40 protein-coding genes and 4 tRNA genes (1 of these 44 only partly in view) are annotated in these 43,904 nt (G+C 68.5%); 25 read left to right on the forward strand and 19 right to left on the reverse strand.

Annotation, left to right across the window (positions count from 1 at the left end; genetic code table 11):
• Nucleotides 1-94, reverse strand: the 5' portion of a protein-coding gene (locus ABEA30_RS07665; RefSeq protein WP_345581438.1) for a helicase HerA-like domain-containing protein. It extends 1,556 nt beyond the left edge of the window; the window shows 94 of its 1,650 coding nt (coding positions 1-94); its start codon is at nucleotides 92-94; its stop codon lies beyond the left edge, outside the window.
• Nucleotides 95-204: 110 nt separating this feature from the next.
• Here ABEA30_RS07665 and ABEA30_RS07670 point away from each other — a divergent pair, with 110 nt between their 5' ends.
• Complete coding sequence (locus ABEA30_RS07670) at nucleotides 205-498, forward strand: type II toxin-antitoxin system VapB family antitoxin (protein WP_345581441.1); 294 nt, start codon at nucleotides 205-207, stop codon at nucleotides 496-498.
• A gap of 39 nt (nucleotides 499-537) precedes the next feature.
• Entirely contained in the window at nucleotides 538-1,086 is a 549-nt protein-coding gene (locus ABEA30_RS07675) for a LytR C-terminal domain-containing protein (protein WP_345581444.1), read from the forward strand.
• A gap of 92 nt (nucleotides 1,087-1,178) precedes the next feature.
• On the opposite strand, the gene ABEA30_RS07680 is transcribed toward ABEA30_RS07675, so the two are convergent.
• A tRNA-Ser gene (locus tag ABEA30_RS07680) sits at nucleotides 1,179-1,266 on the reverse strand.
• Nucleotides 1,267-1,407: 141 nt separating this feature from the next.
• On the opposite strand from ABEA30_RS07680, the gene ABEA30_RS07685 reads away from it, so the two are divergent.
• The gene (locus ABEA30_RS07685; protein WP_345581447.1) at nucleotides 1,408-2,586 is read left to right on the forward strand and encodes an MFS transporter; all 1,179 of its coding nucleotides are present in this window, start codon (nucleotides 1,408-1,410) and stop codon (nucleotides 2,584-2,586) included.
• Between the two features lie 96 nt (nucleotides 2,587-2,682).
• On the opposite strand, the gene tadA is transcribed toward ABEA30_RS07685, so the two are convergent.
• Complete coding sequence (gene tadA, locus ABEA30_RS07690) at nucleotides 2,683-3,114, reverse strand: tRNA adenosine(34) deaminase TadA (RefSeq protein WP_345581450.1); 432 nt, start codon at nucleotides 3,112-3,114, stop codon at nucleotides 2,683-2,685.
• Nucleotides 3,115-3,146: 32 nt separating this feature from the next.
• A complete protein-coding gene (locus ABEA30_RS07695) occupies nucleotides 3,147-3,734 on the reverse strand; it encodes a tRNA adenosine deaminase-associated protein (RefSeq protein ID WP_345581453.1) in 588 nt (195 codons plus the stop codon).
• Nucleotides 3,735-3,851: 117 nt separating this feature from the next.
• On the opposite strand from ABEA30_RS07695, the gene upp reads away from it, so the two are divergent.
• The 4 genes from upp to ABEA30_RS07715 all read left to right on the forward strand — a co-directional run bounded on the left by upp (nucleotide 3,852) and on the right by ABEA30_RS07715 (nucleotide 8,194).
• A complete protein-coding gene (gene upp, locus ABEA30_RS07700; protein ID WP_345581456.1) occupies nucleotides 3,852-4,493 on the forward strand; it encodes a uracil phosphoribosyltransferase in 642 nt (213 codons plus the stop codon).
• 54 nt (nucleotides 4,494-4,547) lie between these two features.
• Nucleotides 4,548-5,312 (forward strand): YwiC-like family protein, encoded by a 765-nt coding sequence (locus ABEA30_RS07705; protein WP_345581459.1) that lies wholly within the window; start codon nucleotides 4,548-4,550, stop codon nucleotides 5,310-5,312.
• 83 nt (nucleotides 5,313-5,395) lie between these two features.
• Nucleotides 5,396-7,180 carry an alpha-amylase family glycosyl hydrolase gene (locus ABEA30_RS07710; protein WP_345581462.1) on the forward strand — a complete coding sequence of 595 codons (1,785 nt, stop codon included), beginning with the start codon at nucleotides 5,396-5,398 and terminating at the stop codon, nucleotides 7,178-7,180.
• 30 nt (nucleotides 7,181-7,210) lie between these two features.
• Entirely contained in the window at nucleotides 7,211-8,194 is a 984-nt protein-coding gene (locus tag ABEA30_RS07715) for a hypothetical protein (protein WP_345581465.1), read from the forward strand.
• Here ABEA30_RS07715 and ABEA30_RS07720 read toward each other — a convergent pair.
• From ABEA30_RS07720 to ABEA30_RS07735, 4 genes are all read right to left on the reverse strand, one after another.
• A complete protein-coding gene (locus ABEA30_RS07720) occupies nucleotides 8,187-8,744 on the reverse strand; it encodes an NADAR family protein (protein WP_345581468.1) in 558 nt (185 codons plus the stop codon). The two genes, ABEA30_RS07715 and ABEA30_RS07720, sit on opposite strands and share 8 nt — an antisense overlap.
• Nucleotides 8,745-8,877: 133 nt before the next feature.
• The gene (locus ABEA30_RS07725; RefSeq protein ID WP_345581471.1) at nucleotides 8,878-9,774 is read right to left on the reverse strand and encodes a 1,4-dihydroxy-2-naphthoyl-CoA synthase; all 897 of its coding nucleotides are present in this window, start codon (nucleotides 9,772-9,774) and stop codon (nucleotides 8,878-8,880) included.
• Between the two features lie 240 nt (nucleotides 9,775-10,014).
• Entirely contained in the window at nucleotides 10,015-10,746 is a 732-nt protein-coding gene (locus ABEA30_RS07730; RefSeq protein WP_345581474.1) for a glycerophosphodiester phosphodiesterase, read from the reverse strand.
• A 49-nt stretch (nucleotides 10,747-10,795) separates the two neighbouring features.
• Entirely contained in the window at nucleotides 10,796-14,074 is a 3,279-nt protein-coding gene (locus ABEA30_RS07735) for an alpha-N-acetylglucosaminidase TIM-barrel domain-containing protein (protein ID WP_345581477.1), read from the reverse strand.
• A gap of 208 nt (nucleotides 14,075-14,282) precedes the next feature.
• Here ABEA30_RS07735 and ABEA30_RS07740 point away from each other — a divergent pair, with 208 nt between their 5' ends.
• Nucleotides 14,283-15,170 (forward strand): metallophosphoesterase family protein, encoded by an 888-nt coding sequence (locus ABEA30_RS07740; protein ID WP_345581480.1) that lies wholly within the window; start codon nucleotides 14,283-14,285, stop codon nucleotides 15,168-15,170.
• 15 nt (nucleotides 15,171-15,185) lie between these two features.
• On the opposite strand, the gene ABEA30_RS07745 is transcribed toward ABEA30_RS07740, so the two are convergent.
• A complete protein-coding gene (locus tag ABEA30_RS07745; RefSeq protein WP_345581483.1) occupies nucleotides 15,186-16,100 on the reverse strand; it encodes a polysaccharide deacetylase family protein in 915 nt (304 codons plus the stop codon).
• A gap of 123 nt (nucleotides 16,101-16,223) precedes the next feature.
• On the opposite strand from ABEA30_RS07745, the gene ABEA30_RS07750 reads away from it, so the two are divergent.
• Complete coding sequence (locus ABEA30_RS07750; protein WP_345581486.1) at nucleotides 16,224-16,760, forward strand: dihydrofolate reductase family protein; 537 nt, start codon at nucleotides 16,224-16,226, stop codon at nucleotides 16,758-16,760.
• Between the two features lie 115 nt (nucleotides 16,761-16,875).
• Nucleotides 16,876-17,451 carry a hypothetical protein gene (locus tag ABEA30_RS07755; protein ID WP_345581489.1) on the forward strand — a complete coding sequence of 192 codons (576 nt, stop codon included), beginning with the start codon at nucleotides 16,876-16,878 and terminating at the stop codon, nucleotides 17,449-17,451.
• A 56-nt stretch (nucleotides 17,452-17,507) separates the two neighbouring features.
• Here the strand turns inward: ABEA30_RS07755 and ABEA30_RS07760 are convergent, their stop codons facing one another.
• Entirely contained in the window at nucleotides 17,508-17,996 is a 489-nt protein-coding gene (locus ABEA30_RS07760) for a malonic semialdehyde reductase (RefSeq protein ID WP_345581492.1), read from the reverse strand.
• A gap of 244 nt (nucleotides 17,997-18,240) precedes the next feature.
• Entirely contained in the window at nucleotides 18,241-19,203 is a 963-nt protein-coding gene (locus ABEA30_RS07765) for a DUF4349 domain-containing protein (RefSeq protein WP_345581495.1), read from the reverse strand.
• Nucleotides 19,204-19,384: 181 nt separating this feature from the next.
• Between ABEA30_RS07765 and ABEA30_RS07770 the strand changes: the two genes are divergently transcribed.
• Entirely contained in the window at nucleotides 19,385-19,801 is a 417-nt protein-coding gene (locus ABEA30_RS07770; protein WP_345581498.1) for a DUF302 domain-containing protein, read from the forward strand.
• 5 nt (nucleotides 19,802-19,806) lie between these two features.
• Here the strand turns inward: ABEA30_RS07770 and ABEA30_RS07775 are convergent, their stop codons facing one another.
• Nucleotides 19,807-20,262, reverse strand: coding sequence for an SRPBCC family protein (locus ABEA30_RS07775; RefSeq protein WP_345581501.1), 456 nt, complete (start codon nucleotides 20,260-20,262; stop codon nucleotides 19,807-19,809).
• Nucleotides 20,263-20,865: 603 nt separating this feature from the next.
• Between ABEA30_RS07775 and ABEA30_RS07780 the strand changes: the two genes are divergently transcribed.
• The 6 genes from ABEA30_RS07780 (at nucleotide 20,866) to ABEA30_RS07805 (ending at nucleotide 29,530) form a co-directional block, all read left to right on the forward strand.
• Nucleotides 20,866-22,434, forward strand: coding sequence for a type I restriction-modification system subunit M (locus ABEA30_RS07780; RefSeq protein ID WP_345581503.1), 1,569 nt, complete (start codon nucleotides 20,866-20,868; stop codon nucleotides 22,432-22,434).
• Nucleotides 22,431-22,925: a restriction endonuclease subunit S domain-containing protein gene (locus ABEA30_RS07785; RefSeq protein WP_345581506.1), complete on the forward strand. Its 495-nt coding sequence runs from the start codon at nucleotides 22,431-22,433 to the stop codon at nucleotides 22,923-22,925. Before ABEA30_RS07780 ends, ABEA30_RS07785 begins: the two co-directional genes overlap by 4 nt.
• Complete coding sequence (locus ABEA30_RS07790; RefSeq protein ID WP_345581509.1) at nucleotides 22,867-23,652, forward strand: restriction endonuclease subunit S; 786 nt, start codon at nucleotides 22,867-22,869, stop codon at nucleotides 23,650-23,652. Before ABEA30_RS07785 ends, ABEA30_RS07790 begins: the two co-directional genes overlap by 59 nt.
• Complete coding sequence (locus ABEA30_RS07795) at nucleotides 23,649-24,545, forward strand: GIY-YIG nuclease family protein (RefSeq protein ID WP_345581512.1); 897 nt, start codon at nucleotides 23,649-23,651, stop codon at nucleotides 24,543-24,545. Before ABEA30_RS07790 ends, ABEA30_RS07795 begins: the two co-directional genes overlap by 4 nt.
• 225 nt (nucleotides 24,546-24,770) lie before the next feature.
• The gene (locus tag ABEA30_RS07800; protein WP_345581548.1) at nucleotides 24,771-26,507 is read left to right on the forward strand and encodes an ATP-binding protein; all 1,737 of its coding nucleotides are present in this window, start codon (nucleotides 24,771-24,773) and stop codon (nucleotides 26,505-26,507) included.
• Nucleotides 26,504-29,530 (forward strand): type I restriction endonuclease subunit R, encoded by a 3,027-nt coding sequence (locus ABEA30_RS07805; RefSeq protein WP_345581515.1) that lies wholly within the window; start codon nucleotides 26,504-26,506, stop codon nucleotides 29,528-29,530. The genes ABEA30_RS07800 and ABEA30_RS07805 overlap by 4 nt, the downstream gene beginning before the upstream one ends.
• A gap of 19 nt (nucleotides 29,531-29,549) precedes the next feature.
• Here the strand turns inward: ABEA30_RS07805 and ABEA30_RS07810 are convergent, their stop codons facing one another.
• From ABEA30_RS07810 to ABEA30_RS07825, 4 genes are all read right to left on the reverse strand, one after another.
• Entirely contained in the window at nucleotides 29,550-30,851 is a 1,302-nt protein-coding gene (locus tag ABEA30_RS07810; RefSeq protein WP_345581518.1) for a hypothetical protein, read from the reverse strand.
• Between the two features lie 77 nt (nucleotides 30,852-30,928).
• Nucleotides 30,929-31,111 carry a helix-turn-helix domain-containing protein gene (locus ABEA30_RS07815; protein WP_182766951.1) on the reverse strand — a complete coding sequence of 61 codons (183 nt, stop codon included), beginning with the start codon at nucleotides 31,109-31,111 and terminating at the stop codon, nucleotides 30,929-30,931.
• Between the two features lie 240 nt (nucleotides 31,112-31,351).
• Nucleotides 31,352-32,491: a tyrosine-type recombinase/integrase gene (locus ABEA30_RS07820; RefSeq protein ID WP_345581522.1), complete on the reverse strand. Its 1,140-nt coding sequence runs from the start codon at nucleotides 32,489-32,491 to the stop codon at nucleotides 31,352-31,354.
• Between the two features lie 207 nt (nucleotides 32,492-32,698).
• Nucleotides 32,699-32,774: transfer RNA gene (locus tag ABEA30_RS07825), tRNA-Arg, on the reverse strand.
• Nucleotides 32,775-33,050: 276 nt separating this feature from the next.
• Between ABEA30_RS07825 and ABEA30_RS07830 the strand changes: the two genes are divergently transcribed.
• Both ABEA30_RS07830 and ABEA30_RS07835 read left to right on the forward strand, forming a co-directional pair.
• Entirely contained in the window at nucleotides 33,051-34,535 is a 1,485-nt protein-coding gene (locus ABEA30_RS07830) for an AlkA N-terminal domain-containing protein (RefSeq protein ID WP_345581525.1), read from the forward strand.
• Nucleotides 34,532-35,032 carry a methylated-DNA--[protein]-cysteine S-methyltransferase gene (locus ABEA30_RS07835; protein WP_345581528.1) on the forward strand — a complete coding sequence of 167 codons (501 nt, stop codon included), beginning with the start codon at nucleotides 34,532-34,534 and terminating at the stop codon, nucleotides 35,030-35,032. Before ABEA30_RS07830 ends, ABEA30_RS07835 begins: the two co-directional genes overlap by 4 nt.
• Nucleotides 35,033-35,186: 154 nt before the next feature.
• Here the strand turns inward: ABEA30_RS07835 and ABEA30_RS07840 are convergent, their stop codons facing one another.
• Both ABEA30_RS07840 and ABEA30_RS07845 read right to left on the reverse strand, forming a co-directional pair.
• On the reverse strand, nucleotides 35,187-35,603 hold the full coding sequence (locus tag ABEA30_RS07840; protein ID WP_345581531.1) for an ACT domain-containing protein: 417 nt from the start codon (nucleotides 35,601-35,603) through the stop codon (nucleotides 35,187-35,189).
• 59 nt (nucleotides 35,604-35,662) lie between these two features.
• A tRNA-Ser gene (locus tag ABEA30_RS07845) sits at nucleotides 35,663-35,756 on the reverse strand.
• A gap of 87 nt (nucleotides 35,757-35,843) precedes the next feature.
• Between ABEA30_RS07845 and ABEA30_RS07850 the strand changes: the two genes are divergently transcribed.
• Entirely contained in the window at nucleotides 35,844-37,688 is a 1,845-nt protein-coding gene (locus ABEA30_RS07850; RefSeq protein ID WP_345581534.1) for an LCP family protein, read from the forward strand.
• 72 nt (nucleotides 37,689-37,760) lie between these two features.
• Here ABEA30_RS07850 and ABEA30_RS07855 read toward each other — a convergent pair whose 3' ends face one another.
• A complete protein-coding gene (locus tag ABEA30_RS07855; RefSeq protein ID WP_345581537.1) occupies nucleotides 37,761-38,201 on the reverse strand; it encodes a hypothetical protein in 441 nt (146 codons plus the stop codon).
• A gap of 44 nt (nucleotides 38,202-38,245) precedes the next feature.
• Here ABEA30_RS07855 and ABEA30_RS07860 point away from each other — a divergent pair.
• The 5 genes from ABEA30_RS07860 to ABEA30_RS07880 all read left to right on the forward strand — a co-directional run.
• Nucleotides 38,246-38,333, forward strand: a tRNA-Ser gene (locus tag ABEA30_RS07860).
• A 112-nt stretch (nucleotides 38,334-38,445) separates the two neighbouring features.
• Nucleotides 38,446-39,261: a pseudouridine synthase gene (locus ABEA30_RS07865; RefSeq protein WP_345581551.1), complete on the forward strand. Its 816-nt coding sequence runs from the start codon at nucleotides 38,446-38,448 to the stop codon at nucleotides 39,259-39,261.
• An 85-nt stretch (nucleotides 39,262-39,346) separates the two neighbouring features.
• Entirely contained in the window at nucleotides 39,347-41,152 is a 1,806-nt protein-coding gene (locus ABEA30_RS07870; protein WP_345581540.1) for a M15 family metallopeptidase, read from the forward strand.
• Nucleotides 41,149-41,922, forward strand: coding sequence for a hypothetical protein (locus ABEA30_RS07875; protein WP_345581543.1), 774 nt, complete (start codon nucleotides 41,149-41,151; stop codon nucleotides 41,920-41,922). The genes ABEA30_RS07870 and ABEA30_RS07875 overlap by 4 nt, the downstream gene beginning before the upstream one ends.
• Nucleotides 41,923-42,168: 246 nt before the next feature.
• On the forward strand, nucleotides 42,169-43,904 hold a 1,736-nt coding region (locus ABEA30_RS07880; RefSeq protein ID WP_345581546.1), incomplete at its 3' end, for an IPT/TIG domain-containing protein.

Raw genomic sequence — 43,904 nt, forward strand, 5'->3', positions numbered from 1 at the left:
CGGGCTCACCGTCGACGAGGACGCCCAGCGTCGCTGCCGGCGCCTCGAACGTGTAGCCGGCCCTGATCTGGTCTATGGGTGCTGCTTCGCTCACCCCAGAATCCTTGCACAGGGCACCGTCGGTGGGGGCGGATCAGCGGGCGTGGGGGCGCCCAGTGGGCCGGGGAGCCACCGGGTGTCGGGCTGGTTCGGTAGGCTGGCGGGGTGATCTTCAAGCGAGTCGGCGATTCCCGCCCCTACCCCGACCACGGGTACACCCAGAAGCAGTGGATCGCGATCGCGCCCCACCAGGTGCGTCTCGACGAGCTGGTGACCACCAAGCGCACCCTCGATCTGGAGGCGCTGCTGGAGGAGGATTCGACGTTCTACGGCGACCTCTTCGCCCACGTCGTGTCCTACCGGGGCGAGATGTACCTCGAGGACGGGCTGCACCGCGCACTGCGCGCCGCGCTGCAACAGAGGCAGACAATGCACGCCCGGGTGCTCGAGTTGAAGTAGTCTCCCCCCAACATCCCCGACGAAAGCGACAAGACCCAAGTGCGCATCTTCCGCCTGATAGCCACCCCAGTGATTCTGCTGGGGCTGCTGGGATTCCTCGGCTGGGGCTTCATGTGGGGATGGCGCGAACTCACCGCGCCGCTGCCGACGACGCCGCCCACGCCGTGCGTGACGGAGGCCACCGACATCGTGACGCCCGCCCTGGTGACCGTCAACGTCTACAACGGCGGCTTCACCACCGGCCTGGCGCGCCGGCTGGGCACGTACCTGACGGACGCCGGCTTCCAGGTGGGGAAGGTCGACGACACCGAGGAGACCATCAAGGAGACCATCATCCGCGGCAACAAGGCGCAATACTCCTCGATGCGCCTGGTGATGTCACACTTCGTCAACCCCAAGGTCGAGTACGACGACCGCATCGACGGCACCATCGACGTGCTGGTCGGCACCGCCTGGGAGGGCTACGCGCCCACGGAGAACATCATCTACCAGGTGTCGCCGGAGGGCGGCACCATCTGCCGGCCGCCGGTCAGCACCGACGAGTCGCCCTCGCCGTCCCCGTCGGTGACCCCCACGACGGAGGGCTGACCCCCACGACGGAGGGCTCACCCCCGCAGCCACACGCCGCGGCGGCACCCCACGCAGACGAAAAACCCCCGGGATTCCTCCCGGGGGTTTCGTGGCGGTGATGGAGGGATTTGAACCCCCGGTAGGTTGCCCTACTCTCGCTTTCGAGGCGAGCTCTTTCGGCCGCTCAGACACATCACCGCGAACCAGTGTAGTGAGTTCCGCCGGTGATGACCAATCGGTGAACCCCGGGTGAATGCGACGGCGGCGCCTCACCGCCGTCGAACGCCCCCGCCGGAGCCGGTTTGCCAGCCGCCGACGCGGGCGGCGTAGAGTGGGCCGGTGCGTGAAATCTCGGCCCTCCTCCGTGTCCCGGGTTTGGCGTTCATCCTCGTGGCGCAACTGGCCGCCCGCTTCCCTGCCGGCATGTACACGCTTGGCATCCTCATGCACGTGGAGCGCGAGAAGGGCTCCTACACCGCCGCCGGCCTGGTCCTCGGGGCGTTCTCGGCGGGCATGGCGCTGGCCGGCCCGCCGGTGTCGCGGCTGCTGAGCCGCTTCGGCACGTTCCGGGTGCTGCTCGTGTGCACCATCGCGTCGGTCGCGGCGCTCTCGGCGCTGGCGCTGTTCCCCACCCTGCCCCTGTTCTGGCTGATCGTGCTGGGCGCCCTGGGCGGCGGCACCGTCCCGCCGGTCATCCCGGCCGTGCGCACCCTGTACCCGCGCATCACCCCGCGCCCGCTGCTGACCGCGCTGTTCAGCTTCGATGCCGCGCTGCAGGAGATCATCTGGGTCATCGGCCCCGTGACGATCACCATGCTGGCGGCGGCCTTCGACACCACCGTGGCGCTGCTGATCGTCGTCGGCGTGCAGATCGCCGGCGGGTTGACGTTCATGCTGGCCCCCGCCGTCCGCACGCTGCGCATCCCGCTGACCAGCCGCAAGCTCGGCCGCGTGCTGCAGAACCCGTCGGTGATCCTGATGATGGTCACCTCGGCGCTGTTCCTGGGGGCCTTCGCCTCCGTCGAGGTGGGCGTCGTCGCGAGCTTCGACGAGGGCTCGGTCACCGCCGGCATCGTGCTGGGCATCACCTCGTTCGGGTCGCTCATCGGCGGGCTCGCCGCCGGAAACCGGCCCATCAACCGCTGGTCGCTGGCGTTGCGCACCATGATCATGGTGGTCGGGCTCATCCTCGCCGCGCTGCTGACCGGGTTCTGGGGCCTGTCGGGCGCCCTGTTCATCGCCGGCATCGGGATCGCGCCCGCGCTGGCCGCCGTCTCGGCCGTCATCGCCGGCAGCGTGCCGTTCGCCGACACCGCGGAGGCCTACGGGTGGATCGGCACCGGCCAGCTGCTGGGCACCTCGATCTCCGCCGCCATCGCCGGTGTCGCCATCGACGCGGTCGGCGCCCAGGGCGCCCTCGTGGTCGCGGCCAGCATGGGCGTGCTGGCGCTCATCGTCGCCGCCGTCTTCCGCAAGGCGCAGCCCGACCTGAGCGGCGGCATCTCCGTCCTCGACTGAGGCTCGATTTTCCGGGTGTGGCCTTGTGTCACGATCACCGCACCTGGGGCCACATGGTGACAAAAGGCCACACCGGGATTTCGGCACCCTGCGCCGTCAGCGCTTGTCAACGAAGAATTCCTCGAGCACCGCGGCGCATTCGGCCTCCAACACGCCCGAAGTCACCGTCGGGCGGTGGTTCAGGCGCGGGTCGCGCACCACGTCCCACAGAGACGCGACGGCCCCGGCCTTCTCGTCGAACGCGCCGAAGACCAGGTGCTCGATGCGAGACGCGACGATGGCCCCGGCGCACATGGTGCACGGCTCCAGCGTGACCACCAGCGTGCAGCCCGTCAGGCGCCACTCCCCCACGACGGCGGCCGCGCGCCGGATGGCGACGACCTCGGCGTGGGCGGTGGGGTCCCCGGTGAGCTCGCGCTCGTTGCCGCCGACGGCGATGACGTCGCCGCCGGGCCCCAGGACCACGGCGCCGATCGGCACGTCACCGTGCGCCTCCGCCGCCACGGCCTCAGCCAGCGCACGACGCATCGCGTCATGCCAACGGGTGCCCACGGCCCCGGTCAGTCGTCGAAGGACTCGACGGCGCGCTCGAACTCGGCGCCGACCTTCAGCTTCTTCGCGATGACGCCGAGCAGCACGTCGGAGTCCTCGTCGTAGTCGGTGGCGATGGCCTCCATCTCGAAGCCGCGCAGGCCGCTGGCGGCGTAGAGCTCGAGGTCGCCGATCGGGAAGGAGTCGTCGTCCTCGTCCGGCACCTCCTCGCCGAGGTAGTCGACGACGTCGCGGGCCAGCGGCCAGTCGTTGGCGGCCGTCGCGTCCGACAGGAGGACCTCGACGGTGCGGCCCCGCACGCGGCACAGCACGAAGAATTCGCCGGCCACCGAGACCCAGCCGTCGGCCCCGGAGTCGCCTGGGAGGCGGCTCAGCTGGCGGATGAGTTCGTCGAGGTCGTTGGCGAGTTCGTAGTCCATGGGCACCGCCGTGGCCTTGCCGTCCTCGCGGTACAGCGCCACCACGAGGTCGATGTCGTCCTCGGAGGCGTCCTCCAGGTCGTCATCGTCGTCGTAGTCATCGAAGTCGTCGTCGTCGGATTCCTCGACGTCGTCCTTCAAGTCGAACGGCTCCGCATCCTCATCGAACACGTCCACAACCCACTCCTCCCGACAAATCCGGTGCCTCGTCCATCCTTGCACGCTTCACGCGGCAGAGACAGGCCGGTGCCCAACCCGCTACGCGGACGTGCTCGGATATGGGAAAGTTGACCCGTGGAACTACACGTCGTCGAACACCCGCTGGTCCATCACAAGCTCACCGTGCTGCGCGACAAGCGCACCCCGCAGCCCGTCTTCAGGCGGCTCGTCGAAGAGCTCGTCACGCTGCTGGCCTACGAGGCCACCCGCGGCGTGCGGGTCGGCGAGGTGGAGATCGAGACCCCCGTGGCCCGCACCACCGGCGTGAAGCTGGCGCAGCCCGCGCCGCTGGTCGTGCCCATCCTGCGCGCCGGCCTGGGCATGCTCGACGGCATGCTGCGGCTGGTGCCGACGGCCGAGGTGGGCTTCCTCGGCATGATCCGCGACGAGAAGACGCTGCAGCCCATGACCTACGCCGAGCGGCTGCCGCAGGACCTGTCCGGGCGCCAGTGCTACGTGCTCGATCCGATGCTCGCCACCGGCGGCTCGCTGGGCGGCGCCATCCAGTACCTCGTCGACCGCGGCGCCGACGACATCACTGCCATCTGCCTGACCGCCGCCCCCGAGGGGGTCGACAAGCTGCAGCACCTCCTGGCGGACCTCCAGGTGCCGTGCCGGGTGGTGGTCGCCTCGCTCGACGAGCGGCTCAACGACGCCGGCTACATCGTGCCCGGCCTGGGCGACGCCGGCGACCGGCTGTACGGGCTGGCCGAGTAGGGGTTCCGCACCCCCGCCCGGGGGGCGCGAGGGGCCGACGGCTAGGTTGGGTCCATGGCCGGGAAATCGTCGAGGGGATGGCTGACCAACCAGCACGGCGCGTGGGCGATGATCATCGTCCCGTTCCTCGTGGGGCTCGTCCTGGTGTCGCCCCACCGCCCGCTCGACCTCGGTGACGCCGCGCTCGGCGTCACCTGGCTCATCGGCTACTTCGCGTTCAACGCCCTCGTCCTGGCCATCAAGGCGGCGCCGAGGCGCCGGCCCGAGTACCTCCCCGCGGCCGGCGTCTACGGCGGGATCGCCGTCGCGGCCGGCCTCGCGACGCTGTGGTTCCGCGGCTGGGAACTCCTTCTCTGGGCGCCGGTCTACGCCGTCCTGCTCGGCGCCGCGTTGTGGCTGGCGGCGTCGAAGCGCGAGCGCTCGGTGCTCTCGGGTGTGCTGACCATCGTGGCTTCCTGCGGCCTGATGGCCGTGCTGCGCTCCACCGGCGACGGCGGCGCGGTGCGACCGGAGGAGGTGGCGGTCATGGTGGCCATCACCGCGTACTTCGTGGGGACGGTCTTCCACGTCAAGGCCCTCATCCGGGAGCGCAACAATCCCCATTCGGCGCCGCGCTCGTTGGCCTACCACGGCGTGCTGGCCGCTCTGGTGCTGGCCGCGGTCGTCGTCGGCTGGCTCAATTGGGCGTGGTTGCTCTGGGCGTCGGCGCTGGTGGCACGCGCCTGGTGGATGCCGCGCGAGAGGCGCAGGCCGGCGCAGATCGGCGTCGTGGAGATCGTGCTGTCGGCCGCGGCGCTGCTGCTGGTGCTGTTCGCCTGAGCCCGCCGCGCCAGCTTGCGCCAATCTGCTTGGCCGCGGCCGCTACCTTCTACTGTGGGCAGCAGTCGAGAGAGGGGTCACGCGTGAGCGATCAGGTTCTGGAGGGCATGGGGGCGATCGTCGCCGACGGCGGCGTCGGGTTCCGCGTGTGGGCGCCGAACGCCGACGAGGTCAGCGTCTTCGGCGAGTTCAACGACTGGGACACCGCGGCCCACCCGCTCACCCGGGAGAACGACGAGGGCTACTGGTACGGCTACGTCGAGGGCGCGAAGGCGGGCCAGGAGTACAAGTTCCACCTGGTCAACGGCGACCTCGAGTTGGACCGCAACGACCCGTACGCCCGCGAGGTGACCAACTCGGTGGGCAATTCGGTGATCGTGGACCCGCTCGACTTCGACTGGGAGGGCGACGACTACACGCTCCCCGCCCACAACGAGATCGTGGTCTACGAGGCCCACGTCGGCTCGTTCTTCGCCAAGGGCGACGACAACGGCGACTTCGCGATGATGGCGCAGAAGCTGCAGCACGTCGTCGACCTGGGCTGCAACGTCGTGCAGCTCATGCCGGTGGCGGAGTTCGCCGGCGACCTGTCCTGGGGCTACAACCCGGCCCACATCTTCGCCGTCGAGTCCGGCTACGGCGGCCCCCGCGCGTACCGCGAGTTCGTGAAGCAGGCCCACCGGATGGGCCTGGGCGTGATCCAGGACGTCGTCTACAACCACTTCGGCCCGTCAGACCTGGACCTGTGGCAGTTCGACGGCTGGCAGGAGAACGACAAGGGGGGCATCTACTTCTACAACGACCACCGCTCGTCGACCCCCTGGGGCGACACCCGCCCCGACTACGGCCGCGCAGAGGTCCGCCGCTTCATCCACGACAACGCCCTCATGTGGCTGCGCGAGTTCCACGTCGACGGCCTGCGCTACGACATGACGCCCTACATGCGCTCCGTCGACGCCACCGGGTTCGACATCATCGACGGCTGGACGCTGCAGTCGTGGATCAACCGCGACATCCGCGAGCAGTTCCCCGACGCGCTGCTGATCGCCGAGGACATGCACTCCAACCCGCTCGTCACGGGTTTCGACCACGACGGCGCTGGCTACCACTCGCAGTGGGACCCCAACTTCGTGCACCCCGTCCGCAAGGCGCTGCGCGAGTACGACGACGCCCACCGCAGCATCGACGACATCGCCGACGCGCTGACCTTCACCTACGACGGCGACGCGTTCCGCCGGGTGGTCTACACCGAGTCGCACGACGAGGTGGCCAACGGCAAGGCCCGCGTCGTCGCGGAGGTGCAGCCGGGTGACCAGCAGGGCTGGTTCGCCCAGAAGCGCTCGACGCTGGGCGCCGCGCTGGTCATGACGGCCCCGGGCATCCCGATGCTGTTCCAGGGCCAGGAGTTCCTCCAGGGCGACTGGTTCCGCGACGACGTGCCGCTGGATTGGCACCTGCGTCGCGAGCACCACGGCATCGTCCAGCTCTACGCCGACCTCATCACGCTGCGCCGCAACCTCTTCGGCGAATCCCGCGGGCTACAGGGGCAGGGCATCAACGTCTTCCACCGCAACGAGGGCGCCAAGGTGCTCGCGTTCCAGCGGTGGTACGACCACGGCGTGGGCGACGACGTCGTCGTCGTGGCGAACTTCTCCGGCGAGGCGCGCGACGACTACCGCATCGGGCTGCCCACCGGGGGCCGGTGGGAGCTGAAGCTCAACTCCGACGCAACGCTGTACTCCGACGACTTCGGCGACCACCCGTCGGGCGACCTGCACGGGGTCGACGAGGGGCTCGACGGGTTCGGCTCCTCGGCCACGCTGACCGTCGCGCCGTACTCGGTCTTGATCTACAGCTACGCCGGCTGACGCGCGTCGACTCCCCCTAGAGTCGGGGGCATGGACGAGGCGCAGCGCATCGAGGCGTTCTGGCAGTGGTGGGGGCGGCACGCCGGGCCGCTGGCGTCGTTGCTCGACTCCGGTGCCGAGGAGGCCGCGGTGCGCACGTTCGGGCCGCTGTTGACCGAGCACCTCGAGCAGGTCGACCCGCGCCTGGGGTACCGGATCGACGACAACGCGGGGCGCAGCCGTCGGACGCTGACGATCTCGGCGCACGGGCAGCCGTGGTTGATGCCGCTGGCCCGTCGGGTCCGTGATGGCGCCCCGGCGCCGGATCGGCACTGGTCGTACTCGAATTTCATCAAGCGGTCGCCCGACCCGATGGCGGTGACGTTCGCAGTCGACGGGGTCTCGTTGGAGTTGCGGGAGACCCAGGTGGCGTACCGTGACATGGCGCGCCGGGTGGACGTCGGCGTGTGGCACCCGCACTTCGGGCCGTTCTCCGCGGAGCAGCGGGCGTCGCTGGCGGAGGCGATGGTCGACATCGCGCTCGGCGAGGAGCACGTCCAGTGCTGGGTGGGCGAGCTCGCCGCGCTCGACGAGCCGGCCGAGGACCCGACGGACCTGTTGGGGCTGCGGCGCTTCGTCGACGACGTGCGCACCCGGTTCGTCGAGCTGCCCGACGTCAGCCCGTGGACGGTCATACAGGGCACCCGCTACGACGGCCGCGAGCTCCACGCCCGCATCCGCGTGCCGCTGTGCGTGGCGAGGGAGCCGCTGCTGGAGAAAGTGGTCACCATCCGGATGCGCCTCGACGGCGGCTCGCCCGAGCCTGACGAGGTCGAGGAACTGATCGGCGAGGCCATCGACGCCGACGGCGAACTGGTGGCCGTCGAGACACTGGGCGCGCTGCGCACCTGGTACTGCTACGTGCGGCCCGACACCGGGGCCGCGCAGCGCCTGCTCGACCTGGCCGGGGCGGCTGGCCTCCCCGTCGAAGCCGCGAACGACCCGACCTGGGAGGTCGTGGCCCACCTCAGCTGAGTTGCCGGCGGGCCTCCATGAGGGCGAAGCCCTGGATGTTGAGCCCGGGCCAGCGGGCGGGTTCGCGGGCGGCGGGGTCGTCGGAGGAAAGCCCGATGCCCCAGACGCGGTCGATGGGAGAGGCCTCCACGAGGATCTTCGAGCCGGTCGACTTCAGGTACTGCAGCAGGTGGGGGTGCGCGCCGAACTTCGCCAGGTTGGCGGCGACGGCGATCTCGAAGCGGTGCCGCTTCCACACCTCGTCGTTGAACGGCCGCACGGACCGGCCGATGGCCCGAGCCTTCGTCGGGGCCTCAGCGCGGAGCACGCGCTGCGCGGCGTGGTGGTCGCCGAACAACTGGGCCTTGCGCCACGTGACGTAGTGCTGCGCGGTGCGGAACACCTCACCGTCGGCCTCGAAGTCGGCCTGGTAGTTCTCGCTGAGGCACCCGCGGTCGAGCTGACCCGGCACGTCCGGGGTGTGGCCCCAGAAGAGCAGGTAGTGCGGTCGCACGCCGGCCGAGACGGAGGCCCTGAGGTCTGCCACCGAGAGCGGTTCGAGGAGCACCATTGGCCCGTCACCTTCCATGCAGCGCTGAAGTCATGGCGTCACAGTACTCAGGGACGGTCCACTTCAGCTGCCCGTGCCCAGAGGTCGGACGTACTATCTATCAGGGCATCGCCGCTAGTCAGCCGCTAGACGGTCAGTAGTAGTAGGGGAACTTCGACCAGTCGGGCGTTCGCTTCTCGAGGAACGAGTCGCGGCCCTCGACGGCCTCGTCGGTCATGTAGGCCAGGCGGGTGGTCTCGCCGGCGAAGATCTGCTGGCCGACCAGCCCGTCGTCGATGGCGTTGAAGGCGTACTTCAGCATGCGCTGCGCAGTCGGCGACTTGCCGCAGATCTTCGCGGCCCACTCCAGGCCGACGTCCTCCAGCTCGGCGTGCGGGACGACGCGGTTGACCATGCCCATGCGGTGGGCGTCCTCGGCGTCGTGGACGTCGCCGAGGAAGAAGATCTCGCGGGCGAACTTCTGCCCCACCTGGCGGGCGAGGTACGCCGAGCCGTAGCCGGCGTCGAACGAGCCGACGTCGGCGTCGGTCTGCTTGAACTTGGCGTGCTCGCGGGAGGCGAGGGTGAGGTCGGCGACGACGTGCAGCGAGTGCCCGCCGCCCGCGGCCCAGCCGTTGACGAGGGCGATGACCACCTTCGGCATGAAGCGGATGAGCCGCTGGCATTCGAGGATGTGCAGCCGGCCGAGCTTCGCGGCGTCGACGGATTCTGCGGTCTCGCCCTCGGCGTACTGGTAGCCGGCGCGGCCGCGGATGCGCTGGTCGCCGCCGGAGCAGAACGCCCAGCCGCCGTCCTTCTCCGACGGGCCGTTGCCCGTGAGCAGGACGCAGCCGACGTCCGAGGACGTACGGGCGTGCTCGAGGGCCTGGTAGAGCTCGTCGACCGTGTGCGGCCTGAAGGCGTTGCGCACTTCCGGCCGGTCGAACGCGATCCGCACCGCCGGCACGTCCTTGGCGCGGTGGTAGGTGATGTCGGTGAACTCGAAGCCCTCGACAGCGGTCCACAGCTCCGGGCGGAAGGGGTTGCTCATGGGGCCAACCCTATCGGCGGGGCGGCGACGTCGCAGACCTGAGCCCGTCGTCGCAGACCTGAGCGCCACCTCGCAGACCGCCGCCCGAGTCGCAGACAGAGGACTGTCTGCGACGACACCCGCCGTCTGCGACGTCACCCGCTGTCTGCGACATCCAGCCCCAGTCTGCGACGGTGAGCCAACGTCTGCGACGACACCCTCACGCCCGCGCGGAGCTCACCCCCGCACAGGGGCGAGCGGTCAGAGGTAGCCGCGACGGACGGTCTCACCCAAGCGGTCAGGGAAGTTCGTGATGATCGCGTCCACGCCGATGTTCTTCAACCACAACGCGTCCTCGTCGTTGTTCACGGTCCACGCGTGCACCTTGATGCCCCGCTCGTGGCACAGCCACACGAAGTCGGGGTTGCGCAGCGCCAGGTAGTGCGGGTGCACGGCCCCGGCGCCGAACCACTGCGCGTACTCCCACGGCTCGTAGAGCCCGTCGGAGGACAGCAACCCGAGGTGGTCGGGCGACACCCGTCCCCGCAGGTTGGCCAGGCTGTAGTGGTTGAACGACGAGAACAGGGTCTGGTCCAGCATCCCGGCGTCCGCGACGGCGGCGAGCACGTCGTGCTCCAGCCCCGGATACAGCTCGACGGTGTTCTTCAGCTCGATGTTCACCGTCGCGCTGGTGCCTCGGGCGAGGTCCAGCACGTCGCGCAACAGCGGGATCTTCGTGTTGCGACGACCGGGGAACCCGTGCGAGAAGTCCGCGCCCCGCAGTTCCTCGAGGGTCTGCTCGACCACCTTGCCGAAGCCGTTCGAGGTGCGGTTGATCGTCTCGTCGTGGATCACGACGAGTTGTCCGTCCGCGGTGCGTTGGACGTCGAGTTCGAGGCCATTGGCGCCCATCTTCAGGGCGAGCTCGAAGGCTGGCAGGGTGTTCTCCGGCGCGTACGCGGAGGCGCCGCGATGGGCCCAGATTGCAGTCACGACTCCCATCCTTTCACCTCACCGCAAGCTGGGCACATTCTGGAGGGGCTCAGCCGAACAACACCATGTTGTTGAACACCCATTCGTTGCGCTGGGTGAACGCGTAGCCCCCGCCCGGCTTCGCCGTCGCCGCGTACACCGTCGTCATCGTGTAGCTGCGACACCCACCCTTGCCTGTGCGGGCCGTGTCACACTCGGTGCGCCACTGGCGCCCCGCGGAGCTGAAGCCCGTCTCGTAGTTGTGGTTGGCCAAGGGGTTGCCGCCCCACTGCGCGCGGGTCATGTACGGCAGGTACGTCAGGTTGTTGAACGCCCAGCCGCTGCGACGCACGAACCGGCCGTCCTCGATGAGCACGACGGTGGCCCAGATGTCGGTCCGGCACCGCTGCGTGCGCGAGTAGGGCTCACACGTGGTCATCCACTCGCGACCGTTGACCGTGTGCTTACCCGCCTTCGTGTACGGAGCCGTGGGCACGAACGGCTCGCGCGGCGCGGGGCTGGTGGGCTGCGACGTCGGCTTGGGGCTCGACGACGGGGTCACCGACGGCGAGGGCGAGGGCGACCCAGATGGCGACGGCGAGGGCGAGGCAGACGGCGACGGCGACACCGGCGCCGGGCACGACACCTTCGCCTCCGCCCAGTCACCCCGATCCCACCAGTAGGCCTCCGCCTGCCCACCGTTGACGACCCCCTCGGCCGGGTCGAGCTCCAACTCCAGCTCCGACACGCCCGTCACGTCGACGTCCACCACCGCGGTCTGCCCCTTCAGCAGCACGTCGCTCTCGAACAGCAGCGCACCGTCGCCCCAGGCCCGGAAGATGATCGACGGGAACTGCTGCGGGCCGCTCATCGTGTCGTCGGGCCCCACGAGGGCGGTGAACCGGCTGCACTGCTCACCCAGCAGGAACGACACCGTCGACGGCGCCTGCATCCCCAGTCCCTTCTCGTAGGTCACGCCTGCGATGCGGAGGGGCTGTGGGGTGACGCCCGGCTGGCTGACCTCTCGGTCGCGCTGCACCGGGAACGTGCCGGAGTCCTCGGTGAGGAAGGGCAGGTCGGACAGGTAGTGGTCGCCGTACGCGGGCGGCGCCGGCTGCGGCAGCGGCCGTTCGACGGCGGCCCGGGCGGCCCGTGCCAGCGCCACCACGTCACCGCGCGGTGCCGACCAGATGCCCGTGCGGTCGGCAGAGGCCAGCCAGGGTTGCGCGTCGTCGAACCAGTCGAAGGCCGCCACCGCCCCGCCCGTGGTGAGCGCGGCGCGGTGCGCGTCGAAGAACTTCTGCCAGCGGGGCTGGTAGTAGGTGCCGACGAGGCCCTGGAACTCGCGGCCGGCGTAGTCGCCCAGCCCGCTCTGGTACCCGGCGCGCGGCCCCCAGACGGTGAGCAGCGTGCGCTGGTTACGCTCGAACGCGGCTGCCTGCTCGACGGTGGTGCCGGCGCTGCGGGCCTCGTCGAGGAGGCGGCCGAGCAGGCTGATCTCCTGCGTGCCGGCCAGTTGGTCCACCAGCGCCATGTCCTCCATCCAGCGGGCGGTCAGTTCGTCGAACTGGCCCAGGTCGCCGGCGCTGACCGCCTTGCGGATCTCGGGCAGCAGGACGCGCCCGTGGTTGCTCAGCACCTGGCGTGCCAGGACCATCAGGTCGTAGCGGTAGGCCGGGTTGCCGCCGAGCCGGTCCGAGGCTGCGAGGAGCCGGGGCAGGGCGGTGGCGAACTCGGTGATGTCGTAGGCGGGGCGCGTCGGCGACCACTGCGACGACGTGGCCGCCGTCAGCGACGGGATCGCGGCGTAGACGCTGTCGTGGGCCTCGGCGAAGTCGCCGCTGGTGGGCAGGGTGTAGGCGGTGCGGCTGACGATCTGCCACGCCGCGACGGCGTCGGCGTCGCGGGCGCCGTAGCGCTTGAAGACGTAGTCGGCCCACCACTGGTCGAGGTCGACAGGGCCGGTGACCCAGGCGAGGTTGGCGAAGAAGTCGAGGGCCGCGCCGTTGTTGTCGCCGCCCTCCGGCATCGCGGCGAGGCCTCGCATGGCGCTGCCGGCCTGGTCCTTGAAGCGGAAGTAGTCGGTGTTCCAGCGGGTGAGCTTGGCGCCGATGGTGGTGTCGCCGCCGTAGTTCCAGATGGTGCCGTACGCCCAGGGCCGGTTCAGCCAGGCCGTCTCGCGGCTGCCGTTGGGGTAGCGGTCGGTGATGCCGTCGACGATGAACGTGGTGGCGGGGTTGACCGCGCCCATGATGTCGTTCTGCGGGTTGGACTGCCAGCCGAGGAACACCCAGGTGGCGCCGGGGTTGGTGGCCTGCAGCGCCTGCTCGATGCGCTTCGTGGCGGCGGGGATGTCGGCCGTGCCGCGCTGGCCGCCCTCGTGCAGGAGGTCCATCTTGTACATGGTGGACCGGCCCAAGCGGGTGGCCGAGGACTCGTAGAACTTCGCGGCCACGGCCGGGAACACCGTCGAGTTGGGGTCGAGCCAGTCTGGGCGCTGGAAGCCCACCCAGCCGCCCTGCGGGACGACGACGGCGCCGGGGTTCCGGGCGACGAAGCCGGGAGGCACCGTGCCGAAGTAGCCCGGCAGCACCGGCGTCATGCCCAGCTCGCGGAGGCGATCGGCGATCCGCCGGCCGAGCGCGGCGCGGGCCTCGATCGACGCCTCGGTGGTGCCGGCGGGCCAGGAGGCCATGTTCTGCAACAGCCACCACGGCTGGTGCTCCGGGGACGGGATCCACGCGGCCGCCTCCGCGGCGGTGTAGCCGAACTGGCGCAGCACGTCGAAGTAGACGGCCTCGGAGCCCACCGGCATGAACACCTGGTTGAAGCCGAGCGCCGCCAGTTCGTCGATCAGCCGCTCCCACTGGTCGAAGGTGCGGTGGGCGCCGGTGTAGCCGTCCTCGGTGTCGTTGCCGTAGTACCGGGCGGCGACATTGGCGGTGCGGCCGAGTTCGCCGTCGGGCAGCGGGAACGCGACGGTGGGGTCGACGTTGCGCACCGTGTAGCTGAGCGACTGCCCGATGCTGCCGAGGTAGTGGTTCAGGCCGGCGACCGCCGTCGACGGGGTGCTGGCGGTGACCCTGATCTTGTCGCCGCTGGTGGTGACGGAGTAGGAGTCCTGGCCCGCCGGCCGCTGGGCGGGCACCGTGATCTCGAACCGGCTGGCGGCGGAGCCGAGGATGCGGGTGAAGGCGTCCCGGGCCGCCTGCTCCTGGGCGTTGGCGGGGGCCGACGGCGGGGTGTCGCTGGCGTGTCCGGTGGCTGCCGCGTTGGGCGGGAGTACGAACATGACGGCGGCGAGCGCGGCGGACAGCAGCGCGGTGATGGTGGCGTTCCAGATCTTCACATGGGCCCCTCGACGTCGAAAGTGTGCAGGCCAGCCAACCAGCGCGTCGGGATGGCTCGGCGGGATCGCGCGCAATCGCGCCGCCGCGTTGAGCGGTCCGCGCCGCCGATCCCGGTGCCCGCGACGCCAGATTCCTCGTGCCCGTCGGGCGGCCGACCTATGATCGGAGGGAAACCCACGGCACACGGCGGTGATTTCTGTGAAGACCATGCAGCGTCTGACCGAGGCCTACAGGGACGCCCGCGTCGAGCTGATCGACGACACGTCCCGGTACGTGATCATGAGCGACTGTCACCGCGGTGACGGCTCGAAGTCCGACGAGTTCCTGAAGAACAAGAACACCTACACCGCGGCGATGGACTACTACTGGAAGAACGGCTTCACGTACGTGGAGGCCGGCGACGGCGACGAGCTGTGGGAGCACGACTTCGCCCACATCATCAGGGCCAACCGGGCGGTGTGGGAGCAGCTCATGCCGTTCCACCGCGCCGGCCGGATGATCCGCATGTGGGGCAACCATGACATCGTCCTGAAGGAGCCCGCCTACGTGCGGGAGCACCTGTGGACGGCGAAGTCGCGGACCACGGGTGAGCACAAGCCGTTCTTCAACGGGCTGGAGCCGGTGGAGGCGGTGGTGTTCCGGCACCGTGAGACGGGGCAGGACGTCCTGCTGGTGCACGGCCACCAGGGCGACTTCCCCAACGACCAGGCGTGGCGGTTCAGCCGGTTCATGATGCGGGCCTTCTGGCGGTACGCGCACGCGTTCGGGTTCCACAGCCCCACCAGCCCCGTGGCCAATGCTGACAAGCGGCACAAGGTGGAGCGCAACTACCGCAAGTGGATCCGGCAGAGCGGGGTCGCCCTGATCTGCGGCCACACGCACCGCGAGCGGTTCCCGCGGCCCAACGACACGCCCTACTTCAACTCGGGCAGCTGCATCTACCCGTCGCACATCACCGCGCTGGAGATCGCAGACGGCACCATCGCGCTGGTCCGTTGGCGCGTCGACCCCAACGAGGACGCCATTCTGCAGGTCACCCGCAGGGTGATGGCCGGGCCGGAGCCGCTGTCGTCGTTCGACCTGCGCCACTCCTGACGCCGGGCGAGCCCTTCAGGCCAGGGCCGGCACGGCGTCGCGCAACTGGGCGAACCTCAGCCCGCCGTCGAGCAGGCGGGGCAGCGCATCGGCCATGCCGGCGGCCGTGCCGCACCCTAGGCGGTTGAAGTGGCCGATGCAGATCGACCCGGCAGCTGCCCCGCCCATGGCGCGGCTCACCTGGGCGGGGCTGAAGGTGGCGCCGGCGTCCGCGTTGACGTCGAAGTTGACCACCCGTTGCCCGAGTTCGGCGACGATCTCCACCGCGACGTCGTCGACATGGGCGGTGCCGGAGCGGAACCACAGCGGCGCCGAGCCGGTCAGTTCGCCGAGCCGGTCACAGCCGCCCATCACCTCGTCGTAGACCTCGCCCGCCGAGCGCGTGCCGGCGATGCCGTAGGCCTCCGCCGCGGTGACCGACAGCGGGCGGTGTGCCGCGCCGTGGTTGGCCAGTTCGAACAGCGGGTCCGCCGCCAGCTCGGCCGCCACGCCGGGGTTGGCGTCGATCCAGCGCGCGTTGAGGAACAGCGTGGCCGGCACCTGGTGGCTGCGCAGCACCTCGACGAGTGCCGCGTCGTAGCCGGAGCCGCGGGGTCCGCCACAGGCGTCGAAGGTGAGGACTGCGGACGGCGAGTCACCGCGCTGCACGACGCCGACGACCTCGAGGCCCCACTGCCGGGGCGTGCGGCCCTCGTAGCGGGCGGCGATGTCGTCGCGGCTGACCGCTGGGAGGGCTGGGGAGGCAGGACTCGGCGGGGGTGACGACGGCGGCCCAATCGGGCTCGGGATCCCGTTGGCCGCACGGCTGGGCGTCGGAGCCGTCGCGGCGGGGGTGGCCGCGGGAGTCGACGGACGGACCGGTGCCGCAGGGGCACATCCCACCAAGCCAAGAATCCCCAGCCCCAGCACCCCACGCCGCGCAATCCCCATGCCGCGCATTCTCGCACTGTCGGCGCCGTGCGTGCGCCCCGGTTGTCGTGGGCGCACGCTGGCGGTTGCGCGGCGCGGCGGTGATAGTGGTGCTGACCGCAGACGTCGTCGGAAGGAGCCGCCATGGCCACCCTCGTCTTCAGCATGAACCAGAGCCTCGACGGGTACGTCGACCACGACAAGTTCGCCCCGGGCCCCACACTGTTCCGGCGCTTCATCGAGGAGGCCCGCACGCAGACGGGCTCGCTGTACGGGCGGGGCGTGTACGAGCTGATGCGCTACTGGGACGACGACGACCCGGGCTGGGGCGACGACGAGCGCGAGTTCGCCGTCGCCCACCGTCGGCAGCCGAAGTGGGTGGTGTCGAGCAGCCTCACCGAGGTGGGCGAGAACGCGTCGCTGCTCACCGGGGACCTGGCAGAGGCAGTGCTGCGGTTGAAGGCCGAGCACGACGGCGAGATCGCGGTGGCCGGGCCCGGGCTGGCCGGCAGCCTGACCGAGCTGGGCCTGATCGACGAGTACCGGATCTACCTCCACCCGGTGGTGCTCGGGGGCGGCGCCCCGTTCTTCACCGGGCCGCGTCCGCGATTGCGGTTGGCGGGTTTCGAGCAGGTGGACGACGACGTGCTGAGGCTGAGCTACGTCCCCGACGGCGGGTGATGGCGCGGGGCAGGATCTGGCACCCAAGGGTGGGCCGAGGTGCACCAGGTGAAAGTTAAGCTCCTGACTAGGGCTCCTGTCCGGGGAGCACCGGAATCCGCCGAAAGGAAAGATCATGAATCGCAGAATCGGCACCTCCATCATCGCCGCCATGGCTGCCCTCGGGTTGGCCGCATGCTCAGGCACCACCGGGGATTCGACGACGCCCACCGCCTCCGTCGAGGCCCCCGCAACGGACACCACCACCACGGCTGACACCGGCTCCGAGTCGCCGTCGGTCGACGAGTCGACGGAGTCGGGGGCCGACCCGAGTACCGAATCGGCATCCTCAAGCCCCTCCGGCACGGACGCACAGCAGACGGTCCAGGACGCCTGCCAGAGCATCTCGGGCCCCCTGGAGGACGCGAGTAGGGCCATCGCGGACATCGCGTCGGTCGCCACCGCTGACCCCCAGGTTGCCGTGGACACCTGGACCGAGTTGGTCGAGGCCTACCGCACGGCCGCGGACAGCGTGGTCAACCCCGAGGTCAAGGCGGCCGCCAGCGCCGTGCAGGAGGACGTCACGATGATGCGCGACGCCATCCAGAAGGCCTACGTCGACCAGGACATGAACGCGGTCACCGAGGTCACCGAGGCCACCACTGAGTTCCAGGCCTCCATGACCGAGCTCCAGTCGCTCTGCACCGGCTAGGTCTCAACGTCAGTGGTCAGGGCCCGCGATTCGCGGGCCCTGACCACTGATTGCTTTCAGACGAGACTGGTGGCCTCGTCGAACCCAAGTCGCGGGTTCCGCGGGAACGTGCCGTCCTCCGCGTCGTGGCCGATGTTGACCACCATGAGACTGCGCAGCGACGTGCCGGGGAAGAACTCCCGGTCCAGCCCCGCGAGGTCGACGCCGCCCATGAGGCCGGCATCGAGCCCGACGGAGCGCACGGCGAGAATGAAGCCGCCAGCCTGCAGCCACGCGTTGTTGCGGGCAAAAGCCTCGCGCATCGCAGCGTCGGCGGCGAACCTATCCCGTGCCCCGGCAGCTTGGGGCGAGACGACGGGCAGGTGCTCGTGGAAGTCGAGGTCGGCTGCGAGGATGGCCACGACGGGGGCGGACTCCGACTTGTGGCGGTTGAACTCCGCCAGCAGTGGCAGCAAGCGAGCCTTGGCACCGGGCGTGCGCACGAACGTGACTCGCAGCGGCTGGCTGTTCAGGGCGGTGGGCGTGAACTTTGCCAAGTCATACACCTGAGCCCTGGTCAACGACGCTGTGAAGCTTCACTGGGTCGCCTCCTCACTGGATCCGCGCCCCGAACGCTTGATTCTGTGCGTCAGCGACCCCGCTGCGGTGAAACATCTCCGAGGCGCTTCATGGCAGGCCGCAGCCATCGCGCACTTGGGTGTCTCGATCGAGATCGTGGAACTCCCTGCTGCGACGGTCGCCGCCATTCGGTCCGCCCAGCGGCGTCAGTACCGTTGACCCGCATCCCGTTCAGGCCATGTGCTCCTCGGCTGGCGGGATCGGCTCCCCCACCGGCGCGGCGCGGCGCCCGGCCCGTCGTCGCAGCCATGCCCGGATCGGGAAGAACAGCACCAACGCCGTCACCCACACCGGGGCCGTGGCGATCAGCAGGGTCAACAGGCCCGTGAGCAGTCCGGCGGCGCCGCGGATGCCGTCGGTGATCGCCTCACGGAAGCCCCAGGACTCTCCGGCCGGCGTCACCACCGAGCGCGGCTCGACCAGCTCGATGGTCACCGTCGCCATCGCGGCCTGCCGTTCGAGGTAGGTCACCTGGGCGTCCATGGCCTCAATCTCGCCGCGGACCCGCGTCAGCTCCTTCTCGATCGAGAGCATGTCCTCGACGGTCTTCGCCGCGTCGAAGAACTCCCGCAGCCGCGCCTCCTGGGCACGCATGTTCTCCAGCCGCGCCGACAGGTCCACGTGCTCCTGGGTCACGTCGCTGACCGCCTCCGACTGGAACTTCACCACGCCGAGGGCGGCCACCTCACCGAGGTACTCCTCGTACGTGTCGGCCGGCACCCGGGTGGTCACCCAGCCGCGCAGCGCCGTCCCGTCACCGGACGGTGCCCCGTCCTCGCCGTAGCGGTAGAGCCATTCGTCGGTGTCGGTGGCCACCTGCATGTCGGTGACCGTCCCGCCATGGCTGCGGGCGAGGTCGCGGATCTTCGTCACGGCGTCGGGGGTGCTGTCCACCTCGAGGCGCAGCACCTTGGAGCGGATCATCAGCCGGCCTTCGTCGCCGTCGCCGGTGTCCTCCTCGCCATCACCGCCCTGTTCCGGCATGCCCACCGAACCGCCGCCGACGGCCGGCGCCGCCGGGTCAACGGCGGGCGAGTCGCCCTGCTCCGACTGGGCACAGGCGCCCACCAACAGCGTCATCAGCACCGCGACGACGACTCGCACCGCGGTGCGCAGCCCAGCGTTCCCCCACATGGCGCCTCCTCGATTGGCCTGTGGCGTCGAGGCTACCGCCGCGTCGAGCTGTGGAGTATGGCCCGGGCGCAGCCGAGTCCAGATCGTTACGTCGGGCACGCGCCGCGCGGTCGTCATGGATTCGCCGCATGCCCAGCACCCGGGCATCGAACGGTGCACGATGAGGGGTAAGGAGGTTGAGATGAGTTACGGACTTCGCATCGACCTGGAGCGGCCCTTCGACGACGTGGTGGCGCTCACCAAGGAGTCCCTCGCACAGAGCGGCTTCGGCATCCTCACCGAGATCGACGTGCGGCAGACGCTGAAGAACAAGCTGGACGTCGACGTCGACAGCCAGGTCATCCTCGGCGCCTGCAACCCGGGCTTCGCGTACAAGGGGCTGCAGATCGAGCCGTCGCTCGGGGTGCTGCTGCCGTGCAACGTGGTGGTGCGGCACACGGGTGGCGTCACGGTCGTGGAGGCGATCGACCCGGAGACGATGGTGGCCATCACCGACAACCCGGAGATGGAGCCGCTGGCCGACGAGGTGCGCGACGCGCTGCGGGCGGCGTTGGACCGCGTGTACGTCAGCGTGACGGGGAGGACCGAGGGCGTCTGACGACGTCAGGCCGGGTCGAGGGCGAGGAGTTTGCGCAACACCGCCTGATACCCCGCGCGGATGACACGCGCGGCCAGCGGCTGGAGGAAGCCGGGCAGCCAAGGTAGCCGCACCTGTTGGTGCCACGTCACCAGGGAGCCGTCCCGGATGGGCATTACGGTGAGCAGGATGGTGCCCCGGATGGCGCGGCCATGCTTCGAGATGCGGACCCGGGCGGCGGAGAAGTCCGCGCCCTGCGTCAGTTCGTCGACCCGCATCACGTCGTCGAACCCGACCGGCCCCACCGCCGTCCTGGCGATGAACTCTGCGCCCGGCGCGAGCTCGTCGAGCGTCAGGGCCGGCGAGACGGAGGTGAAGGGGATGATGCGGCTGTGCTGGCGCAGGTCGAGCACGCGGCGCAGCGCCTCGCGCGGTGGACAGGTGCACGCGATCTCGACGGTGAACGATGCCAGCTGTCTCATGTCGACAACCCTATTGGGGCCGCTCCCGGGGGCATCAGCCCCGTCACAAAAGAAGGAGCCCTGTCCAAGTGACTTCGGACAGGGCCTCATCCAGCGCGCTCGGAGGGACTCGAACCCCCAACCTTCTGATCCGTAGTCCCCGCGTTTGCTGTTCGGCAGCGTCCGCTGGGGTCCGATATTACCCCTCTGACAATGCCAGATGCTGGGATAACGTTCTAGAGCGTTCGCAGGGGTTCACACTGGTTGCCCCCATCGCTGCCCCCATGCCACTGCCCTCCTACGCGACTCCACGGCGCGTGGCTCGCCAGGCCCACGCCCCACAAGAGAGGCGATTCATAGCTCCGCTGTTCGCCCACTCTGGGCAGGATCCGCCACGCTCCGAGCCTCTAGCCGTGCTCGTTAGTAGTAGGCCAGAAGTTCCGCGTTTGCCTGATTGGAGGAAAAGGCCTCTTAGTAACTGTTAGCCATGTGTGCCTGATGGTCTGTCGGCGCTGTGGGGTCGAGCAGCACGCTCCTGCCGGGAGCCCCTTGGCCCGCCGGTCAGTGGTCATCGCTAGGGTGGGCCTCACCGAGCCACCGACGACCAGGGAGAGACGACGCCACATGGCCCCCACTACCAAGGAAGCCCAGCGCGCTGAGTTACACAAGACCATTTGGCGCATCGCCAACGACCTGAGGGGCAGCGTCGACGGCTGGGACTTCAAGAGCTATGTGCTCGGCATGCTGTTCTACCGCTTCATCTCTGAGAACCTCACCGCCTACATCAACACCTTCGAGCGCGACGCCGGGGTTGCAGACTTCGACTACACCCAGCTCAGCGACGCCGAGGCCGAGTTCGGCCGCGACGTCACCGTCGCCGAGAAGGGCTTCTACATCCTCCCCTCGGAGCTGTTCGTCAACGTCCGCCGCCGAGCCAAGCACGACGCGAACCTCAACGAGACCCTGGAGCGCGTGTTCAAGAACATCGAGGGCTCCGCGCTCGGCACCCCCAGCGAGAACGACCTCAAGGGCCTCTTCGACGACCTCGACGTCAACTCCTCCAAGCTCGGCCCCACCGTCGCCCGCCGCAACGAGAAGCTGGTCAAGCTTCTCGACGCCATCGGCGACCTGCCCCTGGGCAACTTCGAGGACAACACCATCGACCTGTTCGGCGACGCCTACGAGTACCTGATGACCATGTACGCCTCCAGCGCCGGCAAGTCCGGCGGCGAGTTCTACACCCCGCAGGAGGTCTCTGAACTGCTGGCCCGCATCACGGTGGTGGGCAAGACGTCGGTCAACAAGGTCTACGACCCGGCCGCCGGGTCCGGATCGCTGCTGCTGAAGTTCGCCAAGGTGCTCGGCAAGGACAACGTCCACAACGGGTTCTTCGGCCAGGAGATCAACCTGACCACGTACAACCTGGCGCGGATCAACATGTTCCTCCACGACATCAACTACGAGAAGTTCGACCTCGCGCACGGCGACACGCTCACCGACCCCGCCCACTGGGACGACGAGCCGTTCGAGGCGATCGTGTCCAACCCGCCCTATTCCATCAAGTGGGACGGCGACGCCAACCCGCTGCTCATCAACGACCCCCGATTCTCCCCCGCTGGAGTCCTGGCCCCGAAGTCGAAGGCCGACCTCGCCTTCACCATGCACATCCTCAGCTGGCTGGCCGTCGACGGCACCGCCGCCATCGTCGAGTTCCCCGGCGTCCTCTACCGGGGTGGCGCGGAGCGCAAGATCCGCCAGTACCTCATCGACAACAACTACATCGACGCGGTCATCCAGCTCCCGCCGGACCTGTTCTTCGGCACCACCATCGCCACCTGCATCATCGTGCTGAAGAAGTCGAAGACCGACAACCAGGTGCTGTTCATCGACGCCTCCGCAGAGTTCACCCGTGCCGGGAACAAGAACAAGCTCACCGATCCCCACCAGCGCCGCATCCTCGACGCCTTCACCGCCCGCTCCGACGAGGCCCACTATGCCAAGCTCGTCTCGGCCGACGACATCGCCGCCAACGACTACAACATCGCCGTCTCGTCCTACGTCGAGCAGGAAGATAACCGCGAGGAGATCGACATCACCGCCCTCAACGCGGAGATCGCCCGCATCGTCGCCCGGCAGCAGGAACTTCGAGCGGCAATCGACGAGATCGTCGCGGACCTCGAGGAACCGGCATGAGTAGCATCGACGAACTGCTGTCAAGGCTGGCGCCTGACGGAGTGCAACATCGTGCCCTTCAGGAGGTTGGCTCATTCGTTCGAGGCGGCGGCCCACAAAAGAAGGACTTCTCCGACGAAGGCGTGGGCTGCATTCACTACGGCCAGATCTACACCCACTACGGTATCCACACCTCGACGACGCTCTCCCATGTCAGCCCTGAGGTGGCCGCTCGCTCCCGCAGGGCGCAACCTGGAGATGTGATCATTGCAGTGACAGGCGAGAACGACGCAGATCTTGCTCGGGCTGTCGCATGGCTGGGCAACGCGCCGGTTGCCGTGAGCAATCACACACTCATCTACACTTCGAGCCTCGACCCCAAGTACGTCTCCCTACTTCCTCCGATCTTCGGGATTCTCGGAGCAGAAACAGACTCGGATATTCGGGACGAAGGTGCGCTCAATCTCGGCTCAGCAGTTCGGGACCATCCGCATTCCTGTCCCGCCAGTTGAGGTGCAGCGCGAGATCGTCCGCATCCTGGATCACTTCACGGAGCTGGAGGCGGAGCTGGAGGCGGAGCTGGAGGCGCGGCGATTGCAGTACCACCACTACGCGGAGCAATTGCTGCAAAGCCAGGGGGACGTGCCAAGGATGCGGATGGGGGATGCCGCGAACATCGTCCGCGGCGCGTCCCCCCGTCCCATCCAAGCCTTCATGACTCAGGACCCCGAGGGAATTCCATGGATTAAGATCGGCGACGTTCCGAACGACGGGAAGTACATCACGAGAACTGCTCAGCGGGTCTCAGCTGCAGGGGCCTCGAAGTCTCGACGGGTGCACCCAGGCGACTTCGTGCTCTCCAACTCCATGAGCTTCGGACGTCCGTACATCTCGAAGATCGAGGGATGTATCCACGACGGATGGCTCGCCATCAGCGATTTCTCTCAACATTTCGTGCCCGACTACCTCTACTACCTGTTGCGCTCTTCATCGATCCAGGCCGAGTTCGCCAGACGAGCAGGGGCCGGGACCGTGAAGAACTTGAACGCGGACATCGTCAAGAGCGTGGTTGTGCCTGTCCCTCCACGCCAGCGACAGGTGCAGGTTGTCGAGCTCCTCGACCATTTCGACACCATCCTCAGCGACTTGAGCTTCGGACTGCCAGCCGAGCTGACGGCCCGTCGTAGGCAGTATGAGTACTACCGCGACAAGTTGCTCACCTTCGAGGAGAAGCGATGAACGGCAAGCACATTGAACTCTTCCTCGTCGAGGGAGTGCCCGGCGGGATCACGACCGCCGAAATCGCAGGCTGGACCGGGCATGTGCTCTCCGGACCGCGCGCCGATCTTGCCGACATCCTCAAGCGTGACGAGGCGCAACGAAACGGCGCCTATCTGTTGCTGGGTGACGACGACGACGCCGTCGGGGGCGTGAACTGCTACATCGGGCGCACAGAGAACTTCCGCAACCGGTTCAGGGATCACCAGGCCAAGAAGGAGTTCTGGGACCGGGTCGTCCTCATCACTGCGAAGGACGACGGCTTCAACGAGGGTCACTGGGGCTACCTCGAAGCCAGGCTGGTCGACCTGGCCAAGCAGGCGGCCCGCGTGACGCTCCGCAACGACAACACACCCCAAGGACGAAAGCTGTCCGAGGCGCAGGCCTCAGACATGGAGTCCTTCCTCAGCCACCTGCAGATCATCTTGCCGGTCCTGGGCGTGAGCGTGATTCGCACCCGTACCGCACCCCAGGTGGAGCCCACACCCTCCACGGACTCCCCAGTCTTCACTCTGACTCGGCCCCACTTGGGTGTTCAGGCGAGGGCGCAGTTGTTCGGTGATGAGTTCACGATTCTCGCCGGCTCCCTCGTGGTGGGTTCCTGGTCGGGCACCGGGAAGGCGCAGAGCACGCAGCGGGCCTACGCCTCGTACCGCGCGCAGCACCAGAAGCTGGTGGCAGACGGGTCCATCGTCGTCGAGGGCAAGGTAGGACGCCTGACCCGCGACGTGCCGTTCACCTCGCCGTCGACCGCTGGCGCCGTCGCTCTCGGACGCTCCTGCAACGGCCGGATCGAGTGGGTGTGGGCGGGCGGGAACTACGCCGACTGGGAAAACCGTGGCCTCACCCTCTGACCTACCGCACGCAGCCAGTCGGAACCTCTCGGTCCTTGAAGCGCGTCATGCTCATCTTCAAGATCATGCTGAAGCTCATTCCAGCCCCGGGGGCGAGCAGCATCGGCTCGCTTGAAGCCTTGTGAAACGGCAACCGCGCCAGTCCCGCAGCATCTCACAGGCTTGGCACGACCCTCGTCCGTCTTCATCCTAAGATCATGCTAACGAACTAGGATGATGGTGAGCATGATGGAGGAAAGCCCTGTGGAGACTGAGACCTTGATCCGAACCCTCCGCCTCACGTCCGCTGAGCCAACCGACGTGGAGGTCAAAGCAGCCTCCGGCGGGTGCCCTCGCTCGCTGCGCGAGACCCTCAGCGTCTTCTCCAACGCTGGCGGTGGCACAATTCTGCTTGGTCTGACTGACAGCGATTTCACAGCGCTGGACGTGGACGCCGACGCGCTCCGAACAGCACTGGCCGGCATGGCCGCCAACGACGTCACCCCTCCGGCACGCGGAAGCATCGAGATCGAACTGTTCGAGGGACGGCGGATTGTCCGAATGGACGTCATCGAGATGGACCCAGTCGAGAAGCCCTGCTACGTGACGGCGCAGGGTCGCTACTCCGGCTCCTACATCCGGACGGCCGATGGCGACCGTCGGTTGAGCCATTACGAGATCGACAGGCTATTGGAGAACCGCACTCAGCCAGAGTTCGATCGTGAGGTTGTAGCGGAGGCGAGCGTGGAGGACCTGGACCCAGGGCTGATCGCGGCCTACCTGGACAGAATCACCCAGGCGCGCCCGAGGGGCTTCGCTGGCCTGGATCAAGCGGCCGTTATGAATCGGCTCGGGCTGACAGCAACCCGGGGAGGGGCGCCTCACCCGACGCTCGCCGCGCTCTTGACCTTCGGCGCTTATCCCCAGCAGTTCTTTCCACAACTCAACATCACCGTGGTGGCCCTTCCCACCCCGCGCATGGGAGACCCCGCCCCGAACGGGGAGCGGTTTCTGGACAACATCACCTGTGACGGCCCGATAGGAACCATGCTCTCCGATGCCATCGCAGGGGTGACGCGCAACATGACGAGGGCAGCGGTGATAGAGGGCACAGGCCGCGTGGACCGCTACGAGTATCCACTCGAGGTCGTGCGGGAGTTGCTCGTCAACGCCGTCATGCACCGGGACTACTCGCCCGGGGCACGCGGATCTCAGATCCAGGTAGAGCTCTACCCGGACAGGCTCGTCGTCCGGAGCCCCGGCGGGTTCTACGGCCTCGTGGATCCAGCAGACTTCGGAGATCCCGCCGTGTCGTCCTCCCGGAACGCGTTGCTTGCCAGGATCCTCGCGGATACCCCTCTCGGCGGGCGGGGCGAGATGCTCGCCGAGAACCGCGGATCAGGCATCCCCACGGTCCTGCGCACGCTGCACCGGGCGGGCCGGGTGCCGCCGGAGTTCCACGCCGACCTCAGGCGAGTCGAGGTGACGGTCCCTCATCACGCTCTTCTCACACCCGAAGTCGTCGGCTGGATCGACTCTCTTGGCCAGGACCTGTCGCAAGCTCAGATACAAACGCTTGCCCTCCTCTACTCGGGCAAAGCGGTTCGGAACCAGACGCTGCAGGGCTGGGGGATTCACGCCGCCGACGCCACACGCGAGCTGACGGACCTGGTGCGTCGAGGGTTGGTGGTGAAGGTGGGCGATCGCCGGGGAGCGTCGTATCTCCTCGCCGACACGGCCGCCGAGACGCAGAGGCTCCTGGCTCTCACCGCGCGCCAGAGAGCCATCCTCAACTTCCTCACCCCCGGCATGGATGTGGCGGTGGGTGACCTCATTGAGCCGCTCGGGGTCGGGAGGGCAACCGTCACCAACGACCTCAATGCCCTTATTGAGGCCGGTCTCGTGGTCGCATCCGCTCCTCCGCGCAGCAAGAATCGAACCTACCGACGGACCAACTCCAAGCCCGGGAAGGCCACGCCGTGACCCGCACACCCTCGCACTTCGAGCCGATCGCTATCAGCGCCGAGAGCACAGTCGTCGCCGAGTACGTGGCGGAGCCGTCGTCGGCGGCGGGTTACCAGTCCGAGGCCGACCTCGAGCGCGAGTTTATCGCAACACTCGAGTGTCAGGCCTACGAGCGCCTCTACGTGGGCAGCGAGGCCGACCTCATCGCGAATCTGCGCCGACAGCTGGAGGCGCTCAACCAGATCACTTTCTCCGACGAGGAATGGCAGCATTTCTTCACCGAGCAGGTTTCCAGCGCCAACGCGGGGATCGTCGACAAGACCGTCAGCATCCAGGAGGACCACGTCAAGCTGCTGCGCCGCGACGACGGGTCAACGAAGAACGTGCGTCTGCTCGACAAGGAGCACATCCACAACAACAAGCTGCAGGTCCTCAACCAGTACGAGACCGGCGTGGGCGAGGGCGGTGGAAACCATGCCACCCGCTACGACGTCACCGTCCTGGTCAACGGGCTGCCCTTGGTGCATGTGGAGCTGAAGCGTCGCGGGGTGGACATCCGAGAAGCGTTCAACCAGATCAACCGCTACCAGCGCGTCTCGTTCTGGGCCGGGTCAGGGCTCTTCGAATACGTCCAGCTCTTCGTCATCTCCAACGGCACCCTGACCAAGTACTACTCCAACACCACCCGCCGCCAGCACCTGGCCGAGAGTTCCGGGTCGCGGCGCACCCGCAAGACGTCGAACTCGTTCGAGTTCACCTCCTGGTGGGCCGACGCCAACAACCGTCCCATCCAGGACCTGACGGCGTTCGCCAAGACGTTCTTCGCCCGCCACACCCTGCTCAACATCCTCACCCGGTACTGCGTCCTCACCTCGGACCGGTTGCTCCTGGTGATGCGGCCCTACCAGATCGTGGCCACCGAGAAGATCCTGGGCAAGATCCAGATCGCCACCAACTACAAGAAGCTCGGCACCCTCGACGCGGGCGGTTACGTGTGGCACACCACCGGCTCCGGCAAGACGCTGACCAGCTTCAAGGCCGCCCAACTCGCCACCCGGATGCCGGGTGTGGAGAAGGTGCTGTTCGTCGTCGACCGCAAGGATCTGGACTACCAGACCATGCGCGAGTATGACCGGTTCCAGAAGGGCGCGGCCAATTCCAACACCTCCACCGCCGTGCTGAAGAAGCAACTGGAGGACCCCTCGGCGCGCATCATCATCACCACCATCCAGAAGCTCGCCACCTTCATCGCAGGCAACAAGGGCCACGAGATCTACAGCGGCCACGTGGTGATCATCTTCGACGAGTGCCACCGCTCCCAGTTCGGCGACATGCACACCGCCATCACCCGGGCATTCAAGCGCTACCACCTGTTCGGGTTCACCGGCACCCCGATCTTCGCCGCCAACTCCGGCACGGGTGGCAATCCCCAGCTCCGAACCACCGAGCAGGCCTTCGGTGAGACGCTGCACACCTACACGGTCGTCGACGCGATCACCGACAAGAACGTGCTGCCGTTCCGCATCGATTACGTCAACACCGTCCAGGTGGGGCAGGTCGTCGACAAGCAGGTCTCCGCCATCGACACCGAACGTGCCCTGCTCGCGCACGAGCGGATCGCCAAGGTCGTGGCCTACACGCTGGAGCACTTCGACCAGAAGACGAAGCGGTCGCAGGCCTACACACTGGGTGCGAAACGCGTGCGAGGGTTCAACGCTCTCTTCGCCACGGCGTCGATCGACGCGGCCCGCCGCTACTACAACCAGTTCCACCTCCAGCAACAGGACCTCCCCTCGGATCAACAGCTGAAGATCGGCCTGATCTACTCCTACGCCGCAAACGAAGCCGTCGACGACAGCGTCCTCGACGAGGAGGGCTTCGACACCTACGGCCTCGACGCGTCCGCGCGGGACTTCCTGGAGGACGCCATCCAGGACTACAACGACCTGTTCGGCACCAGCTTCGACACCTCGGCCCAGCGGTTCGAGAACTACTACAAGGACCTGTCGATGCGGCTGAAGAACCGCGAGATCGACCTCGTGATCGTGGTCAACATGTTCCTCACCGGCTTCGACGCGACCACGCTCAACACGCTCTTCCTGGACAAGAACCTGCGCGCCCACGGCCTCATCCAGGCCTACTCCCGCACCAACCGAATCCTCAACTCGGTCAAGACCTACGGCAACATCGTGTCGTTCCGGGACCTGGAGCAGCAGACCAACGACGCCATCGCCCTATTCGGCAACCGCGACGCCCGCGGAGTGGTGCTCCTCAAACCGTACGCTGACTACTACGCCGAGTACGGCGAGAAGGTCACCGAACTGCTGGACCGCTTCCCCCTGCACCAGCAACTGATCGGCGAGGGCGAGGAGAAGGCATTCATCGGCCTGTTCGGCGCCATTCTCCGCCTGACCAACATCCTGACCGCATTCGACGATTTCGCCGGAGAGCAGTTGCTGACCGACCGGCAGAGCCAGGACTATCGCAGCCGCTACCTCGACCTCCACGCCCAGTACCGAGCAGTCACGGACTCCGAACGGGAGACCATCAACGACGACCTGGTGTTCGAGATCGAGCTGGTCAAGCAGGTGGAGATCAACGTCGACTTCATCCTCCTGCTGGTCGAGCAGTACCGGCAGCAACGCGGCGACGGCGACGACAAGGAACTGCGCGCCACCATCACCCGTGCCGTCGACGCGTCCCCATCCCTGCGCAGCAAGAAGGACCTCATCGAGGAGTTCGTCGACTCGGTGTCGACGCAGGGGGAACTAGACCGCGAATGGCAGACCTACATCGCCGCCCGCCGCGACGCGGAACTCCAGGCCATCATCGAGGAGGAGCAACTCAAGCCAGCAGAAACCCGGAGCTTCGTCGACCACGCCTTCGCCGACGGTTCCCTCCAGACCGCAGGGACCTCCGTCACCAGGATCCTCCCTCCGGCCTCCCGCTTCGCCGCAGCAGGCGGAGGCCACGCCGAGAAGAAGAATCGAGTGCTGGCCCGTCTTGGAGCCTTCCTGGAGCGCTTCCTGGGGCTCGGATAGGTAGGCGCCGAAGGGGGCTCTATCCAGCATCGGCCGTTTCATCGTTGCTGTCCACGAGCTGCGTGACGGAAGGATCGCCTAGCGGCATCAGGCGGCCTTCGACAAGGTCTAGGTACTGCTCGGGCTCCCCCAGGAGCTCGACCGGCATGCCCGGTGTCAGCCCGAGCTTCCTGGCGTCAGCTTGGAACCTCTTGTACTGAGCTGGGGTGAGCACGTCCTTCGCCATCCCGGCTGCAGCGAGATGCAGATCTCCGAGCATCTTCCGCTGCTGCAGTGCTTTCAGGGGCCTGAGAGCCGTCATTATTCCGGAGTCTCCCGGAAGTGGGGAACCCCACCTGACGGCGTCCCAGCGGGCCTCCAAGGCCTTCCAGGAGGCCTCGGCGGAGACATCCCTGAGCTTGGTCAGCCCGTGGGTCTTGAGCCTGTCACCCTGCAACTGCGCCTCGAACCTAAAGAGCCGGTCGTTGCCTTCTGCAAGGGAACAGTCGACATCTCGGCTGGCCAGTTCAGCCTGCTTGTCGTACAGCCGGTCTTGACCGCTCCGCCTGGTGGAGTTGACCAGGGTCCAGCCCGCAGTGCTGTTGGTGTACTCGGCCCTGCTGCGTCCGTACCTGCATTGGATGGCGGGAAGAACGCGCTTAATGAGTCCGGGCTCGCTGACGGTGAAGTTGCGCGCGATATCCAGCCGCTTGACCGTTACCAGCTCGGGCCAGCTTTCCTCCCAGTGCTGCAGCCCAGCCGGGCCCGTGCGGATGAAATCAGGACAGGCATAGCGGCTCACTTCCCTGATGACCCCCTCCGCGACGCTCTGTAGATGTGCGATAGGAAGGAGTGGGGCGGACTTGCCGTGGATCAGCCGCGCCGCGTTGAACTCCACGTGGCAGACCTGATTTTGTGCGAAGAGGGTGACGCGAGCGTCGCCCTTCGGGAAGTTCATGAAACCAACATGGGTCTCGTCTTCGACGTGGGTACCCGGGCGGATTTGGCTACTGGTCCTTGCCCAGAACGCGGCATGAGTGAGGGACTGGTTGGGGTCCACCCGGAAGGAGAGCTTGACGGTGTCCACTCCCCAATCGGTACGGAGGCCGCCTACAACCGCTCCCGCATCATGCTTCAGATCGTGTGGAGAGTGGAGTGCTGCATGGTGCTCCTCCATACCTCCAGCAATCGTCCTTTCCCTGTCATCCTTCGTGGCTCTGTCAGTAAGGGAAGGTGGACGGTTTTTGTCCACATGGACGCGGGTGGACGCACCTGGTGCCGCGGAGCCGATCGGCTCGACCACGGTGGAAGGCAGGTACAACGAGGATGCAAGTGTGTTCATTGTTCGCTCCAATCAGCGATTGGCGCGTGATCCATGTGCCACTGAAGTGGCGTGCTCCGAGTGCGCGGTGGGTTGGTTCAGTGGGTGGTGTGACGGAGGGCGTCGAGGAAGGTCTGCAGCGCGTCGGCGGGGATCCGGGTGGAGTTCCCGATCTTGACCTTCTCCAGGCTCCCCTGGTTCAGGAGTTCGTAGACTCGGGTTCGACCGATGCTGAGGAGGGAAGCGGCCTCTTTCACGGTGTAGAGGAGTGGTGCTGGCATAGGAGCGGTGCCTTTCGTATGGCGCATGTAGGTGTACATCCATGACACCGCAGCTGATCGTCGCTGTCCGCGTAAACCCATCTGGATTTCTTCGCTCCTCCTGCTGGGACTCCGGCCACTGCCCGCGGGGCGCTGGATTGCCCGTGTATGAAGCCTGGCAGGCTCTCCGGGTCCGTCCACTAAAGGGTGGGGGGTACCGGGCCTACGGAGTTTGGTCTAGCCGAGGAGTCGGAAGGTCGCTCAAGCGGTCAGTCGCGCGGCAACGTTGGTGATCCCAAGAGCGCCGTCAGCGGGGGTGAGGTGGCCGTAGATGTCTACGGTCGTGCGGATGTTCGTGTGCCCCATGACCTGCTGCACGATATGCATACCCACTTCCTGGAGCAGCAGGGTCGCTGCCGTGTGGCGGGCGGCGTGCACTCGCACAGGCGGCAGCCCGGCAACTTCCAGCAGCTTGTGCCAATGCTTGCGATCGTTGGCCGCGTCGATGGGGGTTCCCGCCGAGCTGACGAGCACGTAGCCGTCAGGGTTGTAGGTGCCCCCAGAGCGCAGCAAGATTTCCTTCTGCTCAAGCCGGAGCGCACGCAGGGCGTCCACCAGGGGTTGCGCAAGGTGGAGCGTCCGATGCGACCTGACCGTCTTGGGCGTGGAGCGGACCAGCCCCCTCCCGGTCTGCCGCTGAAGGCTGGCCCTGACCACGAGGTGCGGGTTCGGAGCGTCCAGCTCGACGTCCCGCCACTGCAGGGCGAGGAATTCTCCCTGACGCAAGCCCAGCGTCAACGCCAGGAGGAGGCGCACACGGGCCTGTACATCTTCGGGTGCGAGGGACCTCATCAGTTGTTGAGCCTGGCCCTCGGTCAGTGCTTGGATCCGCGCGCTGTCCTTCTTCAGGTGGTGGGCCAGCCGCACGGGATTGGCGAGGAGGTCGCCATGACGGATGGCCATGTCGAACGCCTGGCTCAAGATGGTCCGGGCCTGGTGAATCGTGGAGCGGCTTAGCCCCTGGACGGTGCCCAGCTCATGCTGCCAGCGCTCGACGTCGGCGACCCGGACCGCGGTCACCTTGCGCGTACCGAAGTAGGGGACCAGGTGACGGGAGATGGAGCCCTCGTAGCCAATGCGGGTCTTGTACTTCAGGTCCGGGCTCCTCAGGTCCATCCAGTGCTGCAGCAGTGCGGCGACGTTCTTCGGCTGCCCGAGCCGACGCGCACCCAGAGCTGCCTCGCTCTTTCGTTCCTGCCACTTCCTGACGGCCTCGCCCTTGGTCTTGGCCGAGACCTTTCGCCTGATCGGGCCCGAACCTTCTTCGATGTAGCCCTGGACGTACCACCGCCCATCGCTCTTGTAGATCGAGTCCTCGCCGTTGCCGCGCTTGCCAGCCATCTCTTGCCCCTCGTGTCCGGCGGCCCCGGATGGAGCCGCTCTCCTATGGACGATGCCGAACAAGAACTGCGGTGTCTGGGTCAACCGAGGTCAACTTCGTGCGCCTTCACGAGCTGGTTGCCCCCATCGTTGCCCCCATCAATGCGAAAAGAGGCCCCCGAGGGAGCCTCTCATGCCTCCCAAATGGTCCTCACTTGGGGTGATGCTTGGCGCGCTCGGAGGGATTCGAACCCCCAACCTTCTGATCCGTAGTCAGATGCTCTATCCGTTGAGCCACGAGCGCTTGGGCAAGAAGAGACTATACGCGACTCTCCGGCCAACCACAAAACGCGGGCCTCGTGCGTGGCTTGACGACGCTCGTGGGTGGTTGCGCCGCCGCGGACGCTTAGGGGTTTCGACACCTTATTCGCGAAGCGAAACGGGCTCAACCAGCGTGGCGAGGCGGGCTCAACCAGCGAAGCCGAGGGGCTCAACCAGCGACCGGGACAGGCCCAACCGGCGCGACGGTCGTGTCGTAATCCTGCTAGTCCACGCCGCCTGCGTGAGCCACACTGGAGGCATGCACACCGACGAGGCCGCCTGCCTCAGCGCCATCCGCGCCAAGGACGCGCGCTTCGACGGCGTCTTCTACACCGGGGTCACCTCCACCGGCATCTATTGCCGCCCCTCCTGCCCGGCCCGAACCCCACAAGCCTGCAACGTCCGCTTCTACCCCACCGCTGCAGCGGCACAGGCCGCCGGTTTCCGCGCCTGCAAGCGGTGCCTGCCCGGCGCAGCGCCCGGGTCGCCCGAGTGGGACATCCGCGGCGACACCGTCGCCCGCGCCATGCGTCTCATCGACGACGGAGTCGTGGACCGCGAAGGCGTGCCGGGGCTCGCCGCCAAGCTCGGGTACTCCCCCCGCCAGGTGCAGCGACTCCTCGCCTGCTCCGTCGGCGCCGGCCCGGTGGCCCTGGCCCGCACCCGACGGGCCCACACCGCCCGTACGCTGCTGGAGGCCACCGACCTGCGGCTCACGGACGTGGCCTTCGCCTCCGGCTTCGCCAGCCTCCGCTCGTTCAACGCCACCATCACCGAGGTCTACGCCGCCACCCCCAGCCAACTGCGCGCCCGCACCCGACGACGCCCCACCCCCGCAGGCGAAGGCCTCACCTTCGTCGACCTCATCCTCCCCGCCCGCGCCCCGTTCTGCCCGTGCAACGTGTTCGGCCACCTCATCGCCACGGCCATCCCCGGCGTCGAGTCCTTCCACGACGGCGCATACCACCGCACACTGCGCCTCCCCGTGGGCCACGGCGTCGTCTCCCTCCGCCCCTCGAACTCCGGGATCCAGGCCAGGCTCGGCCTCACCGACATCTCCCAACTGCCCACGGCAATCTCCCGCATCCGCAGGCTCCTCGACCTCGACGCCGACCCCTCCGCGGTCACCGAGCACCTCGGCCGCGACCCCCACCTCGGACCGCTCGTCCACGCACACCCCGGCCGCCGCATCCCCCGCAGCGTCGACGGCGACGAGCTGGCGCTGCGCATCGTCCTCGGCCAGCAGGTCTCCACGGCCGCTGCCCAGACGCACGGTGCCCGGCTGGTGGCCGCCGTCGGCACGCCGGTCGACACCGGCATCGACGGTCTCACCCACCTCTTCCCCACCCCGGATGCCGCCGCCGAGGCACCCGACTCCACCCTCGCCTTCCCCGATGCCCGCCGCCAGACCCTCCGTCGGCTCGCCCGCGCGCTGGCCGATGGCGAACTCGACCTGGGGGTCGGCGCCGACCGCCACGACGCGCGCCGCCAACTGGGCTCGATGAGGGGCATCGGCCTTTGGACCGTGGAGATGGTCGCCATGCGCGGCCTCGGCGACCCCGACGCCTTCCCCGGCACCGACCTCGGCGTGCTGCACGGCGCGGCGACGCTGGGCATCGACCTCGCCGGCCACGACGCCTGGCGACCCTGGCGCTCCTACGCCACCCAATACCTGTGGGCGCTCACGCCCCACGCCGTCAACACCATCCCGGGCCACCCCGGCTGCCGATCGGAGATCCAGTGACCACCCACAGCATCATGGACAGCCCCATCGGGCCGCTGACCATCATCGAGCGCGACGGCGCCCTCGCCGCCATCTACATGACCGAACACAAGCACGCCCCGGCCCCGGAGACCTTCGGTGAGCGCGTCGACGACGCCCTGCCCGAGGTCACCCGCCAGCTGCACCAGTACTTCGACGGCGAACGCACCGACTTCGACCTCCCGCTCAACCCGGTGGGCACCGAGTTCCAGAAGTCGGTGTGGGACGAGATGGCGGCCATCCCCTACGGCCAGACCTTGACCTACGGCGACATCGCCGCGGCGCTGGGCCGGCCCACGGCCTCCCGCGCCGTGGGCGCGGCAGTGGGCCGCAACCCGATCAGCATCGTGGTGCCCTGCCACCGCGTGGTTGGCCACTCCGGCAAGCTCATCGGCTACGCCGGCGGCGCCGACCGCAAGGAGTACCTCCTGGCCCATGAGCGCGGGGCGAACCCGGCAGAACTCCGCTCAAGGGGGTGACCCTTCGTCCGAGGCTCGTTCCTCGCGCTCGGCTCAGGGACCGAGCTGCGGGTGGCCCTTCGCCCGAGGCTCGTTCCTCGCGCTCGGCTCAGGGACGAGTTGGGGGTGGACCTTCGTCCGAGGCTCGTTCCTCGCGCTCGGCTCAGGGACCGGTCTAGCGGGCGGCGGAGAGCTCGGCCAACACGTCGAGCGCATCGTCGACGCGGTCGATCGGCACGAGCAGGTGGTCGTGATGCATCCCGGCCAGCATGTTGCAGCTGATGCCCGCCTGCGCCAACGCCGTCGACACGGCCGCCGTCAGGCCCACCGCCTGGAGCGACGAGTGCACCTCGAGCGTGATCCAGCCGAAGACGCCGTCGTAGTCCTTCTCGTAGTCGAGCGCGATCTCCTCCTCGAGGACGAGCGTGGTGCCCTCCTCCTCGATGACCACGGCCTGGGCCTCGATCTCGATGGCCTCCCAGTCGTAGTCGTCCAGGGTGTCGGGGCCGCGGAGCACGTAGACGAACCGCCCGCCGCGGACGAAGGGGGACAGTTCGCGCAGCATCGCGTCGAGATCGGTGAGACCAGCCATGGGTTCAGCGTAGGCCCCGTGAAACCGCAGAACCCCCGGCTGGCGGGGGTTCTGGTCACTGGCGGAGGTGGCGGGATTTGAACCCGCGAGAGGGCTGAAACCCTCAACCCGCTTAGCAGGCGGGCGCCATAGACCGTACTAGGCGACACCTCCAGTGCCGCACCAGACTAGCCGAGCGGAATGGTGAGCGCCAAACAACGCAGCGTTACACTGGCGCGCAGGACCAGCAGGGGAGCATGGATGAGCGACGACAAGCCGCGACGGGGCTACAGCCTCGGCGACGAGCCTGATTTCGACCTGCCCGAGGAAGGTCACGAGGACACCTCCGTCCTGCGCCGCTCGCTGCTCGACGACGAGAGCTGGTTCCGCGCCACCTCCGCCCCACCGCAGGTCCCCCAGCGCGCGATCATGGCCCGCGACGAGTGGGCCGACGTGCCCTTCGGCGAGGAACCCAAGCCCCGCCCCGCGACGCCCGCCTCCCCCAGGAGCGCACCCTCCCCCTTCGTGCCCGCCGAGGTCCCCATCCCGCTGGAAGACCCCGCCCCCGCCGTCGACGAGAAGCGCCGCAAGCTGCGCACCTCCCTGCTGCTGACCGCCGCCTCGGCCGTCCTCCCCGGCGCTGGCCTGCTGGGCGCGCCGCAGCGCTGGCTGAAGGTGGTCGGCGCCGTCACCGCCGTCGGCACCCTTGCGGTGCTGGGCTACCTGCTGAACTGGGCGCTGCGCGACACCGCCAGCTTCGCCACCATCGCCGTCGACCCCGTGTTCCTCGGCCGCGCCAGCCTGGCGCTGATCGTGCTCGGCCTGGTGTGGGTCACCCTCATCGCCACCACCCACATCGCCACCCGCCCCGGCGGCCTGGTGCACGGCCGCCGCGTGCTGGGCGCCGCCGTCGTGGCCGCGCTGGCGTTCGGCGTCAGCGCCCCGTCGGCGCTGGGCGCGCGCTACTCGCACGATCAGGTGCTGCTCGTCGAACGCGTCTTCGGCACGCTGAGCCCCGGTGAGGACGGCGTGCAGTCGACCTCACGCCCCACCCTCGCCACCGAGGCCGCAGAGGATCCGTGGAAGGGCATCCCGCGCGTCAACGTGTTGTTGCTCGGCGCCGACGGCAGCGAGGCCCGCGCCGACAACGTCAAACAGTTCAGCGTGCGCACCGACACGATCATGGTGGCTTCCATCGACACCGCCACCGGCGACACGCTCCTGGTGCAGATCCCCCGCAACGTGCAGTACACGCCGTTCCCCGACGGCTCCGAGATGGCCGAGCAGTTCCCCCGCGGCTTCCGCGGCGAGCCCGAGGCCGACTGGCTGGTCAACAGCATCTGGGCCAAGGTCGAGCTCGACTACCCAGACCTCCTCCAAGGCAACACCTACCGCGGCGCCGAGGCACTGAAGGAAGGCGTCCAGGGCATCACCGGCCTCGAGATCGACTACTTCATGATGCTCGACATCGACGGCCTCCAGCAGCTCATCAACGCCATGGGCGGCGTGGTCGTCAACATCAACGAGCCCCTGCCGAAGGGCACCGCCACCAACTGCCGCGACGAGGACCGCTGCCTCATGCCCGGCCCCAACCAGCGCCTCAACGGCTATGACGCCATGTGGTACGCCCGCAGCCGCAAGACCACCTCCGACTACTCGCGGATGGCGCGCCAGTCGTGCCTCATCGACGCCGTCATCAAGCAGGCCAACCCCGCGACGATGCTCACCAGCTACGAGGGCATCGCACAGGCCGCGTCGCACATGGTCACCACCGACATCCCCCAGCGCGACCTCAAGGCCTTCGTGCAACTCGCCTTCCGCGTCAAGGACGCCAAGGTGCAGCGGCTGGTCTACTCGCCTGGCAAGAACGGCTACTCCTACGCCGACCCCGACTTCGACGCCATGCGCCAAGCCGTCGAGGATGCGCTGAACCCGCCGAAGCCTTCCCCGACGGCGGTCGCGCCGACGTCGGCAGCCCCCACCACGGCGGCCCCCAGCAAGAAGCCGACGACGGCGTCGCCGTCGGCGTCCGCCACCCCGCAGGAACTGCAGGAAGGCGCACAGACCGTCACCGACGCGTGCGCTTGGACGGGCGAAGCGGAGTAAGGCCTAGGGCCCTTCGACCAGCCGCAGGCGGCTGGCTCAGGGAACAAGCAGACGGCTGGCTCAGGGGGCGGGTCAGACGCCCTTGACGGCGCGGAGGCGTCCGCGCAGGTCCGCGACCACCTCGTCGACCTGCTTCGGGTCGTTGCCGGGGAACATCAGGTAGGTGGCCCGCTCCGGGCCGTGGTGGATGGTCACGCGGTTGCCGCTCTGGGTCTGGGTGACCTTCGTCACGTCCACCCACTGGCCCTCGCCCTCGACCTCGCGGCCGCTGACCCGATACCCCTCCGCGTCGAACGTCACCTGCACGGCCAGCCGGTTCATCGACATGAACGCCGTCACCAGCAGGAGCAGGCCGGCCACCATCACCAGACCGCCGAGCAGCGCCCACGCCCAGTGCCAGCCGGTGCTCAGCGCCGCCACCAGGACCACGGCCCCGAGCAGGCTCGCCACGGCGGCGATAGCGAAGGCCCGCACCGGCGGGCGCGGCTGGATGAGGTAGACCGTCTCTGCCATGGGCAGAGCCTACCCGCCGCCACCCGCTACCATGGTGAGGCACTGGCGAGGTCGCATAGTGGACTAGTGCAGCCGCCTTGAAAGCGGCCGAGTGGCAACGCTCCGTGGGTTCGAATCCCACCCTCGCCGCCAATCGGAGGAGCACATGCCACCCAAGTCGCCGCTGCCGCCCCGCCACGGGCTGCAGGCCGCCTGGGTCCGCACCCCAGACCGTGACCCCGCCAACGCGCTGCCGTGGCCCACCATGCGCGACTGGCTCATCCACAAGCTCGCACCCTCCCCGGAGGACGTCGACGAGATGCTCGCCCGCGGCGCCTTCGTCGACGACCACGGCACGCCCTGGACCGGGCGCGAGATCTACCGCCCGCACACGTTCGTCTGGTTCCACCGCGAACTCCGCGACGAGGCGGAGGTCCCCGGCGAGCTGACCGTGCTGCACCGCGACGAGCGCATCGTGGTGCTCGACAAGCCGCACTTCCTCTCCACCATCCCCCGAGGCCGGCACGTCGTGCAGAGCGTCGTGGTGAAGGCCCGCCAGGCGCTGGGCCTGCCCGAGCTCTCCGCCGCGCACCGCCTCGACCGCGGCACCGCCGGCGTCCTGCTCATGACCACCGAGAAGCGCTGGCGCGCGGCCTACCACTCGGTGTTCACCAGCCGCTCCGCCGTCAAGGTCTACCGCGCCATCGCCCCCTTCGACGAGGGGCTGGGCTTCCCGCAGCGCGTGGAGTCGCACCTCATCAAGCGGGTAGGGACCATGCAGGCCGAGGCCCTCGACCGCGAACCCAACGCGTTCACCGACATCGACGTCATCGAGGTCCGCGGCGGGTACGCGCTCTACGAGGTGCGGCCGCTGACCGGCAAGACCCACCAGATCCGCGCCCACTTCGACCAGTTGGGCATCCCCCTGCTCGGCGACCCGCTGTACCCCGAGGTGCTGCCCACCGAGATCGACGACTTCTCCACCCCGTTGCGGCTGCTCGCCCACTCGCTCGAGTTCCCCGACCCCGTCGACGGCGAACCCCGCCGCTTCGTGTCGGGGCGCACCCTCGACTGGGCCTGACAAGCGGTTCCCCTCCTTGGCGGGCCCGCGAAGGGTGTTGCCTGGACAGGGTGCGCTGTTAGGGTGACCGGCAGGAGGTGGCCCGATGCTGCGACGACGCGCCCTACACACCGTCCTGCTGTGCCTGCTGCTGGCCCTCGGCTTCGCCGTCGTCCCGCCGGCGCCGATGGCCCAGGCCCTCGACGTCTACACCACCCCCGGCACCCACACGCTCAACGGACGCCAGTGGCGCACCACGTGTGAGGCCTACTCGTCGACGGTGGAGCGCTGCCGCACGGAGATCAGGGCCACCACCATCGCCTACACGGGCGGCCGGTACGTCGAGACGTACGACTGGACGTTCAACAACCTCACCTACAAGCCCTCACCCCGCGCTCAGTGGGTGGGCAACGTGCTGGCCACGCCGGGGGAGCACACCAGCGGCGGTCGCCGCTGGAAGACCGAGTGCGACACGGCGTGGACGGGGCGCGGGGCCTGCCGCTCGTCGATCTGGATGACCACCTACACCCGCGGCTCGGCGGGAGGGTACGTCGCCCGCAGCGAGTGGGTGTTCAACAACATCGTGCGGTTCACCGACACCGGCGTCAGCACCGAGTTCTGCGTCCCCGGCGCTCGCAGCTCGGCGGTGGGCGGCCTGCGCTTTGCCGCTCCGGAGGCCACCGCCTCAGCCGACACGGCATCGCCCAGCCCCGAGGCAGCACTGTCACCCAGCCCCGAGGCCAGCACTGAGGCAGCGTTGTCGCCCAGCCCCAGCCCGCTCGCCGAGGCGATGGTCGCCACCGTGACGCTTGGCGCGGTGCAGCACCCCGGCTATCCCACCGGGGTGCTCTATGACCGGCTCGGCAGCATCCGGGTGACCGGCACCGTCAGCGGCGGCACCGACGGCGACGAGGTCACCGTCGAGCTGCGCGACTCCGCCGGCACCGTCCGCTCGTCCGCCACCGTCACGCTCAGCGGCGGTGGGTTCGCCGCCAGCGTCGAGGGGGGCTTCGACGGCGCGGCCACCGTCGTCGCCACCGCCGCCGGCGGGCAGGCCAACCGGGCGGTGGAACTGCGCAGGGCAGACGTCACCCTCACCGCCCCCACCCGCATCGACCCGCTCGGCACGGCCACCATCACCGGCCGCACCACGCCCGCCATCGGCGACCTCCTCGTCGAGGCCTGGGCGGCCGTCCCCGGCGGCTGGGTCAGGGCCGGCGACGCGCGCACGGCTGCCGACGGCTCCTACCGCATCAGCCACCGGCACGGCCACGGCACGCTCGGCACCGCGCAGGTGAGGGTGTGCGCCACGCTGCCGTGGGGCTCGACCATCCCCAGCTCAGCCATGCTGGGCATCGAACGCGTGCGCATCGCCAACGCCGTCATCACGAACACCACCGCCGCGGAGGTGGCGCTGACCTACCGCAGCGGCTGCCCCGTCGGCCCCAGCGGGCTGAGCACCGTCCGGATCAACCAGCAGTCGATGGACGGGCGGGTCTACCGCGGCGAGATCATCGTGCGCCGCTCCCGCGCGGCCGAGGTGGCCGACGTCTTCCGCCGCACGTTCGAGGCCGGCTTCCCCGTGTACCAGATGACCAACCCCAACGTGTTCGGCGCCGACGACATCGCGATGATGGCGGCCAACAACACCTCCGGCTTCAACTGTCGCTCGGTGGTGGGCAACCCGTACGCGATGTCGCCGCACAGCTACGGCTACGCCGTCGACGTCAACCCCTGGCAGAACCCCTACCGCGACCCCACCGGGAAGTGGCACCCCAGCACCGCGCACGTGTTGCGCACCCCCGTCGTGCCCGGCATGCTGACCAACAGCAGCGCGCCGGTGAAGGCGTTCCAGTCGCACGGCTGGAGCTGGTTCTCGGGCTGGGACTGGCACCACTTCGAGAAGCGATGACCGCCGGACGGTCCCGGGTCCTGGGCGCCGCCGTCGTCCTGGCGCTCGGCGGCTGCGCGCCCGCTCCCGCGCCGGAGCCGACGGTGGCCCCGGCCTCACCCAGCACCTCGACGGCCGCCGGGCCCACCTCCACGCCCAGCGCTGAGCCCACCGTCGAGCCCTCCCCGCCGACCGCCACGCCGACGGTGGACCCCAGCCCCGCAGGAACCCCGGCCTCGAGCGCCTCCGCGGGAACCGCCGCTCCGCCCTCGGAGCCGCCCCCGGCGCCCACCGCACCGGCGCCCAGCACGGCCGGCGGGCTCGCCCCCGGTGACGTCGCTACGGCCGAGGGATGGCGGCCCACCGCCAGGCCCGGCAGCCCCGACGAGGGGTTCATGGGCAATGACACCTGGGTGCACGCCACCTCGCCGGAGCACTCGGCCTACGCCGCCGTCGCGTTGGGCTGCACGGAGATCCGCCCCTACCCGCAGCCCGTGGCGGCCCTCGAGGGCAACCTCAGCGACGACGCGGGCCACGCCGGCGTGGGCCTGACGCTCGAGTTCGCCACCGCCACCGACGCCTCGGCGTACTTCGCCGAGTGGCTGCGTCAGGCTGAGGCCTGTGTCGGCACCGTCACGGAGAAGGTCAGCGCCACCGACGACACCTGGGTGGGGCGCCGCAACCTGGGCACCGTGTGGTCGGAGACCGTCGGCGTCAGGGGCGACCAGGTGCGCCTCCTGATCGTCGACTCCCCCGACGCCGACCTGAACGGCGCGCTGGGCGCCCGCTGATGGCCGCGGTGTCGCCAGGCGCCGCTCGGGGCGCTGAGACGGATGCGCCGAAGCGTCGATGACTGATGCGGGAGATAGCCGGGTCGGTGGACTCTTCCTCCTCAGGGGCCTTCATGCTAACTTTCGCCGCAGTGAAGGGGCACTCAAATGGATATCACAAGCAGGTTTGTCGTTCTCGGTGTCGTGGCAGCACTGGCCATGACGGGAATTGGTGCAGGGCCTCAACCGGCCAACGCGAATGTCGACGTGTACATCACTCCCGGCACCCACCTCGTCAACGGCAGGCAATGGCGCACTCAATGCGAGCCGTACTCCGCGACCGAGCGCTGCCGCACTGAGATCTGGGCCACCGTGATCAGCTTCGAGAAGGGTAAGTTCGTCCAAGACAACGGGTGGGCGTTCAACAACCTCACTTACAAGACCTCACCCCGCGAACTGTGGAAGAACAACCCATTGGCGGCCTCCGGTGTCGTAGGTGGCACCTCCCAGTGGACGGCCAACGACGGCCGCAAGTGGCGCACCGAATGCGACAACGAGAACACCGGCAGAGGCGCCTGCCGCACGTACATCGAGGCCAGCGTCATCGCCAAGACGAACACGGGCTACGAATGGCGAGTCCAGTGGGTCTTCAACTCCATGGTCCGGCTCCCGGTCTCAGCCGCCCCGGCCCCCCCGACGGTTGGCCCGACTCCCACCGCCGCACCGGAGCCGTCCCCGACACCGGTCAAGACTGAGCCCAAAGCACCCGGCAACGTCACCGCCACCCGTACCGCGGCCACCTTGGCGGTCGCCTTCTCCACACCCGACGACGGCGGCTCGCCGATCACCGGCTACACCGCCACCTGTACCTCGACCGCCGGCTCCACGCGCAGCGCCACAGGCACCCGCTCCCCACTCACCGTCACCGGGCTCACCCCAGGTGCCTCTTACGCCTGCACGGTCAAGGCAATCAACGCCGTCGGAGCCAGCCCCGCTTCCCAAGCGTCGGCGCCCATCCGCATCCCGGCACCACCGACGGTCACCTCTATCTCCCCAGCCAGCGGACCCATCACCGGCGGCACCCGCGTCACCGTCAGCGGCACCGACCTGATCGACGTCAACGCCGTGACCATCGGCGGGAAGGCCGTCACGTGGACCTCGGCCTCGGCCACCGAGCTCACCTTCACTGCCCCAAGCAACGCCGAGGGAGCAGTGAACGTCACCGTCCGCACGGCCATCGGCACCTCTGCACCCTCGGTCTACACCTACTTTGCTGTGCTGCCCCCCCTGGAGGGTGTCGCTGCCTTGGCCGGCGACAACCTGGCCGCGCTGCGCTGGGCCCCGCCTGCCGAATCTGGGCTGACGGTTGTTGTCGAGCGCGCATCGACGGCCACCGGCCCCTGGGTCACCGTCGGTACTGCTCCCGCCTCAGCAGGGATACTGAGCCTCACCGCTCCCAACGGCACCGCCGTCTGGCTGCGCGCCCGTCTCACCCGTGACCCGGGAGTCGGACCCTGGACCAATCCCGTCTCCGCGACTCCCTCCGTCCCCACTCTGTGCGGCAGCCTCACCCGTAACGAGATATGGTCGGGCACCCTGGTGCTCGGCTGCGACGTCAACGTGCGCTCACACATCCTGCTCGTCACAGCAGGCAGCGATCTCACCGGCCGCAACGTCTCGGTCGGCTCCGGCGGCCAGATCGTCTTCGAGGGTACGGCGACCAGCCGCGTCTCGCTCACCAACTACTGTGACCCCAACCCGAACTGTCTGGTCGCGCTCACCGCAGACCCGGGCTCCCGGCTCAGTCTGCGCCAGACGGCGGTGACGGGCTACTCCGTGCACTCCAACGGTGAGATCAACCTGACCAACGACGCATTCGTGCGGAGCAGGGTGTTTGCTTCAAATGGCGCGCCAGTCGTCGCCGGTAACGTGTTCTCGGGTGCCGACAAACCCGTCAGCTTCCAGGGCACCACCGACATGTCCGGCGTGCGCGACAACACCGC

The sequence above is a fragment of the Tessaracoccus lubricantis genome (assembly GCF_039544535.1).
GTDB lineage: Bacteria > Actinomycetota > Actinomycetes > Propionibacteriales > Propionibacteriaceae > Arachnia > Arachnia lubricantis.

Excerpts from the sequence above, each read along its gene's own strand:
- tadA (WP_345581450.1), bottom strand. The coding sequence starts at position 3,114 with ATGCGTCGTGCGCTGGCTGAGGCCGTGGCGGCGGAGGCGCACGGTGAC.
- ABEA30_RS07705 (WP_345581459.1), top strand. The coding sequence starts at position 4,548 with ATGGCCGGGAAATCGTCGAGGGGATGGCTGACCAACCAGCACGGCGCG.
- ABEA30_RS07715 (WP_345581465.1), top strand. The coding sequence starts at position 7,211 with ATGGACGAGGCGCAGCGCATCGAGGCGTTCTGGCAGTGGTGGGGGCGG.
- ABEA30_RS07720 (WP_345581468.1), bottom strand. The coding sequence starts at position 8,744 with ATGGTGCTCCTCGAACCGCTCTCGGTGGCAGACCTCAGGGCCTCCGTC.
- ABEA30_RS07725 (WP_345581471.1), bottom strand. The coding sequence starts at position 9,774 with ATGAGCAACCCCTTCCGCCCGGAGCTGTGGACCGCTGTCGAGGGCTTC.
- ABEA30_RS07740 (WP_345581480.1), top strand. The coding sequence starts at position 14,283 with ATGCAGCGTCTGACCGAGGCCTACAGGGACGCCCGCGTCGAGCTGATC.
- ABEA30_RS07745 (WP_345581483.1), bottom strand. The coding sequence starts at position 16,100 with ATGGGGATTGCGCGGCGTGGGGTGCTGGGGCTGGGGATTCTTGGCTTG.
- ABEA30_RS07750 (WP_345581486.1), top strand. The coding sequence starts at position 16,224 with ATGGCCACCCTCGTCTTCAGCATGAACCAGAGCCTCGACGGGTACGTC.
- ABEA30_RS07755 (WP_345581489.1), top strand. The coding sequence starts at position 16,876 with ATGAATCGCAGAATCGGCACCTCCATCATCGCCGCCATGGCTGCCCTC.
- ABEA30_RS07765 (WP_345581495.1), bottom strand. The coding sequence starts at position 19,203 with ATGTGGGGGAACGCTGGGCTGCGCACCGCGGTGCGAGTCGTCGTCGCG.
- ABEA30_RS07770 (WP_345581498.1), top strand. The coding sequence starts at position 19,385 with ATGAGTTACGGACTTCGCATCGACCTGGAGCGGCCCTTCGACGACGTG.
- ABEA30_RS07775 (WP_345581501.1), bottom strand. The coding sequence starts at position 20,262 with ATGAGACAGCTGGCATCGTTCACCGTCGAGATCGCGTGCACCTGTCCA.
- ABEA30_RS07780 (WP_345581503.1), top strand. The coding sequence starts at position 20,866 with ATGGCCCCCACTACCAAGGAAGCCCAGCGCGCTGAGTTACACAAGACC.
- ABEA30_RS07785 (WP_345581506.1), top strand. The coding sequence starts at position 22,431 with ATGAGTAGCATCGACGAACTGCTGTCAAGGCTGGCGCCTGACGGAGTG.
- ABEA30_RS07795 (WP_345581512.1), top strand. The coding sequence starts at position 23,649 with ATGAACGGCAAGCACATTGAACTCTTCCTCGTCGAGGGAGTGCCCGGC.
- ABEA30_RS07800 (WP_345581548.1), top strand. The coding sequence starts at position 24,771 with ATGATGGAGGAAAGCCCTGTGGAGACTGAGACCTTGATCCGAACCCTC.
- ABEA30_RS07810 (WP_345581518.1), bottom strand. The coding sequence starts at position 30,851 with ATGAACACACTTGCATCCTCGTTGTACCTGCCTTCCACCGTGGTCGAG.
- ABEA30_RS07815 (WP_182766951.1), bottom strand. The coding sequence starts at position 31,111 with ATGCCAGCACCACTCCTCTACACCGTGAAAGAGGCCGCTTCCCTCCTC.
- ABEA30_RS07820 (WP_345581522.1), bottom strand. The coding sequence starts at position 32,491 with ATGGCTGGCAAGCGCGGCAACGGCGAGGACTCGATCTACAAGAGCGAT.
- ABEA30_RS07830 (WP_345581525.1), top strand. The coding sequence starts at position 33,051 with ATGCACACCGACGAGGCCGCCTGCCTCAGCGCCATCCGCGCCAAGGAC.
- ABEA30_RS07840 (WP_345581531.1), bottom strand. The coding sequence starts at position 35,603 with ATGGCTGGTCTCACCGATCTCGACGCGATGCTGCGCGAACTGTCCCCC.
- ABEA30_RS07850 (WP_345581534.1), top strand. The coding sequence starts at position 35,844 with ATGAGCGACGACAAGCCGCGACGGGGCTACAGCCTCGGCGACGAGCCT.
- ABEA30_RS07855 (WP_345581537.1), bottom strand. The coding sequence starts at position 38,201 with ATGGCAGAGACGGTCTACCTCATCCAGCCGCGCCCGCCGGTGCGGGCC.
- ABEA30_RS07865 (WP_345581551.1), top strand. The coding sequence starts at position 38,446 with ATGCGCGACTGGCTCATCCACAAGCTCGCACCCTCCCCGGAGGACGTC.
- ABEA30_RS07870 (WP_345581540.1), top strand. The coding sequence starts at position 39,347 with ATGCTGCGACGACGCGCCCTACACACCGTCCTGCTGTGCCTGCTGCTG.
- ABEA30_RS07875 (WP_345581543.1), top strand. The coding sequence starts at position 41,149 with ATGACCGCCGGACGGTCCCGGGTCCTGGGCGCCGCCGTCGTCCTGGCG.